Annotated in this window: 47 protein-coding genes and 17 pseudogenes; 29 read left to right on the top strand and 35 right to left on the bottom strand. The window is 68.0% G+C overall.

What is annotated here, in order from left to right:
• Window positions 1-51: 51 nt before the first annotated feature.
• The 6 genes from HUV60_RS32535 to HUV60_RS32560 all read right to left on the bottom strand — a co-directional run bounded on the left by HUV60_RS32535 (window position 52) and on the right by HUV60_RS32560 (window position 5,941).
• Window positions 52-486, bottom strand: coding sequence for a hypothetical protein (locus tag HUV60_RS32535; protein ID WP_257853649.1), 435 nt, complete (start codon window positions 484-486; stop codon window positions 52-54).
• A gap of 33 nt (window positions 487-519) precedes the next feature.
• The gene (locus tag HUV60_RS32540) at window positions 520-1,044 is read right to left on the bottom strand and encodes a DUF6892 domain-containing protein (protein ID WP_257853651.1); all 525 of its coding nucleotides are present in this window, start codon (window positions 1,042-1,044) and stop codon (window positions 520-522) included.
• Between the two features lie 15 nt (window positions 1,045-1,059).
• Entirely contained in the window at window positions 1,060-2,499 is a 1,440-nt protein-coding gene (locus HUV60_RS32545; protein WP_257853652.1) for a GH1 family beta-glucosidase, read from the bottom strand.
• Between the two features lie 111 nt (window positions 2,500-2,610).
• A complete protein-coding gene (locus HUV60_RS32550; protein ID WP_257853653.1) occupies window positions 2,611-3,531 on the bottom strand; it encodes a carbohydrate ABC transporter permease in 921 nt (306 codons plus the stop codon).
• A gap of 12 nt (window positions 3,532-3,543) precedes the next feature.
• Window positions 3,544-4,539, bottom strand: a complete 996-nt coding sequence (locus tag HUV60_RS32555) for a carbohydrate ABC transporter permease (RefSeq protein ID WP_257853655.1) — start codon at window positions 4,537-4,539, stop codon at window positions 3,544-3,546.
• Between the two features lie 91 nt (window positions 4,540-4,630).
• On the bottom strand, window positions 4,631-5,941 hold the full coding sequence (locus HUV60_RS32560) for an ABC transporter substrate-binding protein (protein ID WP_257853657.1): 1,311 nt from the start codon (window positions 5,939-5,941) through the stop codon (window positions 4,631-4,633).
• 295 nt (window positions 5,942-6,236) lie between these two features.
• Here HUV60_RS32560 and HUV60_RS32565 point away from each other — a divergent pair, with 295 nt between their 5' ends.
• On the top strand, window positions 6,237-7,250 hold the full coding sequence (locus HUV60_RS32565) for a LacI family DNA-binding transcriptional regulator (RefSeq protein ID WP_257853781.1): 1,014 nt from the start codon (window positions 6,237-6,239) through the stop codon (window positions 7,248-7,250).
• A gap of 10 nt (window positions 7,251-7,260) precedes the next feature.
• On the opposite strand, the gene HUV60_RS32570 is transcribed toward HUV60_RS32565, so the two are convergent.
• Window positions 7,261-8,637 carry an FG-GAP and VCBS repeat-containing protein gene (locus tag HUV60_RS32570; RefSeq protein ID WP_257853659.1) on the bottom strand — a complete coding sequence of 459 codons (1,377 nt, stop codon included), beginning with the start codon at window positions 8,635-8,637 and terminating at the stop codon, window positions 7,261-7,263.
• Window positions 8,638-8,960: 323 nt separating this feature from the next.
• On the opposite strand from HUV60_RS32570, the pseudogene HUV60_RS32575 reads away from it, so the two are divergent.
• Window positions 8,961-9,423, top strand: a pseudogene (locus HUV60_RS32575) (hypothetical protein).
• Window positions 9,424-9,546: 123 nt separating this feature from the next.
• Here HUV60_RS32575 and HUV60_RS32580 read toward each other — a convergent pair.
• The 5 genes and pseudogenes from HUV60_RS32580 to HUV60_RS32600 all read right to left on the bottom strand — a co-directional run.
• Window positions 9,547-9,744: pseudogene (locus HUV60_RS32580) on the bottom strand (FAD-dependent monooxygenase); the annotation flags it as partial.
• A gap of 44 nt (window positions 9,745-9,788) precedes the next feature.
• Window positions 9,789-10,223 carry a DUF2267 domain-containing protein gene (locus tag HUV60_RS32585; protein ID WP_257853660.1) on the bottom strand — a complete coding sequence of 145 codons (435 nt, stop codon included), beginning with the start codon at window positions 10,221-10,223 and terminating at the stop codon, window positions 9,789-9,791.
• 308 nt (window positions 10,224-10,531) lie between these two features.
• Window positions 10,532-10,966 (bottom strand): Hsp20/alpha crystallin family protein, encoded by a 435-nt coding sequence (locus HUV60_RS32590; RefSeq protein ID WP_257853661.1) that lies wholly within the window; start codon window positions 10,964-10,966, stop codon window positions 10,532-10,534.
• A 243-nt stretch (window positions 10,967-11,209) separates the two neighbouring features.
• On the bottom strand, window positions 11,210-11,746 hold the full coding sequence (locus HUV60_RS34180; RefSeq protein WP_443047480.1) for a hypothetical protein: 537 nt from the start codon (window positions 11,744-11,746) through the stop codon (window positions 11,210-11,212).
• Between the two features lie 67 nt (window positions 11,747-11,813).
• Window positions 11,814-12,272: a DoxX family protein gene (locus HUV60_RS32600; protein ID WP_257853662.1), complete on the bottom strand. Its 459-nt coding sequence runs from the start codon at window positions 12,270-12,272 to the stop codon at window positions 11,814-11,816.
• Window positions 12,273-12,759: 487 nt separating this feature from the next.
• Here HUV60_RS32600 and HUV60_RS32605 point away from each other — a divergent pair.
• The 3 genes and pseudogenes from HUV60_RS32605 (at window position 12,760) to HUV60_RS32615 (ending at window position 15,049) form a co-directional block, all read left to right on the top strand.
• Window positions 12,760-13,757: pseudogene (locus HUV60_RS32605) on the top strand (IS5 family transposase).
• 84 nt (window positions 13,758-13,841) lie between these two features.
• On the top strand, window positions 13,842-14,225 hold the full coding sequence (locus HUV60_RS32610) for a hypothetical protein (protein WP_257853663.1): 384 nt from the start codon (window positions 13,842-13,844) through the stop codon (window positions 14,223-14,225).
• A gap of 41 nt (window positions 14,226-14,266) precedes the next feature.
• The gene (locus HUV60_RS32615; protein ID WP_257853664.1) at window positions 14,267-15,049 is read left to right on the top strand and encodes a DDE-type integrase/transposase/recombinase; all 783 of its coding nucleotides are present in this window, start codon (window positions 14,267-14,269) and stop codon (window positions 15,047-15,049) included.
• Window positions 15,050-15,316: 267 nt separating this feature from the next.
• Here the strand turns inward: HUV60_RS32615 and HUV60_RS32620 are convergent.
• Window positions 15,317-15,571: pseudogene (locus HUV60_RS32620) on the bottom strand (transposase); the annotation flags it as partial.
• A gap of 230 nt (window positions 15,572-15,801) precedes the next feature.
• Between HUV60_RS32620 and HUV60_RS32625 the strand changes: the two are divergent.
• Window positions 15,802-17,018, top strand: a protein-coding gene (locus tag HUV60_RS32625) for an IS3 family transposase (protein WP_257853782.1) whose coding sequence is annotated in 2 segments (ribosomal slippage) — window positions 15,802-16,117 and window positions 16,117-17,018 — 1,218 coding nt in all. Because the reading frame shifts where the segments join, the coding sequence is not laid out codon by codon here.
• A gap of 102 nt (window positions 17,019-17,120) precedes the next feature.
• On the opposite strand, the pseudogene HUV60_RS32630 reads toward HUV60_RS32625, so the two are convergent.
• Together HUV60_RS32630 and HUV60_RS32635 are read right to left on the bottom strand one after the other, a co-directional pair.
• Window positions 17,121-17,339: pseudogene (locus tag HUV60_RS32630) on the bottom strand (glutaminase); the annotation flags it as partial.
• 33 nt (window positions 17,340-17,372) lie between these two features.
• A pseudogene (locus HUV60_RS32635) lies at window positions 17,373-17,576 on the bottom strand (integrase core domain-containing protein); the annotation flags it as partial.
• 587 nt (window positions 17,577-18,163) lie between these two features.
• Between HUV60_RS32635 and ltrA (HUV60_RS32640) the strand changes: the two are divergent.
• Window positions 18,164-19,441 carry a group II intron reverse transcriptase/maturase gene (gene ltrA / locus HUV60_RS32640; RefSeq protein WP_257847794.1) on the top strand — a complete coding sequence of 426 codons (1,278 nt, stop codon included), beginning with the start codon at window positions 18,164-18,166 and terminating at the stop codon, window positions 19,439-19,441.
• Between the two features lie 62 nt (window positions 19,442-19,503).
• Here the strand turns inward: ltrA (HUV60_RS32640) and HUV60_RS32645 are convergent.
• Window positions 19,504-20,516: pseudogene (locus tag HUV60_RS32645) on the bottom strand (IS3 family transposase); the annotation flags it as partial.
• 65 nt (window positions 20,517-20,581) lie between these two features.
• Here HUV60_RS32645 and HUV60_RS32650 point away from each other — a divergent pair.
• Window positions 20,582-20,848: pseudogene (locus tag HUV60_RS32650) on the top strand (integrase core domain-containing protein); the annotation flags it as partial.
• Between the two features lie 297 nt (window positions 20,849-21,145).
• Here HUV60_RS32650 and HUV60_RS32655 read toward each other — a convergent pair.
• The 5 genes and pseudogenes from HUV60_RS32655 to HUV60_RS32675 all read right to left on the bottom strand — a co-directional run bounded on the left by HUV60_RS32655 (window position 21,146) and on the right by HUV60_RS32675 (window position 25,823).
• Window positions 21,146-22,321: an IS701 family transposase gene (locus HUV60_RS32655; RefSeq protein ID WP_257853667.1), complete on the bottom strand. Its 1,176-nt coding sequence runs from the start codon at window positions 22,319-22,321 to the stop codon at window positions 21,146-21,148.
• A gap of 6 nt (window positions 22,322-22,327) precedes the next feature.
• Complete coding sequence (ltrA, locus tag HUV60_RS32660) at window positions 22,328-23,776, bottom strand: group II intron reverse transcriptase/maturase (RefSeq protein ID WP_257848168.1); 1,449 nt, start codon at window positions 23,774-23,776, stop codon at window positions 22,328-22,330.
• A gap of 594 nt (window positions 23,777-24,370) precedes the next feature.
• Window positions 24,371-24,541: pseudogene (locus HUV60_RS32665) on the bottom strand (IS701 family transposase); the annotation flags it as partial.
• 227 nt (window positions 24,542-24,768) lie between these two features.
• Window positions 24,769-25,416: a dihydrofolate reductase family protein gene (locus HUV60_RS32670; RefSeq protein ID WP_257853669.1), complete on the bottom strand. Its 648-nt coding sequence runs from the start codon at window positions 25,414-25,416 to the stop codon at window positions 24,769-24,771.
• 161 nt (window positions 25,417-25,577) lie between these two features.
• Entirely contained in the window at window positions 25,578-25,823 is a 246-nt protein-coding gene (locus HUV60_RS32675; RefSeq protein ID WP_257853671.1) for a DUF4277 domain-containing protein, read from the bottom strand.
• 650 nt (window positions 25,824-26,473) lie between these two features.
• Between HUV60_RS32675 and HUV60_RS32680 the strand changes: the two genes are divergently transcribed.
• The 14 genes and pseudogenes from HUV60_RS32680 (at window position 26,474) to ltrA (HUV60_RS32735) (ending at window position 38,599) form a co-directional block, all read left to right on the top strand.
• A complete protein-coding gene (locus HUV60_RS32680; RefSeq protein ID WP_257853672.1) occupies window positions 26,474-27,175 on the top strand; it encodes an urease subunit gamma in 702 nt (233 codons plus the stop codon).
• 62 nt (window positions 27,176-27,237) lie between these two features.
• Window positions 27,238-29,109 carry an urease subunit alpha gene (locus tag HUV60_RS32685; protein ID WP_257853784.1) on the top strand — a complete coding sequence of 624 codons (1,872 nt, stop codon included), beginning with the start codon at window positions 27,238-27,240 and terminating at the stop codon, window positions 29,107-29,109.
• 73 nt (window positions 29,110-29,182) lie between these two features.
• Window positions 29,183-29,857: an urease accessory protein UreF gene (locus tag HUV60_RS32690; RefSeq protein WP_257853673.1), complete on the top strand. Its 675-nt coding sequence runs from the start codon at window positions 29,183-29,185 to the stop codon at window positions 29,855-29,857.
• A gap of 34 nt (window positions 29,858-29,891) precedes the next feature.
• Window positions 29,892-30,592: pseudogene (gene ureG / locus HUV60_RS32695) on the top strand (urease accessory protein UreG).
• Window positions 30,589-31,410 (top strand): urease accessory protein UreD, encoded by an 822-nt coding sequence (locus HUV60_RS32700; RefSeq protein ID WP_257853676.1) that lies wholly within the window; start codon window positions 30,589-30,591, stop codon window positions 31,408-31,410. The pseudogene ureG and the gene HUV60_RS32700 overlap by 4 nt, the downstream one beginning before the upstream one ends.
• 102 nt (window positions 31,411-31,512) lie before the next feature.
• On the top strand, window positions 31,513-31,920 hold the full coding sequence (locus HUV60_RS32705) for a transposase (protein WP_257853678.1): 408 nt from the start codon (window positions 31,513-31,515) through the stop codon (window positions 31,918-31,920).
• Window positions 31,921-32,063: 143 nt separating this feature from the next.
• Window positions 32,064-33,131 (top strand): IS3 family transposase, encoded by a 1,068-nt coding sequence (locus tag HUV60_RS32710; RefSeq protein ID WP_269441264.1) that lies wholly within the window; start codon window positions 32,064-32,066, stop codon window positions 33,129-33,131.
• 335 nt (window positions 33,132-33,466) lie between these two features.
• Window positions 33,467-34,683, top strand: a protein-coding gene (locus tag HUV60_RS32715) for an IS3 family transposase (RefSeq protein WP_257853785.1) whose coding sequence is annotated in 2 segments (ribosomal slippage) — window positions 33,467-33,782 and window positions 33,782-34,683 — 1,218 coding nt in all. Because the reading frame shifts where the segments join, the coding sequence is not laid out codon by codon here.
• Window positions 34,684-34,715: 32 nt separating this feature from the next.
• Window positions 34,716-34,793: pseudogene (locus HUV60_RS34185) on the top strand (hypothetical protein); the annotation flags it as partial.
• Entirely contained in the window at window positions 34,786-35,151 is a 366-nt protein-coding gene (locus tag HUV60_RS34190) for a phospholipase effector Tle1 domain-containing protein (protein ID WP_443047481.1), read from the top strand. The pseudogene HUV60_RS34185 and the gene HUV60_RS34190, both read left to right, overlap by 8 nt.
• Entirely contained in the window at window positions 35,103-35,531 is a 429-nt protein-coding gene (locus HUV60_RS32720) for a hypothetical protein (RefSeq protein ID WP_257853682.1), read from the top strand. Before HUV60_RS34190 ends, HUV60_RS32720 begins: the two co-directional genes overlap by 49 nt.
• The gene (locus HUV60_RS32725; protein WP_257853683.1) at window positions 35,528-36,028 is read left to right on the top strand and encodes an N-acetyltransferase; all 501 of its coding nucleotides are present in this window, start codon (window positions 35,528-35,530) and stop codon (window positions 36,026-36,028) included. Before HUV60_RS32720 ends, HUV60_RS32725 begins: the two co-directional genes overlap by 4 nt.
• A 140-nt stretch (window positions 36,029-36,168) precedes the next feature.
• The gene (locus HUV60_RS32730; protein WP_257853684.1) at window positions 36,169-36,543 is read left to right on the top strand and encodes a transposase; all 375 of its coding nucleotides are present in this window, start codon (window positions 36,169-36,171) and stop codon (window positions 36,541-36,543) included.
• 568 nt (window positions 36,544-37,111) lie between these two features.
• Window positions 37,112-38,599 carry a group II intron reverse transcriptase/maturase gene (gene ltrA / locus HUV60_RS32735; RefSeq protein WP_257853685.1) on the top strand — a complete coding sequence of 496 codons (1,488 nt, stop codon included), beginning with the start codon at window positions 37,112-37,114 and terminating at the stop codon, window positions 38,597-38,599.
• 331 nt (window positions 38,600-38,930) lie between these two features.
• Here ltrA (HUV60_RS32735) and HUV60_RS32740 read toward each other — a convergent pair whose 3' ends face one another.
• Complete coding sequence (locus HUV60_RS32740) at window positions 38,931-39,467, bottom strand: ISAs1 family transposase (RefSeq protein WP_257853686.1); 537 nt, start codon at window positions 39,465-39,467, stop codon at window positions 38,931-38,933.
• 15 nt (window positions 39,468-39,482) lie between these two features.
• Between HUV60_RS32740 and HUV60_RS32745 the strand changes: the two are divergent.
• Window positions 39,483-40,112 (top strand): annotated as a pseudogene (locus HUV60_RS32745) (ISKra4 family transposase); the annotation flags it as partial.
• Window positions 40,113-40,256: 144 nt separating this feature from the next.
• Window positions 40,257-40,409 (top strand): annotated as a pseudogene (locus HUV60_RS34195) (group II intron maturase-specific domain-containing protein); the annotation flags it as partial.
• Between the two features lie 84 nt (window positions 40,410-40,493).
• On the opposite strand, the gene HUV60_RS32750 reads toward HUV60_RS34195, so the two are convergent.
• From HUV60_RS32750 to HUV60_RS32785, 8 genes and pseudogenes are all read right to left on the bottom strand, one after another.
• Entirely contained in the window at window positions 40,494-41,117 is a 624-nt protein-coding gene (locus HUV60_RS32750; protein ID WP_257853687.1) for a hypothetical protein, read from the bottom strand.
• Between the two features lie 101 nt (window positions 41,118-41,218).
• On the bottom strand, window positions 41,219-41,524 hold the full coding sequence (locus tag HUV60_RS32755; protein ID WP_257853688.1) for a hypothetical protein: 306 nt from the start codon (window positions 41,522-41,524) through the stop codon (window positions 41,219-41,221).
• A 195-nt stretch (window positions 41,525-41,719) separates the two neighbouring features.
• The gene (locus HUV60_RS32760; protein ID WP_257853689.1) at window positions 41,720-42,985 is read right to left on the bottom strand and encodes an RNA polymerase sigma factor; all 1,266 of its coding nucleotides are present in this window, start codon (window positions 42,983-42,985) and stop codon (window positions 41,720-41,722) included.
• A gap of 5 nt (window positions 42,986-42,990) precedes the next feature.
• Window positions 42,991-43,341: a YciI family protein gene (locus tag HUV60_RS32765; protein WP_257853690.1), complete on the bottom strand. Its 351-nt coding sequence runs from the start codon at window positions 43,339-43,341 to the stop codon at window positions 42,991-42,993.
• A gap of 150 nt (window positions 43,342-43,491) precedes the next feature.
• Complete coding sequence (locus tag HUV60_RS33720) at window positions 43,492-43,959, bottom strand: hypothetical protein (RefSeq protein ID WP_331462037.1); 468 nt, start codon at window positions 43,957-43,959, stop codon at window positions 43,492-43,494.
• Between the two features lie 292 nt (window positions 43,960-44,251).
• On the bottom strand, window positions 44,252-45,286 hold the full coding sequence (locus HUV60_RS32775; RefSeq protein WP_257853696.1) for a hypothetical protein: 1,035 nt from the start codon (window positions 45,284-45,286) through the stop codon (window positions 44,252-44,254).
• 205 nt (window positions 45,287-45,491) lie between these two features.
• Window positions 45,492-46,127: an AAA family ATPase gene (locus HUV60_RS32780; RefSeq protein ID WP_257853697.1), complete on the bottom strand. Its 636-nt coding sequence runs from the start codon at window positions 46,125-46,127 to the stop codon at window positions 45,492-45,494.
• Window positions 46,128-46,212: 85 nt separating this feature from the next.
• Window positions 46,213-47,209 (bottom strand): annotated as a pseudogene (locus HUV60_RS32785) (IS5 family transposase).
• 121 nt (window positions 47,210-47,330) lie between these two features.
• On the opposite strand from HUV60_RS32785, the pseudogene HUV60_RS32790 reads away from it, so the two are divergent.
• Window positions 47,331-47,861, top strand: a pseudogene (locus tag HUV60_RS32790) (IS630 family transposase); the annotation flags it as partial.
• A gap of 37 nt (window positions 47,862-47,898) precedes the next feature.
• On the opposite strand, the gene HUV60_RS32795 reads toward HUV60_RS32790, so the two are convergent.
• Genes HUV60_RS32795 through HUV60_RS34200 form a run of 3 tightly spaced genes read right to left on the bottom strand, consistent with a single transcriptional unit; the run spans window position 47,899 to window position 49,747 of the window.
• Window positions 47,899-49,053 carry an IS3 family transposase gene (locus HUV60_RS32795; protein WP_443047566.1) on the bottom strand — a complete coding sequence of 385 codons (1,155 nt, stop codon included), beginning with the start codon at window positions 49,051-49,053 and terminating at the stop codon, window positions 47,899-47,901.
• A gap of 41 nt (window positions 49,054-49,094) precedes the next feature.
• Window positions 49,095-49,301 (bottom strand): hypothetical protein, encoded by a 207-nt coding sequence (locus HUV60_RS32800; protein ID WP_257853700.1) that lies wholly within the window; start codon window positions 49,299-49,301, stop codon window positions 49,095-49,097.
• Window positions 49,302-49,333: 32 nt separating this feature from the next.
• A complete protein-coding gene (locus HUV60_RS34200; RefSeq protein ID WP_443047482.1) occupies window positions 49,334-49,747 on the bottom strand; it encodes a hypothetical protein in 414 nt (137 codons plus the stop codon).
• A gap of 78 nt (window positions 49,748-49,825) precedes the next feature.
• On the opposite strand from HUV60_RS34200, the pseudogene HUV60_RS32810 reads away from it, so the two are divergent.
• Window positions 49,826-50,254, top strand: a pseudogene (locus tag HUV60_RS32810) (IS630 family transposase); the annotation flags it as partial.
• 33 nt (window positions 50,255-50,287) lie between these two features.
• Here the strand turns inward: HUV60_RS32810 and HUV60_RS32815 are convergent.
• A complete protein-coding gene (locus HUV60_RS32815; protein WP_269441265.1) occupies window positions 50,288-51,568 on the bottom strand; it encodes an ISAs1 family transposase in 1,281 nt (426 codons plus the stop codon).
• 609 nt (window positions 51,569-52,177) lie between these two features.
• Here HUV60_RS32815 and HUV60_RS32820 point away from each other — a divergent pair.
• Together HUV60_RS32820 and HUV60_RS32825 are read left to right on the top strand one after the other, a co-directional pair.
• Window positions 52,178-52,483, top strand: a complete 306-nt coding sequence (locus HUV60_RS32820; protein ID WP_257853701.1) for a hypothetical protein — start codon at window positions 52,178-52,180, stop codon at window positions 52,481-52,483.
• Window positions 52,484-52,593: 110 nt separating this feature from the next.
• Window positions 52,594-54,012 carry an ISKra4 family transposase gene (locus HUV60_RS32825; RefSeq protein ID WP_257853702.1) on the top strand — a complete coding sequence of 473 codons (1,419 nt, stop codon included), beginning with the start codon at window positions 52,594-52,596 and terminating at the stop codon, window positions 54,010-54,012.
• Between the two features lie 136 nt (window positions 54,013-54,148).
• Here HUV60_RS32825 and HUV60_RS32830 read toward each other — a convergent pair.
• A pseudogene (locus HUV60_RS32830) lies at window positions 54,149-55,145 on the bottom strand (IS5 family transposase).
• Window positions 55,146-55,631: 486 nt separating this feature from the next.
• On the opposite strand from HUV60_RS32830, the gene HUV60_RS32835 reads away from it, so the two are divergent.
• A complete protein-coding gene (locus HUV60_RS32835) occupies window positions 55,632-57,131 on the top strand; it encodes a hypothetical protein (RefSeq protein WP_257853703.1) in 1,500 nt (499 codons plus the stop codon).
• Window positions 57,132-57,671 lie beyond the last annotated feature (540 nt).

The following is a 57,671-nucleotide window of genomic DNA, read 5'->3' on the forward strand; positions in this document are numbered from 1 at the left end:
TCATGGCACGATCACCCCCGCCTCGATCAGGTTGTGGTGCCTCCCGGGGCGCTACCGCACGGAGCAGTAGAGCCGGGCTCCCCGGCCAGTGGCAGCGCGGGCAAGAGATGCCAGCTCCGCAAGGTGGCTGACGGCCTCGCCTTCCTCGACGAGCTCCCCATCAGCCCGCCGCAGGTGCGACCGCTTACGAGCCACCTCTTCGAGCCGCAGCGCGTCCTTGGCCGTGAGCAGGGCCTGGAGGCGCTCTGAAATCACGAAGACGTAGCAGCCATCGTTCGTGATCTCAGTCAGTACCTGCGGCTCGCCGGCCCGCAGGAGCCCTTGCGGACTGTCTCCGGTGAGGAGGCTCTTCCACTCGCCTGCGGCGTCCGCTGGATCGTAGATGCCCACAGGAATGATCTCGAATGCTCTGCGTGGGCTGAAGCCCTTGGCTGCAGCCGCCGACTCGTCGTCGGGCGCGATGAAGAAGTCTGCCCGGTCATCCACCTCGGCATCATGCCCGGTGCCCGGGCCAGGTGACTAGCAGGATCCGCCGGGCAGGCCTTGGTCGGCCGCGATGTCCCGGCTCTCGAGGACACCCGCCAGGTCGGGGCCCAGGAGCTCCGAGCCCAGGACGCGGCGGAGGTTCGGGAGGAGAGCGAGGTCCTCGAGGGAGGTGACGTCGAACAGGCCGTCCTCGCCGTCCCAGACCGGTGCGCACTTCCGGTACACCCGGTTGCCGCCGTCCACGCGCAGTTCCTCGACGCCGGCCAGGAGTTCGTCGCCGAGCTCCAGCGACTCGAGGTACGCGCGCGCCTCGGACACCACTCTGTACGCCAGGTCGTGCTTCTGGGCGTACTCCCAGGTGTCGTCGCCGAGGCCCTTCTCCTTCAGGAGGCCGGCCAGACTGAACTGCGGGGTCAGCTTCTCGTCGACGTACATGAGCTGCTCGATGACGACGAGCTTGAAGTTGAAGTCCTTGAACCGGGCCGTGGGGACGACCCCATGGCACCGTGTGAACGCTCCTCCCCCGCCTCCGGTGCGGCGCCCGCGCGGGTGCCGCACCGGGCCGATACCGGGTCAGGCTCCGGGGAGGATGCCGCTGCGGACCACTTCGGAGTACCAGCGGGCGCTGGCCTTCGGGATGCGGGTGCCGGTCGGGTAGTCCACGTAGACGGCGCCGAAGCGCTTGCTGTAGCCGTGGGCCCACTCGAAGTTGTCCAGCAGGGACCAGAGGAAGTAGCCGCGTACGTCGACGCCGTCCACGATGGCCCGGTGGACGGCGGCCAGGTGGTCGCGCACATACGCGATGCGCGCGGGGTCGTTGACCTGCCCCGAGGGGTCGGCGTAGTCGTCGAACGCCGCGCCGTTCTCGGTGATGTACAACGGCAGCCGCGGGAAGTCGGCGGCCAGGCGGCGCAGCAGGTCGTACAGGCCGGTGGGGTCGACGGCCCAGCCCATGGCGGTGGTCTCGCCGGGCGGCTGGTGGAAGGCGACCTTGTCGGCGCCCGGCCAGGGGCTGTGGGCGCTCCTGCCGTGTCCGTCGGAGGTGTGGGCGCCGCTGCCGTCGGTCGCGGAGACGACGGTGGGGGTGTAGTAGTTCACGCCGAGGAAGTCCAGCGGCTGGTGGATCTGCCGCAGGTCGTCGTTGCGCACGAAGGACCAGTCGGTCAGTTCCGCGGTGTCCTTGAGCAGGTCCTCCGGGTAGACGCCCTGGAGCATCGGGCCGGTGAAGACCCGGTTGGCGAGCGCGTCGATGCGGCGGACCGCGTCGTTGTCGGCGTCGTCGGCGGTGAGCGGGCGGACCTGGTGGATGTTCAGAGTGACCGAGCACCGGGCGTCGGCGGGGAGACGGTCGCGCAGTGCCTGGACGGCCAGGCCGTGGCCCAGGTTGAGATGGTGGGCGGCGCGCAGGGCGGCGACCGGGTCGGTGCGGCCGGGGGCGTGCACGCCGGAGCCGTAGCCGAGGAAGGCGCTGCACCAGGGCTCGTTGAGGGTGGTCCAGGTCTTCACCCGGTCGCCCAGGGCGTCCGCGGCGAGGGCCGCGTACTCGGCGAACCGCTCGGCCGTGGCCCGCTCGGGCCAGCCTCCGGCGTCCTCCAGCTCCTGCGGCAGATCCCAGTGGTAGAGGGTGGCGACGGGCTGGATGCCCTTGTCCAGCAGGTCGTCGACGAGGCGCCGGTAGAAGTCCAGGCCCTTCTGGACGGCGGGGCCCCGGCCGGTGGGCTGGATCCGGGGCCAGGCGAGGGAGAACCGGTAGGCACCCAGGTCGAGTTCCGCCATGAGGGCGACGTCCTCGCGCCAGCGGTGGTAGTGGTCGGTGGCGGTGTCACCGTTGTCGCCGTTGCGGACCCGGCCGGGGGTACGGGCGTAGGTGTCCCAGATGGACGGTGTGCGGCCGTCCTCGGCGGCGGCCCCCTCGATCTGGTAGGAGGCGGTCGCGGAGCCCCAGAGGAAGCCCTTGGGGAAGGTGCGGGCGGCGTCCGGGGCGGACGCGGTCTGCTGTGCTGCGGTGACCACGTAAGTCCTTTCGGGGTGGTGAGGGGGGAAGCGGGGGCGAGGGCGTGGGTGGTTCGCGAGCGCCTGCGCGTCGGAGCGGCGGGCGCGTTCGACCGGCCCTTGACGGGGCGTTCAGCCCTTGACGGCGCCCGCCATGATGCCGCTGACGATCTGGCGGCCGAAGACGATGAACATGACCAGCAGCGGAAGCGTGCCGAGCAGCGCGCCGGCCATGATCAGCGACTGGTCGCGGACATAGCCCGCGCTGAGCTGGGTGAGGGCGACGGGGACCGTGGGGTTGGTCATGTCGAGCACCACGAAGGGCCAGAAGAAGTCGTTCCACGCGTGCACGAAGGTGATCATGAACAGGACCGCCATCGCGGGCCGCGCGACAGGCAGCACGATGCTCCAGAAGATCCGCAACGAGTGCGCCCCGTCCACGCGTCCGGCCTCGACGAGTTCGTCCGGCAGCGCCTCCGAGAGGTACTGCCGCATGAAGAAGACACCGACGGCGCTCACCAGGGTGGGGAAGATGACGGCGGGCAGCTGCTGCGACCAGCCCAGCTCGGACATCATCATGAACAGCGGTACGACGCCGAGCTGCGGCGGCACCAGCATGGTGCCGATCACCAGCATGAGCAGGGCGTTGCGCCCCTTGAACCGCAGTTTGGCGAAGGCGAAACCCGCCAGGGTCGCGAACATCACCGTGGACAGGGCGATCACCCCGGCCACGATCAGGCTGTTGACCATGGCCTTGCCCATCGCCGCCTCGTCCCAGGCTCGGGCGAGGTTGCTGAACAGGTTCGGGCCGGGCAGGAACGGCGGCGGCGTCTGGCTGACCCGGGTGTTGTCGGTGGAGGCCGCCACCATCGTCCAGTACAGCGGGAAGATCGACAGCACCGCCATGACGGCGAGCAGGATGTAGGCGAGCGGGCCGGCGTGGTGCTGACGGCCGGCACGCGGGCGCATCAGCCGGCGACCGCCGCGGCCCGGCTTCTCGGCGGAGGGCCCGGCCGGGGTGTCCGTCCGGGCCGGGAGGCTGTGGATGGTCATGGCGACTCCAGGTCAGGACGTACGGGAACGCAGGCGTTTGATCAGGCGCTGCGCCACGAAGACGAGGACGAGCAGCAGGAACATCGCCCACGCGACGGTGGCCGAGCGGCCCATCTGGTAGTTCTTCCAGCCCTCCTCGTACAGCAGCAGACCCAGGGTCTGGTACTGGTTGTCCGCGCCACCGGTGACGCCGTTGGGTCCCTGGCCGAAGATCAGCGGCTCGCCGAACAGCTGGGTGGCGCCGATCGTGGAGAGCACGATGGTGAAGACGATGGTGGAGCGGATTCCGGGGACGGTGACGTGGGTGAACTGCTTCCACCGGGAGGCGCCGTCGATGGCGGCGGCCTCGTACCGTTCGGCGGGGATCGCCTGCATGGCGGCCAGATAGAGCAGCGCGTTGTAACCGGTCCAGCGCCAGATGACGATGGTGGAGATCGCGACCTGGGCGGACCACTTGTCGGCCTCCCAGTTCACCGGGTCGATGCCGACCGTGCCGAGCGCCCAGTTGATCATGCCGAAGTCGCGTTCGAAGATCATGGTGAACACGAGGGCCGCGGCGGCGACCGAGGTGGCGTAGGGGACCAGCGAGGCGACGCGGAAGAACAGCGAGGCGCGCATCCGGTAGTTGAGCAGGTGCGCCAGGCCGAGCGCCATCAGCAGCTGCGGCACCGTGGAGATGACACCGATGGTGAGGGTGTTCGCCAGCGCGTTCCAGAACCGTGCGTCGTTCCAGAGTTCGACGTAGTTGTCGAACGCCACCCATTCCATGACGTCGAGGGTGGCCAGTTCCACCCGGTGCAGGGAGATCCACGACGTGTAGACGAGGGGGTAGAAGCTGAAGGCGGCGAAGACGACGAAGAACGGCGCGACGAACGCGTACGGGGCGCCTCTGACGTCCAGCCGGTGCAGCAGCGCGCCGCGCCGCCGGGCGGTGCCCTCGCCCTCCGTCTTCGGCGGCGGGCCCGAGGGGTCCCCGCCGGCCAGGGCCTTCGTGGTGGAGGTGGCCACCCGACTTTTCCTTCCTGGGAGCGGATGTGTGAGCCGCCCCGGGCCCGTCGGCAGGTTGCGGACGGGCCCGGACGGCCGATGGGGCGACGGGTCAGCCGACGGCCTTCTCGATGCGCTCCGCGGTGGTATTCCACGCCTCGTCACGCGGGGTGTCCTGCTGCTCGATCAGAGTCAGGCCCTGGGAGAAGGTGTCCTTGATCGTGCCGTCCTTACGGCCGAGGACCTGCTCGTCGGGGATCTCCTGGGCGGCGGCGCCGAAGATCTCGCCGATCGGCGCGCCGCTGAAGTACTCCGACCCGGCGTTCTTCACGTCGTCGCTCTCCAGTGCCTCTCGCGAGGACGGGATGTTGCCGATCTCCTTGAAGATGTGGGCCTGCTGCTCCGGCGCGGTCAGCCAGGCGACGAGCTTCTTGGCCTCCTCCTTCACCGGGCTCTGGTCGATCACTCCGAGGAAGGACCCGCCCCAGTTGGCGCCCTTGGGGGCCCTGGCGATGTCCCACTTGCCCTTGTTCGGCTCGCCGGCCTTCTCGCTGATGTGACTGAGCATCCACGCCGGACACACGGCCGTGGCGAACGTGCCGTTGGCCAGGCCCGGGTCCCAACCCGGCTGGAACTGGCGGAGCTTGGCGCTCAGACCGTCCTCGGCGGCGTCGGCGGCGAGGTTCCACGCCTCCTTGACGGCCGGGTTCTTGTCGTAAATCAACTCGCCCTCGGCGTCGTAGAACTGCTCGGGGTAGCCGTAGACCATGGCGTTGAACAGGCCGCTGGACGCGTCCATGTAGGACACGTCGTCACCCTTGAAGTCCTTCTTGAAGGTGCGGCCGACCTCGACGTACTTCTGCCAGTCCCCCTCCCACAGCTTGGCGACCTCCTCGCGGTCGGTGGGCAGGCCGGCCTGCTCGAAGTAGTCCTTGCGATAGCAGACGGCCATCGGGCCGATGTCGGTGCCCAGGCCCAGCACCTTGCCGTCCTGGGTACTGATCTGGGACTCCTTCCACGGCAGGAAGTGGTCGGTGCCCGATACGTCGGAGAAGTCCGCGAACTTGCCCGCCTGGGTCTCGGTGATCTCCTTGGCCCGGCCGATCTCGATGCCCTGGATGTCCTTCAGGCCCTTGCCGGCGGCGAGCCTGGTCTGCAGCGCGGTGTAGTACGTCTGCTCGTCACCGGCGATCTCGGCCTTGATGTCGACGTCCGGGTTCTCCTTTTCGTACTGCTCGAGAAGGCCCGTCTCCTTGATGCCCATCACCCCGTACAGGCCCATGGTGATGGTGACCTTGCCGTCCTCCTTGCCACCACCCGTGGCCGAATCATTGTTGCTGCTGCAGCCGACGACGAGCGTCAGCGCGCCGACGACCGCGGTCGCCGCCACCGCCCTCGTACGCAACGAACCGGGACTGCCCATGGATCTCCTCCTAGCGACGGCGCTGACGCACCGGAGTGACGGTTTCCGCAATGACCACAGCGGCTCTGGCAATGGGGTGGGAACGTGCCCACTTCGAGGTGGGCACGTTCCCATCACTGGACCGAAGACTCCTGGCAGCGCAGCCGGTCTGTCAATGACTTGAACACAACTTGTGGTCCGGGGCCGGTGTCCGCCGTTCGGTCCCCGGGCCCTGACGCGCTTGCGCTGTCTGCAAGAATTGCCGCTGGTCAACTCCGCGGCCGGTGTCGCCGCGACTGCCGAAGAGGGGGAACACATGGCCGGGGACCGCCGCCCCACGATCAAAACCGTCGCCGCCCGTGCCGGCGTGGGCCGGACCACGGTTTCCCGTGTCGTCAACGGATCGGATCTGGTCAGTGCCGACGCGCGGTCCAGGGTCCTGGCGGCGATCAAGGAGCTCAATTACGTTCCGAACTCGGTCGCCCGCGGCCTGGTGACCAACCGGACCAACGCCGTGGCCCTGGTGATCCCGGAGTCGGAGAGCCGGCTCGGTTCGGAACCGTTCTTCGCCGCGCTGATCCGGGGCGTCAGCGGCGCCCTCGCCGAGAGCCGGACCCAGCTCCAGCTGATGCTCGTCCGTGACCAGGCCGAACGGGACCAGCTGACCGAGTCGGTGGCAACGCGCCGTGTGGACGGCGTTCTCCTGGTCTCCGTCCATTCCGAGGACCGGCTGCCCGGCATGCTGGAGGAGATGGGGCTGCCCACCGTGCTGGCCGGCCGCCGCAACGCGGGCGAACGGCTGAGCTACGTCGACTCCGACAACGCCGGAGGCGCCATCGAGGCGGTCCGGTACCTGCTGCGCGGCGGCAGGACCAGAATCGCCACGATCACCGGGCCGCTGGACATGGACGTCGGCCGCAGCCGGCTCGCCGGCTGGCGTGACGCACACCGGGAGGCGGGAATGCCGGCGAGTGAACTCCTGGCTGAGACAGGTGACTTCACGGAGGAGGGCGGCAGCCGCGCGATGCGTTCGCTTCTTGAACGTGTCCCGGACCTGGACGCCGTCTTCGCCGCCTCCGACCTGATGGCGGTCGGCGCCCTGGCCGAGCTGCGCCGCCACAAGCGGCAGGTGCCCGGCGATGTCGCCGTCGTCGGATTCGAGGACTCCGTCCTCGCCCGCCACACCAACCCGCCTCTGACGACGGTGCGTCAGCCGGTGGAGGAACTGGGCCGCACGATGGCGCGGATCCTCACCGACATCACCCAACACGGCTCACCCCGGCAGCAGTTGACGCTACCGACGGAGCTGGTGGTGCGGGAGTCGTCCTGAACCTCCGCTCTCAGCCCATCGGACCGCTGTCCGTCAGATACCGGGCGCGGAGGCGGGCGCCGGCCGTGGGCGCGGTCAGTGTGCCCGGCCCGAAGCTCACCGATCCGGTGGCGGTGATCCCCGCCGTGGTGCCGGTGAAGGCCCACATGGCACCGGATCCGCCGTTCTCACCCGGCGCGGAGACCACGACGTGCCCGCCGACGACGGCGGTGCCTTGGCCGAAGCGGTCGCCGTCCTCGGCCGATCCGGGAACGCCGGCCGTGTTCTGACCGAAGACCTGCACCGAACCGCCGGTGGAGCCGGTGGCGCTCTCCCGCAGAACGACGAACCTGCCGGCATCCTCACGTCCGGCCAGATCCTCGCCGGGGACCCCGGTGACGACGTCGGCGTAACCGTCTCCGGTGACGTCACCGACCGCCACGTCGGTGCCGAAGCGGTCACCGCTCTCACCCGTACCCGGGACACCGGGGGAGTCCTGGCCGATGAGCGTGGCCCTCGCCCCGGGACCGTCCCCCGTGCCCCGCACCACGCCCAGCAGGCCGCCGCCACCCGCCGCGTTGCGTCCGAAGACCACGTCCTGGGGGCCGTCACCGTCGACGTCGCCCAGAGCGATGCTGTCCGCGGACACGGTCTCCGTGGGGGCGATCAACGCCCCGGCCATCGGGCCACTCTCCGTGCCCCTGAGCAGTTGCAGGCGCGTCGGCGCGTCGGCGCGTCGGCGCGTCGGCGCGACCGGCAGGCCGTCCCGGGCCGGCCTGCCACCGCTGACGACCAGGTCGGTCATGCCGTCGCCGTCCACATCGCCCGCTTCCATCACATCCACGCGGATGCCCGGGGAGACGAGGGGGCCGCCGGTGCGAGCGGCTCCACCCGTACGGCTGAAAGGCCCGTAACGGACGTGCTGAGCCGTGGCCAGGTCGGGGTGCCCGTCTCCGTCGAAGTCGCCCGCTCGGCTCGGCGACGTCCCCCGGCCGATGGCGGTGGCGGTGGCGGTGGCGAGCCCGCCCATACTTCCCCACAGCACGGTGTACCGCCCGGTGTCACGTGCTCCGTCGGCGTCCTCGCCGAGGGCCCCGACCACCAGATCGGTGAAATCGTCGTCGTCCAGGTCGGCCGCCGCGAGATGGCTGCCGAAGCGGTCACCCGCCTCCGCCGTGCCCGGTATGCCGTAACGGTTCTGGCTGATCAGCTGACGCTTGACACCGTTCGGCCCCCTGGCCATTCCGTAGACGACGGCTACGTACCCGGCCTCGGCCCTGCCGTTGACGATCCCTCCCGGGGCGGCGATGGCCACGTCGGGACAACCGGCGGCGTCGAGGTCGACCGGGGACACCGACGTGACACCGGATGCGACGGAACCGGACGAGGGGACGTCGGCACGGGACACCGCGGGTGCCGCCCCCCCCCGTAACGGTGACCACGACCGCAACCGCAGCGACGGCGGACCTGCGCAATGCAGGGGAGGACAAGGCGGACCCCTCACGTCGTGCGGGCAGTCGGCCGCGCCCGCGAATGCTCGGCAACCGACAGGACTCGTACCGAGGGCCGATGGTTGTAGCCCGCCTGAGCACAGGATGGCGCACGCACACACTCCGTGGTTCGCCGTGCGTCGAGCGCCGCCCGCCGTCGGATCGGCAGGTCCCGGCATCGGCCGATCCGACGGCGGGCAGCATCGCTGTATGTCTGCTGACGCGACCCCCGCCCCCCGGAGTGCAGGTGTGTTCCCTCAAGACCGACACGCACCAGCTGATCCAACCCGGCAGTACGTGCCGAATAGTGAGGTTTCCGTTCGGTGCGGCGGAGCCGACCGACCGGTTCGGGACACACCAGGCAGTCCAGCCCGATGGGTACGTGGTGAGCAACTGGGCGACGGGCGACCGCAGTGGGCTGATCTGGCCGTCCCAAGCGGGCTGGGGCCATCTGCACGCCATGATCCAGTGGGAGACGGTCGGCCCCTCCGGTGGCTACACCGAATTGCGTGACCAGTTCGTGCGGGACCCGCTCGGCCTGACCACGAACCCCGACACCGGGCGACCAGTACTACGTCAAGAACCACGGCATCTTCGTCGAGCCCAGCACACCCCTGGCGCTGCGCGTCACGCACAATGACGCCGGCCCTCGGCTGGCGACGCTCGCCGAGTTCAAACTCGTGATTCACGAGGCGGCCCCGTAGCCAGACGTGTGCCGCGAGCACCTCGTCCACAGCGGCGGTACGCCGACGGAGGTGCAGGTCTCCACCCATGGCGCGCGTCTGTTTCCCGTGCCACGGCCCGCGGACAGCGCGTTTGGCGCGAGTGGAACCGTCGTCGGCGCGGTGGCTCAACCGTATGCCGTACCCGGAGGGCATGTCCGAGTCGGAGTCAACGTCGGCCGGCATGTACTCCTCGGGGAGGGCCGCCCCTTCGAAGGAGAGGCCGAGCCCTTCGCGAACGGTGCTGTGTGCTCCGTCGCAGCCGATCAGATACCGGGCATGCAGCTCCTTCTCCCGTCCGGTTGCGGCGTCCCGGCCCCGTTCCCCGGCAGCACAGCTCCCGGGTGTCAGGCGGCTTGGGTGAGTTCGGCGCGGCCGAACAGCAGTGCGTAGCCGGTGGGAAGTTGAGCGAGGACACGGTCGAGGAGCTTCTCGTCGGTGAACTGGGCGACGATGCGCAGGACGGTGCCGGTGTCCCAGCGGGTGGTGGCTGGTGTGCCGCCGGTGCGGGAGGAGAGATCCTCGACGAAGCCCCAGCCGGTGAGGGGCTCGGCGGCGGGTGTCTGTGATGTGATGACAGCGGCGGCTTCGTGGGGCAGCTCGGCTGCCAGTGTCACCCGTTCGTCACCTGTCAGCTGCCGCCCGAGGGAGGCCAGCACGGCGCGCACGGCCTGCTCGGCCCGTGCGCGGGTGGGGTATGCGCCTTCGTAGCGCACTCTTTCCAGCATCTGCTCGTAGGCCGTGCTGACGGTGGACCGGCACGGCTCCTGCTGGGGGATCATCGGTGAGCGGTTGCCTTTCTTGTAGGAGACGGTGAGGGAGGGGGCCGGGGTCCTTTCGCCGGCCCCCGAGACCGCCCGGTCGGGGGAGGGGACGTCGCTGCCTTCGGCCCTACGAGCCGGGGGCGGCCGAACCGCAGGTTGCGGTCCGTCGGGTTCCTTGACCTGGCCCGGGAACACTTCCTGTCGTACGGCTGTCACTGCGTTCTTGCGTGGATGGCGGTGAATGCAGGGGACGGAGAGCAAGGGGGGGCGGCCGCAGCGCAGGCCGTCTCCCTCCCCCCCCCGTACCCCGCGCGGCTGGGAGGGGGTCAGCCGCCGATCTCCTTGTGGGCGGAGCCGCCGATGGCGATCCTGCGCGGCTTGGCTCGCTCGGCGATCGGGATACGCAGGGTCAGCACCCCCGCGTCGCAGTCCGCCTTGATGTGCTCGGTGTCCAGGGTGTCGGCCAGCACGACCTGACGGGAGAAGACTCCCAGGGGCCGCTCGGAGAGCTCCATCTGGACGTCGTCCGCCTTGGTGACGGGCCGTCGCTCGGCCTTGACGGTCAGCATATTCCGTTCGACGTCGATCTCGATCGCGTCCGTGGAGACGCCGGGCAGGTCGAAGGCGATCACGTACTCCTCGCCCTCACGGTAGGCGTCCATGGGCATCGCCGACGGCCGCGACCATGTGCCGGTCGTGTTCAGGAGCTGCTGGGTGAGCCGGTCGAGCTCACGGAAGGGGGCGTCGGTGCGCATCAACATGGTGAAACACCTCCAGTGTTCAGGTCAGGCACTTTGCTGCCAATGCGGTTCACCTGCCTTCGTTGTAACATGTCATCCAAGTGATGACAAGTTGAGTGTCACCGGGATGACGACAGCGTCTCTTGAGGATTCCATGATCAGTGACGATCGGCCCACCCCCGCGCCCGCGGTCTCACCCCCACGTCCTTCCTCGCCGCCGCCGCGTTGAACACGATCCACGAAGCCCTGCACACCGCCCGGACATCACAGGACGAGGTGCGCCCCGGGCCCGGCCGGGCCGGCTCGGAGCAGGCACTCGCCGCGCTCCCGCCGCTCCGCGAAGTCCGCGATCAGCCCGCCGGATGGGAACCGGGCCTGATCGAAGAGGCCCGGGAGGCAGGCGCCAGCTGGGCCGACCTCGCCCATCCCCTGGGTGTCTCCAGCCGCCAGGCCGCCGAACGCCGCTACCTGCGCGTACGCCCCGGAACCCCGGGGTCCACGGGCGAGCAACGGGTGCGGGCCACCCGCGACCGCCGCGCCGCCGACCGCACCGGCACCGCATGGGCCCGCGCCAACGCCGCGGACCTGCGCCAGCTCGTCGGCCAGATCATCGCGCTCGCCCATCTCCCCGCCGCTGTCCGCACCCCTCTCGCCGAACTCACCGCAGCCCTCGCCGAGAACGACGCCGACGCCCTCGTCGGCCCCCTGACGGTGACGCACGCGCATCTGGTGTCCGGACACCCCGACCTCGCGGCGTGCGTCGACGACGTCGCCCGCCACACCGACCGGCTCCGTCGGCACAGCGGTGACCAGTGTCAAGGACTCTGGCGCAAAGATCCCGTGCCGGACGTCCTCGTCCTGGCGCAGCCTACTCGCCCACCCGCTGCCCGGGCTCCGGACGAGCAGCGGGCCGGACGTCGGTTTCCCCACGGCCCACGAGAACCGACAGGGACAGGGCACCCGGCCCGAAGAACACGAGGAGAAGGAATCCCCAGCAGAAGAGCGCAGGGGCGAGGCCGCCGTTCTGCAGCGGGAACAGGCCGTCCTTCTGGTGCTCGGTGAAGTAGGCGAACGCCATGATGCCCGAGCTGATGAAGGCCGCACCGCGCGTCGTGACTCCGAGGAGGATGAGGACACCACATGCCAGCTCGATCACCCCGGCGTACCAGAACGGCCAGTCACCCACGGGGCTGGCCGTCCGGCCCAGCACCCCGAAGACCGTAGCGGCGCCCTCGCTGATGAACAGGACGCCCAGGACCATGCGGAACAGGCCCAGTACGAAGGGCTGGCGGGTGGTCAGCCAGTCGCTGAAGCGTGCGGTGCTCATCGGGCACTCCTTGGAGATGTCGCTGCGTGTCGGATGCTTCGGACCTTGTGGATTCCGGGTGCGTCCTCCCGTTCTCCCTACGTTTGCGCGGCGTGGCTGGTTCAGGTGGACCGCGAGGTTCTTGCACGTGATCACAATTCTTGGCGAGCCGGTGGGAGCAGAAGACGGTACAGCTGCCGGAATCCGGCGAGCCGGGACCGAGAGCGCGGAGCCGCTGACCTCCCCGTCGAGGGCGCGACCACAGGGTGGTGGAACACAGGACACGCGAACCGGCCGAGGCGGACCGCACCACTCGAACAGTGGCTTCGGGTGGGGGAAGGGTTGTCTCCCTGGCCCGGCGGGGCTTCACCAGCAAGGAGTTGAATAGGGTTCACCGCGCAGGCAAGGACGTTCCCTCCCTGACAGCGTTAGGTCCTGTCTGAGATTCAGATCATGAGTTAGGTGGATCGCCTGCGCGCGGAGGCTCGGTCTTGATAGGTCATGAGTCATGGCGCGAGGCGATCTCACCGATGAGCAGTGGTCCCTGGTTGAACCCCATCTCCCGTATGCCGCGGTCGGGCCCATCCCTGATCTGCGAAAGTACTTCAACGCGGCGATGTGGCGGTTCCGCACCGGGGCTCCCTGGCGTGATCTGCCGACCGAGTTTGGGCCCTGGCAGAGTGCGTACGACCGCTTCCGGATCTGGGCGAAGCGGGGCATCTTCCAGCAGGTGATGGAAGCGATGATCGCCGAGGCTGCCGCCCGTGACCAGGTTGACATGGGTCTGGTCAGCGTGGACTCGGCAACCTCCCGCGCTCACCACCATGCCGCCGGGATGGTCCTCGATCCCGAGCAGCTGGCGGCCCTTGAGGCCGCCGCCGAAGCGGAAAAGGGGGCGGCAAGGAGGGACAACAGCCGCAGGACGGACAAGGTGATGCCCAAGGCGAAGACGAGGCACGCACCGAGCGACGACGGATCCGCAGACGGCGCCGGGCCCGGTTGAAAGCCGCTGAACTGGGACGTTCCCGAGGCGGGCTGACCAGCAAGATCCATGTTGCGGCCGATCGCCGGTGCCGGCCGCTGGTGTTCGTCCTCACCCCTGGACAGGCGGGTGACAGCCCGCAGTTCACCGCGGTCCTCAAGCGGATTAAGGTCCGCGGCCCCGTCGGACGCCCCCGGACCCGGCCGGACGCCGTGGCCGGGGACAAGGCGTACTCCTCCCGGAAGAACCGCCGCTACCTACGCATACGCGGGATCAAGGCGGTCATTCCGGAGAAGGCCGACCAAGCCGCGAACCGCAAGAAGCGCGGCAGCGCCGGCGGCCGACCCATCTCCCACGACGCCGAGCTGTACAAGGACCGCAACACCGTGGAGCGTTGTATCAACCGGCTCCGCAACTGGCGTGGCATCGCCACCCGCTATGACAAAACCCCGCAGAGCTACGAAGCCGGACTCCATCTCTGCGGCGCGATGCTCTGGATCCGCAGCATCACACCGCACTCATGATCCGAACCCCAGACAGGACCTAGGAGAGACGCCTTGGTGCGATCAGTTAGCCTGGGTGCACGAGTGAGCAGGAGAACCACACGTATGACCAGCAGCAGTGGTCCTGGTGCCGATCGGGCTTCGAAGCCGAAGCGTCGGACCTTCACCGCCGAGTACAAGCTGCGGATCGTCGCCGAGTACGACGCCGCCCCGGTCGGCGAGAAGGGCGCCGTTCTGCGCCGCGAGCGCCTGTACCACTCCCACGTGATCGAGTGGCGTACGGCCCGTGACACAGGTGCGCTCGCGCGGCTGTCCGATCACCGCACCAGCCCTGTCCGCCCCAGGAAGCACCCGGCCGAGGCCGAGAACGCCAAGCTGCGGCGGGCGAACGAGCGGCTGCGTGCGGAGGTGGACCAGAGGAACGCGGCTCTGGAGGTGCCGGGAAAAACACACGCGCTCTTGCAGTCACTGTCCAGGAGCGCGGACTGAGCCAGGTCCTGGACGGCCACCTGCACGCGGCGGTCGAGGAGTTGAGGCTGCTGGTGGGCATCGTGGACACCTGCCGGATCACCGGGCGTTCCCGGGCGACCCACCACCGGCGGCTGCACCCCAGGCCGTCGGCGGACAAGCGACCACGGCCGACCCCGGTCACCGCACTGTCGGCCACCGAGCGGGCCGCCGTGCTGGCGCTGATGAACAGCTGCGAGTACGCCGAACTGCCGCCGGCCCAGATCTACGCCCGCGAACTGGACGAGGGCCGCTACCACTGCTCCGAGCGCACGATGTACCGGATCCTCAAGGAGGCCGGGCAGGACGGCGAGCGGCGCCGGATCGCCACCCACGGCGCCAGGACCGTGCCCGAACCCGTCGCCGACGCCCCTTCGCAGGTGTTCACCTGGGACATCACGAAGCTGGCCGGTGAGGACAAGGGCATCTGGTACCACGCCTACGTCATCATCGACATCTACAGCCGCTACATCGTCGGCCACACCGTGGAACGGGCCGAATCGGCCGACCGGGCCGAGGAGCTGATCCGCGAGACCATCGAGCGCAACGGCATCGTGCCCGAGACCGTGCACGCCGACCGGGGCACCTCCATGACCTCCAAGAAGGTCTCACAGCTGCTGATCGACCTCGGAGTCACCCGCAGCCACTCACGCCCCAAGGTGAGCAACGACAACCCCTACAGCGAAAGCCACTTCAAGACCACCAAGTACCAGCCCGACTTCCCGCGCGGGTTCGACCCGCTGACACACGCCCGGGACTGGATGGACGGCTTCATCAGCTACTACAACCACGTCCACCGGCACTGAGGGATCGGCTACCACACCCCGGCCAGCGTGCACTTCGGCACCGCGGAGCTGGTGCGCGAGCAACGAGCCGCCACCCTCACAGCGGCCTACGAAAAACATCCGGAGCGGTTCAACCGCCGCCCCGTCCCGCCGTCAATCCCCCGCCAGGCATGGATCAACCACCCCGCCAAGCGACATCAAAAAGAACAACAGATCTCATAGCGCCACATTCATTTGACTTGACAGACACCGACGCAACTGCCAGCGCAGCAGATCGTGAATGTCCTAGTCGGTGCCCTCGTCGCGCCAGAGGTGGAAGTAGTACTTCACCGCTCCGGGCGGGGGCATGTCGTGGGGCGGGAAATCCCACTGACACCCCGTGCGGTTCTGGTAGAGGATCGCGTTCGCGATCTCCCGCATCGCGTACTTCCCCTGATGGCCGCTGACCGACGGATGCTGGGCCTTCCCTGCCGCGATCACGGGTTCGGCAAGCTTCCACTGCTCATCGGTGAGATCACTCGGATACGGCTTGTGCATGCTCATGCCGCAACCCAAGCGAACCCCGAACGCCTGACCGGCGGCGTTGCCCCAACATCACACCATCAAGCGATGACAAGACCAGCGAAACACCACATCCCGCGCTCTGATAGACCCTGTGAGACCGACGGAGAATAAGTAGCGTGTTCCACAAGGTCACATTGCTGGGGCTTCACCCCGGATCGTAGACACCTTGGACACTGGACCTTGAGGGTCCAGAGGAAGAGATGTCACTGATGGTGATGAAGGTGTACTCGGCGGAGTTCAAGGCGGATGCTGTCGCGCTGTACCTGTCGGACCCGAAGAATACGTTCGAGGGCGTGAGCAAGGACCTGGGCGTCAGCCGGGAGACGCTGCGGAATTGGGTGCGGGTCGAGCGCACCCGGCAGGGCCGTGCGGCGGCCGCGAGTCGCTCGCCGCGGGCGGTACAGGCCGTTGATGTACCCTCCGACGATGTGCTGAAAGAGGAGAACAAGCAGCTCAGGGCTCGGATCAGGGAGCTGGAGACCGAGCGGGAGATCCTGCGGAGGGCCGCGAAGTATTTCGCCGGCGAGACCAACTGGTGAGCCGTTTCCAGTTCGTTGATGATCATCGCGGCGCGTTCGGCGTCAAGCGGCTGTGCCGGGTCCTGGAGGTCTCCCGGTCCGGGTTCTACCGGTGGCTGAAGGGCGCCCCGGCCCGCATCGAGCGGGCGCGGTCCGACGCCCGCCTGGCCCGGCGGATCCGGGAGATCCACAAGGAGTCCGACGGTACCTACGGCGTCCCGCGGATCACGGCCGAGTTGTGGGACGCCGGGATCGAGGTGAACCACAAGCGGGTCGCGCGTGTGATGGCCCGGATCGGCCTGCAGGGCGTGCATCTGCGTAAGAAGGTCCGCACTACCGTCCCCGAGCCGTCCGCGACGCCGGTGCCCGATCTACTGCGGCGTGACTTCACCGCGAGCGAGCCGAACACCAGGTACGTCGGCGACATCACTTACCTGCCCATCGGCGACGGCCAATTCCTGTATTTGGCAACGGTGTTGGACCTTTGCTCGAAACGGCTGGCGGGCTGGTCGATCGCCGACCACATGCGCACCGAGCTGGTCACCGATGCGCTCCGGGCTGCGGCCCGTACCCGCGGCGGAACTCTTGACGGGGCGATATTCCACAGCGACAACGGCGCCCAGTATGCGTCGAAGGAGTTCGCGAACGTGTGCCGCGAACTCGGCGTGACCAGATCACGTGGGGCGGTCGGAACCTCGGCGGACAACGCCGCCGCCGAATCCTTCAACGCAAGCCTGAAACGGGAGACCTTGCAGAGAAGGAAACGCTGGTCAGGGGCGCGCGAGGCCCGCCTCGCGGTGTTCCGGTGGGTCACTCGCTACAACACGAAAAGAAGACACTCCGCACTCGGCCAGATCAGCCCGATCACCTACGAACAACGATCGATTACGCTGGCCACTGCTGCATAGCAAACGGTGTCCACGATCCGGGGTCAAGCCCCGCTGGCCGGATCGCCACAAGGCGCTGGAAGCAGGTCACTTGTTCATCGACGGGTCCCTGGTGCCCCGACGCTAGAACACCGACAGTCCTGTGAGCGTCGTGAAGCGGTCCAGGGCCGCCACTCCCGCCACCGAGTTGCCCCGCTCGTCCAGGCCGGGCCCCCATACGCAGAGCGTGCAGCGGCCGGGAACGACGGCGATGATGCCGCCGCCGACACCGCTCTTGCCGGGCAGGCCCACGCGGTAGGCGAAGTCGCCCGCGGCGTCGTACGTTCCGCAGGTGAGCATGATCGGGGCTTGACCCCGGATCGTGGACACCGTTTGCTATGCAGCAGTGGCCAGCGTAATCGATCGTTGTTCGTAGGTGATCGGGCTGATCTGGCCGAGTGCGGAGTGTCTTCTTTTCGTGTTGTAGCGAGTGACCCACCGGAACACCGCGAGGCGGGCCTCGCGCGCCCCTGACCAGCGTTTCCTTCTCTGCAAGGTCTCCCGTTTCAGGCTTGCGTTGAAGGATTCGGCGGCGGCGTTGGTGTGTCCAGAAGGTGATTGTGAGGTTCTGATGTAGAAGACGGGAACGAACAGTTGCCATGCTGTTGTGGAGATGAAGGTAGGTCCTTCGGCATCGGCATGCAGGTGCAGGTGTCAAACCACCATGAGCTGCTGCGGTGAATGAGCCGTGGTGGTGAGCGTCATGGAAAAGCCGTACTAAATATGGCAGGTGTGGGCTGAGAAGGCGAACGCAAGTGAACCGCCGATGACGTGTCGTAAAGCTTAGACGACATCAAAACCAGGGCCTCAATGCTGTCCTGGGACAAGCCAGACGGGAACCTGTTTACTGGTCTGGCGGTGTCCGGCATGAAGGTGGCGCGAGCTCAGTCTGGGCTTCACAACGGAACTGGAGAACTCCTCGACGCGAAACCGCGATCCATGGGTTGACGTGGCTCGCGAGAGGGAGAGGCGCAAGTGGCGAAGAGTCATGAGGGCCGGAGTACCGGTCGCGCGTCGGGAGGGCGGAACGTCCCGTAGTAGTGATGAAACCTCCGTAATAGGGGTGGAGCGAAGGGGACGTGTTGTTGGGTGTCGATCGGCGATCAACCAGCGATGGGAGGAATCGGATGGTCGAGACAAGGCCAGCGGACAAGCCGTTTGATATTCCGAGGCGGCTGGTCTGGAACGCATACCTGAAGGTCAAGGCCAACAGGGGAGCGGCTGGGGTGGATGGGCAGTCTTTAGCGGAGTTTGAGCAGGATGAGAAGAACAACCTGTACAAGCTGTGGAACCGGCTGTCCTCGGGAAGCTACTTCCCTCCACCCGTGAGAGCGGTTGATATTCCCAAAGCCGGCGGTGGGATTCGGAGCCTTGGGGTTCCGACCGTGGCCGACAGGATCGCCCAGACGGTAGTGGCTATGACATTGGAGCCTGAGGTGGAGCAGATCTTCCATCAGGACTCGTATGGCTACCGCCCGAGGCGGTCCGCGCTGGATGCGGTGGAGACGTGCAAGCAGCGGTGCTGGAGGCATCCTTGGGTGATCGACCTTGACATCCAGGGCTTCTTCGACAACGTGCCGCACGGCCCCATCAACGCGGCAGTGGAAAGGCATACCAATCTTCCGTGGGTTCTGCTGTATGTGAAACGGTGGCTAGTCGCCCCCGTACAACAGCCCGACGGAACGCTCGTCAGGCGGGAAAAGGGGACTCCCCAAGGGTCTGCTATTTCACCATTGTTGTCGAATCTGTTCATGCACTACGCCTTTGACGCGTGGTTGGTCCGGGAGTACCCGGCGATCAGATTCGAGCGGTACGGCGACGATGCTGTGGTGCACTGTGCCAGTGAGAAGCAGGCGATTTTCGTCCGCGACATCATCGAGGGCAGGCTGCTGCAGTTCGGATTACGTCTCCATCCGGAGAAAACCAGGGTGGTGTACTGCAAACAGGAAGGTCGTGAACGGGAGTTCCCGGTCACGAAGTTCACGTTTCTGGGGTATACCTTCCGTCCTCGGGCTGCCCGCTTGCGGGATGGGAGGCTGAAGACCGGCTTCCTTCCCGCAGTGAGCGAAACAGCCATGAAGTCCATGGCGAGGACTATCCGGAGCTGGCGACTGGGGCGCTGTACCGAGCTGAGCTTTCAGGAGATCGCCGCGATGATCAACCCCGTCGTGGCGGGATGGATCAACTACTATGGGCGCTTCTACAAGTCCAGGTTGATCAGGTTTCTGGAACAGCAGATCAATCCGTTCCTGGTGAAATGGGCCCGGAGGAAGTACAAACGGTATCGTCGTGCTTCAAGAAAGGCCCGGAGAAGGCTGGCTGAGATTGCCTCAGCATTCCCGGGCATGTTCGCTCACTGGAAGCATGGCGCGTTGCCCACTGGTTCAACAATGGGAGCCGTGTGAGTCGCGAGGTTCACGCACGGTTCTGAGAGCGGCGGTGGGTGAAATTCCCGCCGCCGACTCACCTCCGCCGAGGTTCCGACCGCCCCACGTGATCTGGTCACGCCGAGTTCGCGGCACACGTTCGCGAACTCCTTCGACGCATACTGGGCGCCGTTGTCGCTGTGGAATATCGCCCCGTCAAGAGTTCCGCCGCGGGTACGGGCCGCAGCCCGGAGCGCATCGGTGACCAGCTCGGTGCGCATGTGGTCGGCGATCGACCAGCCCGCCAGCCGTTTCGAGCAAAGGTCCAACACCGTTGCCAAATACAGGAATTGGCCGTCGCCGATGGGCAGGTAAGTGATGTCGCCGACGTACCTGGTGTTCGGCTCGCTCGCGGTGAAGTCACGCCGCAGTAGATCGGGCACCGGCGTCGCGGACGGCTCGGGGACGGTAGTGCGGACCTTCTTACGCAGATGCACGCCCTGCAGGCCGATCCGGGCCATCACACGCGCGACCCGCTTGTGGTTCACCTCGATCCCGGCGTCCCACAACTCGGCCGTGATCCGCGGGACGCCGTAGGTACCGTCGGACTCCTTGTGGATCTCCCGGATCCGCCGGGCCAGGCGGGCGTCGGACCGCGCCCGCTCGATGCGGGCCGGGGCGCCCTTCAGCCACCGGTAGAACCCGGACCGGGAGACCTCCAGGACCCGGCACAGCCGCTTGACGCCGAACGCGCCGCGATGATCATCAACGAACTGGAAACGGCTCACCAGTTGGTCTCGCCGGCGAAATACTTCGCGGCCCTCCGCAGGATCTCCCGCTCGGTCTCCAGCTCCCTGATCCGAGCCCTGAGCTGCTTGTTCTCCTCTTTCAGCACATCGTCGGAGGGTACATCAACGGCCTGTACCGCCCGCGGCGAGCGACTCGCGGCCGCCGCACGGCCCTGCCGGGTGCGCTCGACCCGCACCCAATTCCGCAGCGTCTCCCGGCTGACGCCCAGGTCCTTGCTCACGCCCTCGAACGTATTCTTCGGGTCCGACAGGTACAGCGCGACAGCATCCGCCTTGAACTCCGCCGAGTACACCTTCATCACCATCAGTGACATCTCTTCCTCTGGACCCTCAAGGTCCAGTGTCCAAGGTGTCTACGATCCGGGGTGAAGCCCCGGTGTGCCGCCGGCTCGGTGTGACCCGCTCGCGCGGCGCGGTCGGCACCAGCGCGGACAACGCCGCCGCGGAGAGCTTCAACGCAACCCTGAAAAGAGAGACCCTGCAAGGGAAGAGGCACTGGTCAGGAGCACGCGAGGCCCGCCTCGCGGTGTTCCGGTGGGTCACCCGCTACAACACGCGACGCAGGCACTCGGGGCTTGGCTACATCAGCCCGATCGCCTTCGAACAGCGATCAGCTACGCTGGCCTCTGCCGCATAGCAAACGGTGTCCACGCTTCAGGGGAAGCCCCCAGCCTCCGCGCGCAGGCGATCCACCTAACTCATGATCTGAATCTCAGACAGGACCTAGTACTCCAGCAGGATTTCGCTGTCTGACCTGGTCTTTTCGCCGGGTGGCGGGAGTGTAGCGGGACTTCGATCGTGCGGGGGCGGTCTCACGGAGACCGCCCCTCGATCGTGCGACAACGCCGCAGGTAGTGACAGCGGCGGGCGACTGCTTGGCGTCGGCGGCGCCAGTTCGACCAGCTCAGCGCGTGGTGTCGTCCGCGGTGTCCGCTCAAGTGCGGGGGCCGGGCACGACAAGCTGCCAGGAGTCGCCGAACCTCCGCCACTGTGAGCCCGATGACCCCGGGTGTCTCACCTGTTCCGCCCCTTTTTCCCAGGACTGGTGTGCCGTGGCGGCCAGGAAGGCGTGGGCAAACATGGCCAGAGTGATGTGCCGGTACCAGCCCACGTAGCGGCGGACCTCGTACTGGTCCAGGCCGCACTCGTTCTTCGCGGCCTGGAAGCACTCCTCGATCGCCCAGCGCGCCCCGGCGACCCTCACCAGTTCCTGGACGGTGACCTGAAGGGGCGCGTAGGCGAGGTAGTAGGCGATCTCGTCGGGCTTGCTGATGCTGCGCCGGGCCAGTGCCCACCGCATCCGGTGCGGGACCTCGCCCTGATAGTCGAATTCGGCGACGGCCGGCAGCCGCACCGCTGCCCAGTGGTAGACGCGGGGTCCCTTCGCGCCGTCGCCGCAGGAGATCTTCTCCCATGCCTCGTCCGGGGCCTGCGCGAACAGGCCCTCGATCCGTGAACAGCCCACGGTGAACTGGGACTTGGGGACGGCCAGTACGTAGCCGACACCCGACTGTTCCAGCAGCCGGCGGAATCGGTTGTCCTGGCCGTAGGCGGAATCCGCGGTGACCCAGGTAATGGGCAGAGGCGAGGCCAGGGCCCGCAGCACCATGTGCCGGGCCAGTTCGCCTTTGGTGGCGAACTCCCGCTCGTCGGGGACCCTTGCGGTGCGGCAGCGGTCCCGGTCCTCGGTCCAGGACTTCGGGAGGTAGAGCTCGCGGTCGACCAGGGCCCTGCCGCGGGCGGTGGCGTAGGCGGCGAAGACACCGATCTGGCAGTTCTCGGTCCGGCCGGCGGTTCCGGAGTACTGGCGCTGGACTCCGGCCGAGGTGGTGCCCTTCTTGATGAACCCGGTGTCGTCGATGATCAGAACACCGTCGGCCTCGCCGAGCTTGGCGGCGACGTATTCCTGCAGGTCGTCGCGGATGTCATCGGGCTCCCACTTTGATCCGGCGAGGAGGTGCTGCAGGCCGTCAGGGGTGGAGTGGCCGGCCTGTTCGGCCAGCTGGTGAGGTCGACTCGGGGCGCCCTGCTGGTGTTTCCACCAGCGGGTTTCCCCGAGCCGCCTCCCGAACCGGACGTGCCCGCTCTCCAGGCATCCGGCTCTCCACAAGCCCTCTCAGACGGCCGCGGCCGTCGTGCTCCCACTGGGCCAGGGCGAGGGGATCTTGTTCCCGCGATACAAATAGCGGTTGGTTCGCACCTTCGCGCACCTGAACAAGACCACCTCGTCATCAGCAGGCCACCATCGGCCCGCGCAGTAACGACGGCGAAGACTCTTCCAGTTGGACCGGCGGTGCTTTCGCCGCAGCCACCCGAAGACCTGCCGCCAGGTGAAGGCCGACAGGTACTGGAAGGTCGCGGACGACACCCCGTGCCGGAAGTACGCCGTCCAGCCGCGCAACACCGGGTTGAGATGGTGCAGCACGACTGCCAGCGGCAGGTTCGTGTCCTGTCGGCACAGCGTCTTGACCTTCTCCTTGACGGCTTGGAGGGCCTTCTTGGAGGGGTAGAGGTAGACGTAGTGCTTCTGGGTCCCACGTTTGCGGTGACGCTGGAGGCGCCACCCGAGGAAGTCCAGCCCCTCGTCGATATGGGTGATGGCCGTCTTCTCCACCGACAGACGCAGTCCCATCGGGGCGAGTACTTCCGCCACCTGGGTGCGCATGTCTTCGGCCTGCTCGCGTGTCCCGGTCACGGCGATCAGAAAGTCGTCCGCATACCGGAAGAGCCGGTAGTTGGGCAGATTCTGCCGACGTCGCCGGGCCCGCTGGCCTTGCGTGGAGTTCGGCCCGCCCGGACCGGCCGCGATGAACTCATCGAGAACCGACAGGGCGATGTTGGCCAGCAGCGGCGAGAGGATCCCACCCTGCGGAGTGCCGGAATCGGTGTCCTTGGACTGGCCAGCCTCGCTGAGGATGCCCGACTTCAAGAACGCCTTCACCAGGTCAAGGACGCGCCGGTCTCCGACTCGGCGACGCACCCGGCCCATCAGGGCCGCGTGGTCGATCGAGTCGAAGCACGCCTCGATGTCCCCCTCCACCATCCACTCATAGGAGTTCTTGGCGAAGTGGTGCGCCTCGGCGAGCGCGTCGTGAGCCCGGCGCTTCGGGCGGAACCCGTAGGAGCACGGGAGGAAATACGCCTCGAAGATCGGCTCCAGTACCAGCTTCAGGGACGCCTGGACCACCCGGTCCCGCACGGTCGGAATACCCAGCCGACGGCGCTTGGCCGTCCCCGGCTTGGGGATCATCCTTTCCCGCACGGGAAGCGGACGGAAGGTGCGGTCCTTCAGGTCGGACCGCACCTCGTCGAGGAATGCCTCGACGCCTTGCCCGTCCTCCACGGAACGGGCCGTCTGCCCGTCCACTCCGGCCGAGCGAGCGCCCCTGTTCCTCCTCACCCGAACCCACGCGACCAGCAGGAACGCGGGATCAGCAACGAGATTGAACAGGTCATCGAACCGGCGATCACGATCGTCGGTCGCCCAACAGTGCAGTTTGGTCTGCATCTCCAGTACCCGGCGCTCGGCCTTGAGCAGCCCGAACTCCAGCGCGTCGGTATTCACCAGCGACCTCCTGGCATTGCAGCATCCTCCCTGCCGACTTGCTGGCCCCCTTCGCCATGCACGGAGCTTTCCTCCGCTCGGACTACTACGAGGCCTCCGCCCCACCTGCGGACCTCAGCCGGCAACGGGCCTGCCCTCCTCGCCGGACCGGCTGTCCGGAAGGAAAGGGCGACCGCAGGCGGTTCCCACGTTCACCATGTGCCGATCGGCCAGGTCGGCGTCCCGCTACTACCCCGGCAGCATCACCACGCCTACGCCGCAGACCTTCAGCGTGGCCTCCCCACCGGCAGTTGGAGACCGGCTTCGGAGTTGACCGCCCCAGCCGAAGCAAGCGGTCACGCACTGCACCCCGGGCCCATATCCGCCAGATTGGAGCCCGGTGACAAGACTTACGGGGCTTTACACGGATTCCTCTTCGTACGCCTTCTGGCCTTGCTTGCCGAACCCGACGCGTCTGGCAGTACCGCGCCGTCCCGGCGTTGTCAGGGCTGCTTCCCGTCCTCACCGGCGTTCCCCGGCCCGGACTGCCCTCAGCTTCTACCCGGCCGCTGCGACGGCCCGGCGGTAGAGGTCTCCCACCTCCACTCGGTCACATGGCGCCTCGTGGCGCACCCAGCTGTTCTTGCGGGCGACCGGGGCGAGCAGCCCGCGCACGTAGTCCCGCATGCGGCGGCGGAGCTCGACTCGGCCGAAGCGGTGCCCGATGGTCAGGAAGAGATCGTCCAGTTCGAGGTCCCACTGCGCGGCGGCAGACTCGGTGATCACCCTCGGAGGCTGCCCCGCCGCCGTCACTATCTGCGGCGTTGTCGCACGATCGAGGGGCGGTCTCCGTGAGACCGCCCCCGCACGATCGAAGTCCCGCTACACTCCCGCCACCCGGCGAAAAGACCAGGTCAGACAGCGAAATCCTGCTGGAGTACTAGGACGCCGCTGGGCGGCGGCCATGCCGCGGACGCCGGCGACGGAGCCCGCGGCGACTGGACGGTCCGGCCTCACTTCCGCCAGAACAGGTGGTGCGTCACGCCGCTCGGGCTGGGCACGACGTCCTGGTGGAACCGGTCGAGCAGCTCATCGGGGGACCCCCACAGCCGGGCCCCGGAGCCGAGCTCCGTCGGCGCGACCGCCACATGCAAGGTGTCGACGAGGTCGGCCTCAAGGAACCGCCGGATGATCGTGGCCCCACCGCCAAGCCGGACGTCCTGGCCCTGAGCCGCCTCCTTCGCCTGGGCGAGCACTGCGGCCGGGTCGCCGCCGACGAAGTGGAACGTTGTGTCGGAGAGCGTGAACGACGGGCGCTTGTGGTGCGTCATGACGAACACTGGCGTGTGGAACGGGGGCTCGTCACCCCACCACCCCTGCCACTCGTGGTCCTGCCAGGGCCCGCGCTGCGGCCCGAACTTGTTGCGGCCCATGATCTCGGCGCCGATGTTGCGGGCGTAGTCCCGCGTGAAGTAGTCGTCCAGACCTCGGCTGCCACCAGGTTCGGAGCGGTTGACGGGTGGGTGGTCGGTGGCAAAGGCCCAGGCGAGCAAGTTCCCCGGATCGGCATGGCCGAACGGCTTCTCGAGGCTCTGGCCCTCGCCGGCGCCGAACCCGTCGCTCGAGACGGTGAAGTTCTGGACCCGCAGCAACTGACTCATGCTGCTCCTCCTGCTTCGCACTTTCTGATCACTTGACGAACGGTGGACCGGCCGGGCCGGGAAAACTCATCGCCGCATCGTGCAGTTCTCATCGAGCTCCCGCAGTCGCGCGCCGGGTGACGACTCCCCGGTGGTCGTCCCCCAGCGCGGCCGCGTACGGCTCACCGGGCGAGCGTCCAGCGGGGGCGGCGGGTCTTCCGGCCCTTGCTTTCGCCGCGGGCGGCCGCGGCCTGACGGGCGGGCTCCCGGTTGGCCATCAGCACCTTGATCACCTGGCCGTGCGTCAGCTCCGCCCGGGGACCGGGCGGGCAAAGGGCACCGACGGTCCCCGCAACATCCAGCCGGCGCAGAAACTCGGCAGCGACGGGCAGAGCGCCCCAACACTTGGTCACCACGGACTCGATCACGCACTCCATAAGGGGGCGTTCCGTCTGTGGCCGCGGGGACCGGGAAGTCATCGACACACCCGGACCAACGCTGACAGGCCTGTGCGGACACCGCCCGGCCCCGCTCTCCAGCCGAATCAGCGACCCGCGAAATACGGGGCTGGCCCTCGGAGTCACCGGCGAGCTTGCGTAGAGGTCTCGGTCTCGGCGCGGACGTACCTCGGCCCATGGTCTGGGGGCTGCAGGCTCCGCCTGTCGGGGGACAGAGAGCGACGGTTTCCGGGGATGCCGCGAGCGTCGACCGGATTACTCACTCTCGCGGACCCGGCCGCCGGGAAGCCCGGCAGACCTCATCAGGCGCGATGTGAACCGCGTGGGGCTGCTGCGCATTCCGTTGGCAGCCAATGAGCGAGCGTGGGTGCAAGGTCAGGTTTTCACTAATTTGGGTGTGGCTGGGTGGAGTGTGTTGCTCTCTGCCGGGTCGGCGTGACCATGATGCTGGGCGACGGGCCGGGACCGAACGGCCGAGGACGAACCGCGGTAGTGCGTCAGTGGCATGGGGTGACAAGTCGCAGGGCTTCGCCCGGACCGCTGATACGGGCACGGCCGGTCCCGGTAAGCAGGCCCAGGACGGAAGCTCTGGGCAGGACCGAACACGGGGGAAGAGCACTGTGCACCTGACTCCACATGAGCAAGAACGCTTGATGATTCACGTGGCGGCGGATGTCGCCGAGAAACGGCGGGCCCGGGGGGTGCGGCTGAACTACCCCGAGTCGATGGCTCTGTTGATCGTGCATGTCCTCGAGGGGGCCCGGGACGGCAGGACCGTTGCTGAGCTCATGTCGTCCGGGCGGAAGGTGCTGTCGCGGGAGGAGGTCATGGACGGGGTCCCCGAGATGATCGAGAACGTACAGGTGGAGGCCACGTTCCCCGACGGCACGAAGCTGGTCACCATCCACGCCCCCTTCCCGGAGGCGGCCGACGGCGAAACGGGGACCGTCTGTCCGGGGAAGGTGGACCACTCCACGCGCGAGGAGGACCAGGCAGTGGCCTTCAACGAAGAGCGCGAGGTCACGAAGTTGACGGTCAAGAACCCGACTGACCGTCCTGTCCAGGTCGGTTCGCACTACCACTTCGCCGAGGCCAACGCCGGGCTGGAGTTCGACCGTAAAAGGGCGTGGGGCAAGCGTCTGCACGTCCCGGCCGGCAGTTCCGTACGTTTCGAGCCCGGCATCTCCGAGGAGGTCGAACTCGTTCCCATCGAGGGTGAGCGTGTGGTGCACGGTCTGCGCGGCAGGACCAAGGGCCTACCCGAGAAGATCGAAGGCTCGCTCGACAACACACGGGGTTCGTTCGACAAGGAGCGGGTGTGACTTCCAGGACCGAGTGCCCAGACTGTTCCTGCTGCCAGCAGCCTCCGAAGCCCTCCGATCGGCTGCCCCGCCCCGCATACGCGGACCGGTTCGGCCCGACGGTCCGCGACCGGATCCGGCTTGCCGACACGGCGCTGCGGATCAGGATCGAGGACGACTGGTCGGGTGGCCCCGGACGCAGCGGCAACGAGATGGTGTTCGGCGGCGGCAAGGTGATCCGTGAGTCGATGGGACAGTCCATCGCGCCGCGCGACCCGGGCAGAAGTCGTGAGTCCGTCGGCAGCCTCGCCGTCGAGCCGCCCGACACGGTCATCACCGGCGCTGTCGTGCTGGACCACTGGGGCATCGTCAAAGCCGATATCGCCATCCGGGACGGCAACATCGTCGCCCTCGGCAAAGCGTACAACCCGGAGACGATGGATCCTCTGCACGAGGAAGCCGGTCCTCACAACGACATCGGCCCCGAGCCCACCGACTTCGCCATCGGCCCGGACACCGAGGTCATCGCGGGCAAGGGCAGGATTCTCACCGCCGGGGGCATCGACACGCACGTCCACTTCATCTGCCCCGATCAGGTCAAAGAGGCACTGGCCGCAGGTGTCACCACGCTCATCGGTGGCGGGACGGGACCCGCAGAGGGCAGCACGGCCACCACCGTGACCCCCGGTTCATGGCACATCGCCCGCACCTTCGAAGCGCTGGACGCCTTCCCGGTCAACATCGGACTGCTCGGCAAGGGCGCCACCATGTCCGAGAAGTCCATGTACGACCAGGTGGACGCAGGCATCATCGGCTTCAAGATCCACGAAGACTGGGGTGCCACCCCGGCCGTCATCAGAAAATGCCTTCAGGTCTGCAAGAAGACCGGTGTACAGCTCGCACTCCATGCCGACTCCCTGAACGAGGCAGGTTTCGTCAAGGACACCATCGACGCCATCGGCGGCTGCTCCATCCATGTCTTCCACGTCGAGGGCGCCGGCGGAGGCCATGCCCCGGACATGATCAAGATGGTGGGTGAGTCGAACGTCCTTCCCGCCTCCACCAACCCCACTCGGCCACTGACCGTCAACACGGTGAAGGAGCACTTCGACATGGTGATGGTCTGCCATCACCTCAACCCGAAGGTCGAGGAGGACCTGGCCTTCGCGGACTCCCGGATCCGGCCTTCCACGATGGCGGCCGAGGACACCCTGCACGACCTCGGCGCCATCTCCATCATGTCCTCGGACGCCCAGGCCATGGGCCGCATTGGTGAAATGATCATGCGCACCTGGCAGACCGCGCACGTCATGAAGGTACGCCGCGGCTTCCTGCAGGAGGATCTACCGCAGGACAAGAAGACCAAGAGCGCGGCCCCGGAGAATGATCCACTGCCGGCCGACAACCGGCGCGCCCGCCGGTACGTGTCGAAGTACACGATCAACCCGGCCATCGCCCAGGGCATCGATGCGGTCGTCGGGTCGGTGGAGACCGGAAAGCTGGCCGACTTGGTGCTGTGGGAACCGAAGTTCTTCGGAGTCAAACCACACACCGTCATCAAGGGCGGACAGATCGCCTACGCGCAGGTGGGCGACGCCAACGCCTCCATCCCCACTCCACAGCCGGTCCTGCCCCGCCCCATGTGGGGAGCGACAGGCCAGGCCCCCGGCTCCATCTCCTTCAACTTCGTCACCGAGCGGGCCGTCAAGAACGGCCTGGCCAAGAAGCACAAGCTGAACAAACAGTTCAGGACCATCACCAGTACACGCGGCGTCTTCAAAAAGCACATGAAGGAAAACGACGCCACTCCCGACGTGACGATCGACCCCGACACCTACGAAGTCGTCATCGGGGGCGCGAAGGTCACGGACGTGACGACCTTCGTCGACGACCAGATCGTCGACCGCGCCTACGCCTCCGAACTGCCGATGGCGCAGCGTTACTTCCTCTTCTGAGACTTCCAAGAAGCACGTCGGCGACGTGCAAGGTGAACTGCGAAGAGCTGGAACGAAAGGTGACCTGCACCAGATGAACCGCGCCGCGCTGATCGTCCTGGCCGACGGCCGGTTCCCCGCCGGAGGCCACGCGCACTCCGGTGGGGCCGAAGCGTCCGTGACCGCCGGCCTCATCAAGGACGCAGACTCGCTGGAGAACTTCTGCCGGGGACGTCTGCACACCACGGGCCTGGTCGCAGCGGCACTGGCCGCCGCGGCCGCCGCCGGGCACGATCCGCTGAAACTCGACGACGCCGCCGACGCCCGCACACCGGTGCAGGCCCTGCGGAACACCGCACGCAAACTCGGCCGGCAGATGATGCGGGCCGCCCGTGCCACCTGGCCGTCGGCCGAACTCGACCACCTGGCCGCGCACCGGCCGCACGGCGCGCACCAGCCGGTGGTCCTGGGCCTGGCCGCCCGGTCGGCAGGCCTGAACCCGCTGGATGCCGCCTACGCGGCGGCCTACGAAACGATCAGCGGACCGGCCACGGCGACCGTCCGGCTGCTGAGCCTGGACCCGTTCGACGCCACCGCTGTCCTCGCCCACTTGTCCGACGACCTCGACCGTACTGTCTCCGCAGCCGCCACCGCAGCCCAGCACATCCCCGAGCACGGGCTCGACGCGATGCCCGCCGCCTCCGCACCGCTGCTCGACATCACCGCGCAGCAGCATGCCGACTGGCCGGTACGCCTGTTCGCCTCCTGACCACCGCACCCACGAGACCCACGCAGGAAACCCCATGCACCTCGGCCATGACCTCGACGAGAAATTCCCCCACCGGCACACCTACAGCGCCGCCGAACCGCGACGCCCCAACGGCACACGGCGCGCCCTGCGGATCGGTCTGGGCGGGCCGGTCGGATCGGGGAAGACCGCCATCGTCGCCGCCCTGTGCAGGGCCCTACGGGATCAACTGTCCATCGCTGTGGTCACCAACGACATCTATACCCGCGAAGACGCCGACTTTCTGCTGCGCGAAGCCGTCCTGCCACCCGAGCGCATCAGAGCCGTCGAAACCGGCGCCTGCCCGCACACCGCCATCCGCGACGACATCTCCGCCAACCTGGAGGCCCTCGAAGACCTGGAGAACGAGATCGACCCCTCGACCTGGTCCTGTTGGAGTCCGGCGGCGACAATCTCACCGCGACGTTCTCCAAGGGTCTCGTCGACGCGCAGGTCTTCGTCATCGACGTCGCGGGCGGCGACGACATTCCGCGCAAGGGCGGCCCCGGAGTGACCACCGCCGATCTCCTCGTCATCAACAAGACCGACCTCGCACCGTACGTGGGCTCCGACCTGGAGGGCATGGCCCGCGATGCCGGGGCACAGCGCGGTGAGCTTCCGGTCGCCTTCACCTCCCTCAGAAGCGAAGGCGGCGTGGAGCCGGTGACCGACTGGATTCGCCCACTCCTCACAGCCTGGACGGCAGGCCCGGCATGACCCTTGCAACCCGGCCCGCCGTGTCGGCAGCCGCAGGCCTACAGGCGACCGCACGCATCACGGCAGCTACCAGAGGCGGCATCACCAGTCTGCCGGTCCTCGAGGGCGACGGCCCCTTCGAACTACGGCGCCTGCGTTCACGAGGAACCGAGGCACGCGTGTGCGTCGTCGGCGCCATGAGCGCTCCTCTCGGCGGCGACCGGCTGCGCATCGAAGCCGTCGCACGACCAGGCGCGGTTCTGCACATCACCTCCGCCGCCGCGACCCTCGCGTTGCGAGGATGCACAGTCGAACACGCCACCTACGACGTGCAGCTGACCGTGGAAGAACACGCAGAACTCCACTGGCTACCGAAACCCCTGATCAGCACCGCCGGCAGCAATCTACGGCAGACCTGGAACATCGACCTCGCCCCCACAGCGCGACTCGTCCTGCGTGAGGAGCAGGTTCTCGGACGCACAGGAGAACCACCAGGTCAGGTGACGACACGCCTCATCGTCCGACGCGGTGGACGCACCCTGCTCAACCAGGAAGCCGACTACGGTCCAGGCACACCGGCCTGGGACGGCCCAGCCGTACTCGCCCACCACCGAGCGACCGGGCAGATCCTCACCGTCGACCCCGCTTACGAGAACGAGCCCTCGAAGGTGAGACATTTCGCCAGCCCTTCGCAAGACGGTCAGGCAGTACTGACACCCCTTGCCGGACCGGCAGCCCTGGTCACCGCCATTGCCCCGGACGGTCTCCGCCTGCGCCACCTCCTCGACACGGCGCAGACTGCCTTTCGCAACCCTGCTGCCACAGGCACTGCCCCGTAGAACGGCGGCCCGCTTCCAGCCGACCCCTCTCTGTCATTCTTGGGCGGGTCAGGCATACTGGATGATTCGATGTATTGAGGGTGGAGAAGGAGTAGTGCCCAAGTGGCCAGCATCAACGACCACGGGACCCCTGATCCGCAGGTAGAGCCCCGTTCAGCCGGTCCGCGCCGGTATTCCGCGGAGTACAAGGCGAGGATCCTCGCCGAGTACGAGACACTCGACAAGAAGGGCAAGGGAGCCCTGCTGCGCCGGGAGGGTTTGTACTCGTCGCTGATCGCGAACTGGCGGGAGCAGCGGGACGCGGGCGCGAAGGCCGCGCTCGCCGCGCCGGCGGGGCGGCCGAAGGCCGATCCGCGGGACAAGGAGATCGCCCGCCTGGAGGCGAAGGTCGCCCGGCTGGAGAACGAGCTGGGCAAGGCCCAGACGGTGATCGAGGTCCAGTCAAAACTCTCGGCACTGCTGGACCAGTTCGCCACTGGCGGTGCGACGAGCACGGGCGAGACGAAGTAGCCATCTGCAGCGAGGAGTTGGACCCGGCGGCAGGCGCCGGAGTGACGGTCGGCCAAGATCCTGCCGGAGCCGGAGCCGGAGCCGGAGCCGGAGCCGGAGCCGGAGCCGGAGCCGGAGCCGGAGCCGGAGCCGGAGCCGAGGAGGTGCGGGCCGAGGAGGTGCGGGCCGGTTTCGAGCGGGCCAGGGTTGCGGCGTTGGAGGAGCTGGCAGGTGTGGTCGGCCGGGTGCGGGCATGTGCCGCGCTCGGGGTGAGTCGGGCGACGTACTACCGGCATCATCGCCGGTCCCTGGCGCCGGTGCGGCCGCGTGCCGAGCGTCGGCCGCACCCGCGTTCGCTGTCGGCGGCCGAGCGGGAGGAGGTGCTTGACGTGCTGCACAGTGAGGAGTTCGCGGACATGGCGCCCGGCGAGATCCACGCGGTCCTGCTGGACAGGGGCATCTATCTGTGCTCGGAGTCGACGATGTACCGGCTGCTGCGCGGGCACGGCGAGGTCCGCGAACGGCGCCGGCAGGCAACCCACCCGCCGCGCAAGAAAACGGAGTTGGTCGCCGAGGGCCCGAACAGGGTCTGGTCGTGGGACATATCGAAGCTGAAGGGTCCGGTCAAGGGCAGCTACTACTACCTCTACACGATCGTGGACATCTACAGCCGCTACACGGTGGGCTGGATGCTCGCCGGTCACGAGAACAAGGAGCTGGCCGAGCAGTTCCTGTCCTCCAGCATCGCCAAGTACACCATCGGAGAAGGGCAGTTGACGATCCACTCCGACCGCGGCTCGCCCATGGTCGCCGAGAACGTCGCACAGATGATGTCCAACCTCGGCGTCACCAAGTCGCACTCGCGCCCGAAAACCTCGAACGACAATCCCTTCAGCGAGAGCCAGTACAAAACCCTCAAATACCGCCATAACTATCCGGACCGGTTCGGGTGCATCGAGGACGCCCGCGCCTGGTGCGAAGACTTCTTCGACTGGTACAACCTGGCGCACCGACACTCGGGGATCGGCATGCACACGCCTTTCGACGTCCACTTCGGTCTCGCCGACCAGCTCCGCGAGATGCGTGCCGACGTCCTGGCCTCCGTCTACGACCGGCACCCCGAACGCTTCGTCCGCAAGGCCCCCGAACCCCCGAAACTCCCCGGCACCGTCTGGATCAACAAGCCGACCGACCCGCGTCACCCCGACGCAGAGATCCCAGCTCAGGGATAGCCGCAAAATCCTGACTCACCAAAATTGACAGGTTCCGGACCGCGGTGCAGGCGTCGGCCAGGTCCTCGCGTTGGCAGACTTCCGCGACCTGGCCGGAGCGCAACGGCGAACCGTCAGGTTGTGCGCTCAAGTCGGTGAGCGGTCGGCCGCGCTGTTCCGCCGCTCGTGCGCGCGCGAGACGGAGATCGGACTCGTCGGAGTGTGGGACACGGTCGGCGCCCTGGGCACACCAGGTCCGGACGCAACACGGCTGCAGCCGGCGGTGGGGGCTTCACCCCGGATCGTAGACACCTTGGACACTGGACCTTGAGGGTCCAGAGGAAGAGATGTCACTGATGGTGATGAAGGTGTACTCGGCGGAGTTCAAGGCGGATGCTGTCGCGCTGTACCTGTCGGACCCGAAGAATACGTTCGAGGGCGTGAGCAAGGACCTGGGCGTCAGCCGGGAGACGCTGCGGAATTGGGTGCGGGTCGAGCGCACCCGGCAGGGCCGTGCGGCGGCCGCGAGTCGCTCGCCGCGGGCGGTACAGGCCGTTGATGTACCCTCCGACGATGTGCTGAAAGAGGAGAACAAGCAGCTCAGGGCTCGGATCAGGGAGCTGGAGACCGAGCGGGAGATCCTGCGGAGGGCCGCGAAGTATTTCGCCGGCGAGACCAACTGGTGAGCCGTTTCCAGTTCGTTGATGATCATCGCGGCGCGTTCGGCGTCAAGCGGCTGTGCCGGGTCCTGGAGGTCTCCCGGTCCGGGTTCTACCGGTGGCTGAAGGGCGCCCCGGCCCGCATCGAGCGGGCGCGGTCCGACGCCCGCCTGGCCCGGCGGATCCGGGAGATCCACAAGGAGTCCGACGGTACCTACGGCGTCCCGCGGATCACGGCCGAGTTGTGGGACGCCGGGATCGAGGTGAACCACAAGCGGGTCGCGCGTGTGATGGCCCGGATCGGCCTGCAGGGCGTGCATCTGCGTAAGAAGGTCCGCACTACCGTCCCCGAGCCGTCCGCGACGCCGGTGCCCGATCTACTGCGGCGTGACTTCACCGCGAGCGAGCCGAACACCAGGTACGTCGGCGACATCACTTACCTGCCCATCGGCGACGGCCAATTCCTGTATTTGGCAACGGTGTTGGACCTTTGCTCGAAACGGCTGGCGGGCTGGTCGATCGCCGACCACATGCGCACCGAGCTGGTCACCGATGCGCTCCGGGCTGCGGCCCGTACCCGCGGCGGAACTCTTGACGGGGCGATATTCCACAGCGACAACGGCGCCCAGTATGCGTCGAAGGAGTTCGCGAACGTGTGCCGCGAACTCGGCGTGACCAGATCACGTGGGGCGGTCGGAACCTCGGCGGACAACGCCGCCGCCGAATCCTTCAACGCAAGCCTGAAACGGGAGACCTTGCAGAGAAGGAAACGCTGGTCAGGGGCGCGCGAGGCCCGCCTCGCGGTGTTCCGGTGGGTCACTCGCTACAACACGAAAAGAAGACACTCCGCACTCGGCCAGATCAGCCTGATCACCTACGAACAACGATCGATTACGCTGGCCACTGCTGCATAGCAAACGGTGTCCACGATCCGGGGTCAAGCCCCGTGAACCGGTTCAACCGCCGCTGGGCGTTCCGCAACACCGAATTGAGCAGCTGGATCAAGGCGGCCCTCCATGCACTGGCCGCCGACGAGCGGCGCTCAGCGTTCCGGCCAACGCTGTGGCATCAGAATCCCGGCTCCGGCGCGGGGCCGGGAGCTGAAGCAGGTGTGGTTCGCCGGGGTTCACCGCGATGCCGGTGGCGGTTACAAGGGGACGGGACTGTCCGACATCGCCCTGCTGTGGATGGTCGGCCAGGTACGCAGGCACGGGATGGAGTTCGACGCCGATGCGCTCAGCACGGACGGGCCACGGGTGATACCGCCTCAGGGAAGCATCGGCTTCCGCGTACGGCCGGACGGTTCGGGGCTCTCCACGCCTCGCGGACGGGCATGTACCGACTGGCCAAGACGCTGCACCGGCCGCTCGGAGAGGCGGTGAACGACGGCGGCGAGCCCGACGGCAACGAGTTCCTGGCGGTGCCTGCCAAGGAGTACTACGACCGGAGCACGGGCTACCGGCCACCGGGGCTGGAGCGCTGTGCGGGCAGGCAGGAGCGGGTCCGGCTGGAGCCCGTCCTGCTGCCGGGCCTCTCCGCGGGCCTGCTGCCCGTGCCACCGGCTGCGTCTGGTGGGGAGCGGCGGCCGACGCGCACGACGGACTCGACCGCGCCACGTGACGCCGAGTCCTGGGTCGGGGCGACCTGGCCCGGCAGGTGTCATGGCGCTCGGCTGCATGCGGAAAGGTTGTCGGCAGTACCAGGGCAGCGGCGTATATCCCTTTGCGCAGCGATCTTCGGCGTGGTTGGCTCGCGCCCATGACCTGGCTGCCCCATGACTTCGTCCATCCCCTCCACGTTGACATACCCGACGGCGGAGGCCACCGACTGCGCCCGATCAGTAGTGCGGACGCGCCGCTGGACTACCCGGCGGTGATGGGTTCGCGGGAGCGGCTGTGGTCGATCTTCGGCCCCGCGTGGGGCTGGCCGTCGGCCACGATGTCGTATGAGGCGAACCTCGCCGATCTGCAGCGGCACGCCACGGAGATCGAGGCCCACGAATCGTTCAACTACACGATCGAGAGTGCGGACCGCACCGCCCTGCGCGGATGCGTCTACATCGACCCGCCGGAGAAGCAGGGGGCCGACGCCGAGATTTCATGGTGGGTGGTGGACGACGAGGTGGGCGGTGCGCTCGAACGGGCGCTGGACACGTTCGTGCCGCGCTGGATCGCCGAGGACTGGCCCTTCGAGCGGCCGCGCTTCATCGGCCGGGACGTGACCTGGGACGAGTGGACGAAGCTGCCGGATCATTCGTGAGCCGGACGTCCGGCGGGCGCCGAGACATCGCCATCGGCGCCGCCCGCCGAAGCACTGGCCCACGTCCGTCGGCCTCCACTCCCCGCCCTGTGAATCGCCCCGTGTCAGGTGGAGACTCGATTCCGTGAAAGGATTGAGTCATGGCGCGACCTTCCCGTTACCCGCTTGAGCTGCGCCGTCGCGTGGTGCGCATGGTCGCCGAGGTGCGCGACGATTACCCGAACGAGACGGCCGTCCTGCAGGCGGTCACGGACAGGCTCGGCATCGGTTCCCGCGAGACGCTGCGGAACTGGCTGAAGCAGCAGGAGATCGACGCGGGGACGCGGCCGGGGACGACGACGGAGGAGTCCGCCCGGCTCAAGGCGTTGAAGAGGGAGATCGCCGAGCTGAAGCGGGCGAACGAGATCCTGAAGGCCGCGGCAAGTTTCTTCGCGGCCGAGCTGTGCGCCACGAGGCGCCGTGGTGATCGGGAGGTGGTGCAAGACCACTTCCGTTGGGCCGTCGCAGCGGCCTGACGAAGCTGGGGGCAGCCTGATCCGGGGACGCCGGTGAGGGTGGCAAGCGGCCCCGACAAAGGCGAGTCGTGCCGGAACTGCCAGACGGCACGGGCTCGTCGAGCGAGGTCAGAAGGTGTAACGCGAGTGAACCAGTGGTCGAAGCTCCGTAACAGCGAAGCCGGCTCAAACCTGGTGGATACCGGGCCGGTGTGCAGTGCGTGAGGGGTCCGGGTCATCCGGGGGCCTCAACTCCGAAGCCGTGTAGCTCTGACGGTGGGGAGGCCGCGTTGAAGGTCTGCGGCGTAGACGCGGCGATGCTGCCGGAGTAGAGCTGGGCACCTCCCTGACCGACCGATCGCATGGTGAACGTGGGAACCGTTCCCCGGTTCGCCCCGTTGCCGGACAGCCGGTCCGGCATGGCGGGAAGGCCCGTTCCGGCCGAGGACCGTGGGGCGGGGCGGAGGCCCCGTAGTAGTCGCGGGAGTGACGACCCGCTGTGGAGGTCGCGAGAGGCGGCCGCAGGGCGAAGGGGGCCAGTAAGCCGAGCAGTGGCTGTTACTGGAAGGTCAGGAGGACGCGGTCGTTGGTGAACACCGACGAACTGGAGCACGCTGTGTTCACAGCGGAGCGACGGGTACTGAAGATCCAGGCGAAACTGCACCGTTGGGCCCGTGACGATCCTCGTCGCAGGTTCGGCGACCTGTTCAACCTCGTTGCCGATCCCGCGTTCCTGCTGGTGGCGTGGGATCGGGTGAGTGGGAACAAGGGCGCGAAGACGGCCGGGGTGGACGGGCGAACGGCCCGTTCCATCGAGGCATGGCAGGGCGTCGAGGAGTTCCTCGACGGACTGCGGTCGAGTATCAAGGACCGCAGTTTCCGCCCGCTGCCGGTGCGCGAGCGGATGATCCCCAAGGCGGGCGGGAAGCTCCGCCGCCTGGGCATCCCGACCGTGGCCGACCGGGTGGTCCAGGCGTCCTTGAAACTGGTGCTGGAGCCGATCTTTGAGGCGGACTTCCTTCCGTGTTCGTACGGGTTCCGCCCCAAGCGCCGGGCCCATGATGCGGTGGCCGAGGTGCGCTATCTCGCTTCGAGACCTCGTAACTACGAGTGGATCGTCGAGGGCGACATCAAGGCATGCTTCGACGAGATCGACCACGCGGCCCTGATGGACCGGGTGCGACATCGCGTCGGGGACAAGCGCGTCCTGGCCCTGGTGAAGGCGTTCCTGAAGGCGGGCGTTCTCACCGAGGACCGCCTGCTGGAGGAGACCACCGCCGGGACCCCGCAAGGCGGCATCCTTTCCCCGCTGCTGGCGAACATCGCGCTGTCGGCGCTGGACGAGCACATCGCCCAGCTTCCTGGCGGCCCCGTTTCCAGCCCGCGGGAGCGGGAGCGACGGCTTCGCCGCGGTCTGCCGACATTCCGCCTGGTGCGGTATGCCGACGACTGGTGCCTGATGGTGCACGGCACGAAGGCCGACGCCGAAGCCCTGCGCGAGGAAGCCGCCCGGGCTCTTGCCCCGATGGGCCTGCGCCTGTCGGGGGAGAAGACCCTGATCACCCATATCGAGGACGGTGTGGACTTCCTCGGCTGGCGTATCCAGCGTCACCGGAAGCGCGGCACCGATCGGTACTACGTCTATACGTATCCGTCGAAGAAGGCCGTGATGGCCGCGAAACGGAAGATCAAGACGTTGTGCCGACAGGTCGAGGTGAACCAGCCGCTCGATGACCTGCTGCGTCGCTTGAACGTGACGCTGCGGGGCTGGTGCGGCTACTTCCGGCCCGGGGTGTCCTCCTCGGTCTTCGCCTATCTCAACCACTACCTGTGGGAGACGGTCTGGCGATGGCTGCGGCGCAAGCACCGCCGGTCTACCTGGAAGGAGCTCCGTCACCGCTACTGCGGCGGCGGACGGTGGCCTGCCACCGAGCGCAGAGAACTGATCGACCTGGAGAAGGTGGGCATGACCCGCTACCGCTATCGAGGCTCGATCATTCCCTCGCCCTGGCCGGTCACAGAAGAGGACACACGACACGAGAGCCCTGCGGGGCTTGTGGAGAGCCCGGTGCATTGAAAGGTGCCCGCCGGGTTCGGGAAGCGGCCCGGGGAAACGGGCCAGCCCTCACAGGCTGGCACCGCGTCCCGGGTCGACTTCACCGACCGGCCACACACGCGCTCGTAGCGGGGCCTTCCCCCCTCCCGCGAAGTGGACACGTTTCGTGTACTTATGCGGCAAGGTCCATACTATATGAATGTTCGTAGGCCACGGGGCTGATCTGGCCGTTGGTCGAGTGCCGGCGAAGTGAGTTGTATCGCACCAGCCAGCGGAACACCTCGACGCGGCACTGCTCCGCGCTCTGCCAGCGGCGCCGGTCCTGGAGCCAGGGCCCCGGCAAAGTTGTCGATCATGAGGTCAGGAGGAGGTTGTTGGGGCGGTCGGTGTCGCGGGCGTGGTGTCGTAGGGCGGCGGCGATGTTCTGGTGGCCATGGAGGCGGAGGAGGGTGATCGCGATGTTGCGGAGACCTGCCATGACGCGGGGAGCGTTGCCGGTGCGGACCTGGGAGCGGTCCTCGTCGAAGGTGACGTCGCGGACCCAGTGCAGGCGGTTCTCGATTTCCCGGTGGGACTGCACCCATGTGGCCAGAATCTCCGGGGGCGCGGTGCGGGCGTCCGCGCTGGTGATCAGGTAGACGATCTCGACCGTCCGTCGGCCCTTGCGGGTCACGGTGCGCCGTGGCTGGGCGACCTGCGCGGCTGCGGTGAAGTCGATCCGGGCCGGCACGTCGATGGCCTTGACCGTGCGGGTTGCACGCCGCCCGTGTCCGCGGTCCGTTCTGGTCACGGCGGGTATCCGGGCCCAGGACAGAGCCTTGAGCCGTGCGTACAACGACTTCTGATTCGCCTTCACGGTCAGGACGTAGTCGGCGCCGGCCTCGGTCACGAGTGCCGCGGCGGCGTGATCGCCGAGGCGTTCACCCAGGCCGCCGACCGCGACCGGGGCCACCTGCGGCCCTGGCTCGTCCTCGTCGACGGCGCCCACCGCCAACTCGATCTGGTCGAGGCCGAGGCACGGCGGCGCAAGGCGACGATCCACGTCCTGATCGACTTCGTGCATGTCGCGGAATACGTCTGGACGGCCGCCCACGCCTTCCACCCGGCCGGCAGCGAGGCCGCGGAGACCTTCGCCGCGGAGAAACTCACCGCGATCCTGCACGGACACGCCGCCCGCGTCACCCGCGAGATGACCACGCAGGCCGAGAAAGACCGGCTCACCGGCTCCAAGCGCAAGGCCGTCGGCACCTGCGCGCGCTACCCGACCGGGCACCTCGCCCGACTCCGCTACGACATCGCGCTGAAGAACGGGTGGCCGATCGCGACCGGTTCCGTCGAGGGAGCCTGCCGCCACCTCATCGGTGACCGCCTCGACATCACCGGCGCCCGCTGGGGCCTCGACAGCGCCGAAGCCGTACTCAAACTCCGCGCCGTCCACGCCAACGGAGACCTCGACGACTACCTCGCCTACCACCACACCCGCGAGCACCAACGCACCTACCCCGACCAGCGGGATTACCAACTCGGAGCCTGATCAACGACCTTCCCCCAGAAGGATCCGCACCCAACGTCGTTCACGTTCCTGGGGTTCACCTCCCGCGCCCGCTACGCGCGCAACAAGCACGGGACGACGTTCTCCTGCTTCCTGCCCGCCGTCAGCGACGCAGCCCTCAAGAAGATGGGCGCCGAAGTGCGCAGCCGGCGCATCCACCGGCGCACCGGGCACACCTTCGCCCAGCTCGCGCGGTTCATGAATCCGATCGTGCGGGGCTGGATCCAGTACTACGGGGCGTTCTACCCCTCCGTGCTGAGGCCCTTCCTCCAGCGCGTCAACGCCTACCTGGTGCGCTGGATCCGCCGGAAGTACAAGCGGCTGTCCGGGTTCAACAAGTCCAAAAACAGTGCTTCCAGGACATCACCCGGCGATACCCGGGAATGTTCGCGCACTGGCGCTTGTGCCGGACATACTGGATGTGACCAGGGTGACAAGAGCCGTGTAACGGCAGACTGTTACGCACGGTTCTGTGGGGGCCGGAGCCTGAAATTCCCTCCGGCTACCCGACCACGACCACACCCGGTCGGGCCCCTCGGCGATCAGTTCGGGCTTTTTACGGGGCGGATGAGTGGCCTGACGGCGCCGCTCGCGGACCTCGCCGTGCTTGCGCAGCAGCCGGTACATCGTCGATTCCGAGCACAGGTGGATCCCACGGTCCAGGAGGACCGCGTAGATCTCGCCCGGTGCCATGTCGACGAACTCGGCGGACCGCAGCACCTGAAGGACACGCTCCTCCTCGGCCGGGCCGAGCGCGCGCGGATGGCGGCGCCGCTCGCGGCGGGCCCGCGCCGGTGCGGGGCTCTGGCGATGGTGACGGTAGTAGGTGGCCCGGCTCACGCCGAGCGCGGCGCATGCCCGGACCCGGCCGACCATGTCCGTCAGGTCCTCCAGGGCTTGAGCGCGGGCGCCCTCGAAAGAAGCCGCCCGCGCTACCGGATCCAGCCCGTCCGCGATACCCGCGTCCGTGTCCGCCGGGGCAGTCATGACATCTCGCCGTTCCCCGTGGTGGCGCTGTCCGTGGCGAACTGGTCGAGCAGCGCGGAGAGCTTTCCCTGAACCTCGATCACCGTGCAGGCCTTGCCCAACTAGGTTTCCAGTCGGGCTACTTGGGTTTGCAGGCGGGCGATCTCCTTGTCCCTCGGGTCGGCCTTCGGCCGCCCCGCCGGCGCGGCGAGCGCCGCCTCGGCGCCCTTATCCCGTTGCTGCCGCCAGTTCGTGATCAGTGACGAGTACAGGCCCTCCCTGCGCAGCAAGGCCCCCTTGGCCTGCTTGCCCAGAGTCTCGTACTCGGCCAGGATCCTCGCCTTGTACTCCGCCGAGCACCGGCGCGGAGCGGACGATCGGGGCGTCACCTGCGGATCCGGGGTCCCCTGGTTGTTGGTGCTGGCCACCGCGGGCACTCCTCCTTCTCCGCCCTCGACTGAATGAATCGGTCATTTTACCTGACTCATCCTACTTTGACAGAGAGGGGACGGCCGCGTCGGTGGGGTGTCGCCGAGGGCGGTGTGGCGGTGGCTGGACGTCGGGCGTCAGGGGCGTCTGGAGTCGGCCGGACGGGGAACTGACGGTGGCCGTGACCGGAGCCGTCACAGGGCTCGTTCGACTGCGTTCAGTCTGCGTCGCAGATGCTCCCGCTCGGGCTCCGTGCCGGCCAGGGCGAGCGCCTGCCGATAGGCCTCGGACGCCTCCGGGAGACGTCCGAGGCGCTGGAGAAGATCCGCACGTGCGGTCTGATAGGGGTGGTGGCCGCGCAGCCGTTCCTCGTCCGCCAGGGCATCGAGCAGTGCCAGCCCCGCTTCCGGGCCGTCCCGCATCGCCACGGCCGCCGCCCGGTTCAGTGCGACGACCGGGGACGGGGTGAGTGTGAGCAGGACGTCGTAGAGCGCGACGATTTGAGGCCAGTCGGTGGACGCGAAGTCGGTCGCCTCGTCGTGCAGGGCGGCGATCGCGGCCTGCACGCCGTATGGGGCCGGCGGGCCGCCGGTCAGCGCCGGGGGGACCAGGCTCAGTCCCTCTTCGATCATCGGCTGGTCCCAGAGGCCGCGGTCCTGCTCCTTCAGCAGCATGAGCTCGCCGCCGGGGCCGGTCCGGGCGGCGCGGCGGGCATGGACCAGCAGCATCAGGGCGAGCAGCCCGCTGACCTCCCGCTCGGCGGGCAGCAGCCGGCGCAGGACCCGCGTTAGGCGAATGGCCTCCTCCGCCAGGCCGAGCCGCTGCAACTGCGGGCCGGAGCTGGCCGCGTACCCTTCGGTGAAGATCGAGTAGAGGACCTGGAGGACGCCCGGCAGGCGGCCCGGCAACTCGTCGGTGTCCGGGACGCGGAACGGGATCCGGGCCTCGCGGATCTTCTTCTTCGCCCGCACGATCCGCTGGGCCATCGTCGCGGGCGGCACGAGATAGGCGCGGGCTACCTCGGGCGTCGTCAGGCCGGCCAGGCAGCGCAGGGTGAGTGCTCCGCGCGCCTCGGGCAGCAGGGCCGGATGGGCGCAGGTGAAGAACAGTTGCAGCCGCTCGTCGGGCAGGTCGCCATCGGGGCCAGCGTCCGAGCGCGGTGCGAGGTCGGCCCGGTCCGCCTCCACCTGGAGGATGGCGAGCCGGGCGGCATACACCTGGTCGCGGCGCAGCCGGTCGACGGCCTTGCGGCGGGCCGTCGTCAGCAGCCATGCGCCGGGCCTGGCCGGCACGCCCTGTACCGGCCAGTGCATCAGCGCCGCCTCGATCGCCTCCGAGGCGACCTCCTCCGCCAAATCCAGATCCCCGAAACGGCGCACGAGGGAGGCGAGCAGCCGGCCGTGTTCCTCACGGAACACCGACTCCACGGCCCGGTCCGTGCTGGCAGCGCGCTCCGCCATCGGTCTCAGGCCCCGAAGTCAGAGACCGGTCGTACGACGACCGAGCCGCTGCCCCGCGCGCCCGGGCAGCGGGCGGCCCAGTCAAGGGCGACGTCCAGGTTCGGCACGTCGATGACGTAGAATCCGCCGAGGACCTCGCGGGTCTCCGCGAACGGCCCGTCGGTGACGGTCCGCTCGCCGTCCGGGCTGACGCGCACTTTCGTGGCGGTGACCAGGTCCGTCAGCGACTCGCCGGATACGAGGATGCCCGCGTCTCGGACAGCCTTGTCGTAGGCCATCCAGTCTTCCACGGTGCATTCGGCGGCGCCGCCGTTCTCGTCGATCGAGCCGCTGTTGATCAGCATCATGTACTTCATGGTCCGACTCCCTCGGGTCCTGTCGTCATCCTCGCGCGGCGAGTGGCCGCACACCATGACGACGAACGTGATACCGCCGTATCGACACCGTCCCCAAAATTTTTTCCGGGTGACCTCACGGCCCTCGACTTTCGCCGTTCTGACCAACCGTCATGCCAGGTCTGCGCTGGCTGCGGCCCGTGCCTCCTGGACGGCGCGGATTTCGGTATCGGTGGGCTGACCGGCGTCGATGGGCATAAATCGGGCCGCGATGGTCGTCCGGCGGAGCTTGGCGGTCATGTCGGAGAACGCCGGGTGCGTCTTGGTGAGGTACCACGGGGCCCGCGTGCGGTGCTCGGCCGCGTCCTGGGGGTGGTGGCCGTGCAGCGTGTACCAGATGACGGTGATGGTGTAGCAGTACAGGCCGAAGGGCACGGTGCGCTCGATCGCGCGTGGGGTGCGGTTGCGTACCTGGCCGACGCCGAGGAGGCTGCGGGCTTCGCCGAAGGTCACCTCGATGGACCACCGGCTCGCGTACCGGGCCACCAGGTGCCCGGCCGGCGCGGTCAGGTCGGTGGAGACCAGGGCCAGGTCGTAGCCGGTGTCGGTGACGTCCTCGCGCAGCAGCACCACCTTCACGGTCCGGGTGTGGAAGGAGCCGTACCACAGGTGCGATCTCTCGGTTTGGTGTCGGTGGTGGTGAGAGTCGGTCGCGCTGGTCCAGGGGTGGGTGTTGATGATCTGCGGGGTTTTGTCGGTGGTGGTTCGGCATCGTGATGTCAGTGCGGGAGATACGGGGATTCTGCAGGTCAGTTTGTTGCTGTGCGGGTTTCGAGTGGTGACATGGATGCCGATCTGGGGCTGACGTTTTTGGCGTCTGAGCAGGTCAGTTGGTTGCCGGTCGGTACAGCGTGGAGCGCATTGTTGCTGGTCAGGGCCGTGGGAGTGCTCCGGTGAGCGCCGCCTGGTGAAGGCGAGCAGCATCCTCTTGCCGCAGGGGGCCGAACGCGTAGCGGATTCCTGTTGCGGTGAGGGTGAGTTGTTCTCCGTCTCGGGCGGTGATGAGGGAGAAGAGCGGGTTGTCCGGGGCGCGGTCCTTCAGCTGACTGTGGATGCGGGCGGCGCGTATGAGGGGGCGTGTCCAGGTGGGCAGGGGGTAGAGCCGGCATCGGCGGTGGGTGGTGCTGTCGTGGACTTTGACGGTGGTTGCGTTCTCGTCGATGTCAATGGCGCGGATGAGTGCGAGCCGATCGATGTCGGCTGCGGTGATGGCGTGGATGGTCAGGGCTGCGGCGTGCAGCGGGTGGGCCACTGTGGTCAGCCGGGTGGCGAGGACGTCTCGCGCCGTGAAGTCGTCTCCGTGCAGGGACGGTGAGGCGCTGCCAGGGGTACCCGCGGGGGCGCCCTGGCACGGGGTCCGCGCGAGACGGTCCACCACTACGCCGTCCAACGGTGCTCGAGGGGGGGTCCATGGCCCGTCGTCTTGGCAGGGTGCGGGGTCGGAGTGCCGGTGCTGTTCAGGGTTCGGGATGTCGGCCAGTGGGTGTTCCGTCTGCTCCAGGGCGACGCGTGCGTGGGGGAGGGCGCCGATGATGTGGTGCGGGGTCTCGTCGAGGAGCGTGGTCAGTGTGGGGCTGACCGGGCGGTGCCAGAGGAGGGTGAGGTGGATGCCGCAGCGTTCGCGGAGGGTGAGTAGTTGTCTCTGGCGGGCGGTGGTGAGGCGGTCGGTGCGGCAGACGATGAGGTGCCCGATGTGGTGGGTGAGGACCCAGGCGGCGACGGCGTCCCAAGCGGGGTGTTGGGAGTCGGCCCAGGTTCCGTGGGTTTCTCCGCCTTGAGGGAGGCGTTTGCCCAGGGAGTAGAGCAGGTCGTGCGCGAGGGCGGCGGGTGCGCCATTGGCGGGGCTGGGGTCGATGGTCAGACGTCCGATGGCGGGGCGTGTGCGGCATGTGCGGCGGCCGTCCATGCGGGGTGGTCGTCTTTGTCGACGAGGACGACTCTGTTGCTCTATTCGGGGGAGGGTCACGCACCGCGTCCGAGAGGGGCCGGCCGGGGCCGGACCGCCTCCTCGCGAGACCCGTTCCCTGCGCCCCGCCGACAGGCCGGCGTCCCTCTCCGCAATGGAGCAACAGAGTCGAGGACAGTGACGGCTGGGAGGCCGCTGGCGGTCACTACATGCCGCCGATCTTGCTGTAGACCCAGCGCACGAGGTCTTCGTCGACCTGCCCGAGGTTGAGTTTCTTCATGCCGGCGAGGACGTGAGTGGTGATGTTGGCCCAGTTGCGGAAGCTGCCGTGGGCGGCCTGCTTGTCGATCGCGTCGATCAACGCGGTGTCCACGTCTGCCCACACGGGGTGGAAGGCGGGGATCGTGGCCCGTACCTCGTCCTTGGACATGCGGGTGAACTCTTGCCAGATGAAGATCCTGGACGCCAGCATGGGCTCGCGGCGCAGGACCTTGTAGCAGCCGTCGCCCCCGGCGAAGATCACCGCGATGTTAGTGCGTTTGTCGTCCCACAGGTGGCGCCAGAACTCGAACCCGGTCTTCTTCATCCACTGCGCCTCGTCGCAGACCAGGACCCGGAACTCCTCCGCGAGTGCCTCCTTGAGGAGGGTGTCGAACTCGATCGGGCGGGCCGGCGGCTCACCGGGCAGCCCCAGCGCCTGGAAGAGACCATGGCGGATGTCACGCGGGGTCGGTCCGGCCCGTAGTTCCAGGCGGTGGGTGATGTCCGGGGCGAGGTGGCGCAGCGCGGAGTTCACCGACATCGTCTTGCCGGATCCGGCCGGCCCGTAGACGCACATCATGGCCTTGGCCTCGATGACGGCCTCGATGTTGTCCCGGGTGGTCAGCAGCGTGTCGGTACCGACTAGGTCCTGTCTGGGATTCGGATCATGAGTGCGGTGTGATGCTGCGGATCCAGAGCATCGCGCCGCAGAGATGGAGTCCGGCTTCGTAGCTCTGCGGGGTTTTGTCATAGCGGGTGGCGATGCCACGCCAGTTGCGGAGCCGGTTGATAGAGCGCTCCACGGTGTTGCGGTCCTTGTACAGCTCGGCGTCGTGGGAGATGGGTCGGCCGCCGGCGCTGCCGCGCTTCTTGCGGTTCGCGGCTTGGTCGGCCTTCTCCGGAATGACCGCCTTGATCCCGCGTATGCGTAGGTAGCGGCGGTTCTTCCGGGAGGAGTACGCCTTGTCCCCGGCCACGGCGTCCGGCCGGGTCCGGGGCGTCCGACGGGGCCGCGGACCTTAATCCGCTTGAGGACCGCGGTGAACTGCGGGCTGTCACCCGCCTGTCCAGGGGTGAGGACGAACACCAGCGGCCGGCACCGGCGATCGGCCGCAACATGGATCTTGCTGGTCAGCCCGCCTCGGGAACGTCCCAGTTCAGCGGCTTTCAACCGGGCCCGGCGCCGTCTGCGGATCCGTCGTCGCTCGGTGCGTGCCTCGTCTTCGCCTTGGGCATCACCTTGTCCGTCCTGCGGCTGTTGTCCCTCCTTGCCGCCCCCTTTTCCGCTTCGGCGGCGGCCTCAAGGGCCGCCAGCTGCTCGGGATCGAGGACCATCCCGGCGGCATGGTGGTGAGCGCGGGAGGTTGCCGAGTCCACGCTGACCAGACCCATGTCAACCTGGTCACGGGCGGCAGCCTCGGCGATCATCGCTTCCATCACCTGCTGGAAGATGCCCCGCTTCGCCCAGATCCGGAAGCGGTCGTACGCACTCTGCCAGGGCCCAAACTCGGTCGGCAGATCACGCCAGGGAGCCCCGGTGCGGAACCGCCACATCGCCGCGTTGAAGTACTTTCGCAGATCAGGGATGGGCCCGACCGCGGCATACGGGAGATGGGGTTCAACCAGGGACCACTGCTCATCGGTGAGATCGCCTCGCGCCATGACTCATGACCTATCAAGACCGAGCCTCCGCGCGCAGGCGATCCACCTAACTCATGATCTGAATCTCAGACAGGACCTAGTGTCCTGAGTCTTAGAAAAGCCATAGAAGTATGCTTGGCTCATGGCGCGCATGGGTCGGCCGACGGTCGAAGTGGTTCTGACGGATGCCGAGCGTGAGACGTTGCTGCGCTGGTCGCGGCGGGCGACGTCCGCGCAGGCTCTGGCGCTGCGCTGCCGGATCGTCCTCGCGTGTGCCGACGGGCTGTCGAACACCCGGGTCGGCGCGGACCTCGGGATCCATCCGACCACGGTGGCCACGTGGCGCAAGCGGTTCGCGGTCAACCGGCTGGAGGGCCTGGCCGACGAGAAACGGCCGGGGCCTGCCCGCACGGTGACGGACGAGCAGGTCGAGGACGTGATCGTGCGAACGCTGGAAACGACACCGAAGGGGGCCACGCACTGGTCCACCCGGGAGATGGCGAAACAGAGCGGGCTGAGCCAGTCGACGGTCTCGCGGATCTGGCGCACCTTCGGCCTCAAGCCGCACCAGGTCGACACCTTCAAGCTGAGCAAGGACCCGCAGTTCATCGAGAAGGTCCGCGACGTGGTGGGCCTGTACCTCGATCCGCCCGAGCGCGCCGTCGTGCTCTGCCGGAGCCTGTCAATTTTGGTGAGTCAGGATTTTGCGGCTATCCCTGAGCTGGGATCTCTGCGTCGGGGTGACGCGGGTCGGTCGGCTTGTTGATCCAGACGGTGCCGGGGAGTTTCGGGGGTTCGGGGGCCTTGCGGACGAAGCGTTCGGGGTGCCGGTCGTAGACGGAGGCCAGGACGTCGGCACGCATCTCGCGGAGCTGGTCGGCGAGACCGAAGTGGACGTCGAAAGGCGTGTGCATGCCGATCCCCGAGTGTCGGTGCGCCAGGTTGTACCAGTCGAAGAAGTCTTCGCACCAGGCGCGGGCGTCCTCGATGCACCCGAACCGGTCCGGATAGTTATGGCGGTATTTGAGGGTTTTGTACTGGCTCTCGCTGAAGGGATTGTCGTTCGAGGTTTTCGGGCGCGAGTGCGACTTGGTGACGCCGAGGTTGGACATCATCTGTGCGACGTTCTCGGCGACCATGGGCGAGCCGCGGTCGGAGTGGATCGTCAACTGCCCTTCTCCGATGGTGTACTTGGCGATGCTGGAGGACAGGAACTGCTCGGCCAGCTCCTTGTTCTCGTGACCGGCGAGCATCCAGCCCACCGTGTAGCGGCTGTAGATGTCCACGATCGTGTAGAGGCAGTAGTAGCTGCCCTTGACCGGACCCTTCAGCTTCGATATGTCCCACGACCAGACCCTGTTCGGGCCCTCGGCGACCAACTCCGGTTTCTTGCGCGGCGGGTGGGTTGCCTGCCGGCGCCGTTCGCGGACCTCGCCGTGCCCGCGCAGCAGCCGGTACATCGTCGACTCCGAGCACAGATAGGTGCCCCTGTCCAGCAGGACCGCGTGGATCTCGCCGGGCGCCATGTCCGCGAACTCCTCACTGTGCAGCACGTCAAGCACCTCCTCCCGCTCGGCCGCCGACAGCGAACGCGGGTGCGGCCGAAGCTCGGCACGCGGCCGCACCGGCGCCGGGGACCGGCGATGATGCCGGTAGTACGTCGCCCGACTCACCCCGAGCGCGGCACATGCCCGCACCCGGCCGACCACACCTGCCAGCTCCTCCAACGCCGCAACCCTGGCCCGCTCGAAACCGGCCCGCACCTCCTCGGCTCCGGCTCCGGCTCCGGCTCCGGCTCCGGCTCCGGCTCCGGCTCCGGCTCCGGCTCCGGCTCCGGCTCCGGCAGGATCTTGGCCGACCGTCACTCCGGCGCCTGCCGCCGGGTCCAACTCCTCGCTGGAGATGGCTACTTCGTCTCGCCCGTGCTCGTCGCACCGCCAGTGGCGAACTGGTCCAGCAGTGCCGAGAGTCTTGACTGGACCTCGATCACCGTCTGGGCCTTGCCCAGCTCGTTCTCCAGCCGGGCGACCTTCGCCTCCAGGCGGACGATCTCCTTGGGGTGTGGCTCCTTTGGAGGGACGGCCCTAGCTGCGTGAACTGCGGCTTGAGGCACGCCCGAGTGATCGACTCGACCACGACAGCGGGTCACGCGGTGACCGGCACCCTCCGCGCTGTCGATCTTGATGCGACGCGCGGGCGTGACCTGCTGGTTCCGAAAGGATCTCCACGACCGGCAGTCGAGCCCAACCGGCAAATGCCTAGCTCAGCCTGTCCCTCCAAAGGAGCCACACCCATCTCCTTGTCCCGCGGATCGGCCTTCGGCCGCCCCGCCGGCGCGGCGAGCGCGGCCTTCGCGCCCGCGTCCCGCTGCTCCCGCCAGTTCGCGATCAGCGACGAGTACAAACCCTCCCGGCGCAGCAGGGCTCCCTTGCCCTTCTTGTCGAGTGTCTCGTACTCGGCGAGGATCCTCGCCTTGTACTCCGCGGAATACCGGCGCGGACCGGCTGAACGGGGCTCTACCTGCGGATCAGGGGTCCCGTGGTCGTTGATGCTGGCCACTTGGGCACTACTCCTTCTCCACCCTCAATACATCGAATCATCAAGTATGCCTGACCCGCCCAAGAATGACAGAGAGGGTGCGTCGATGAGAAGTCCCGGATACAGGCGCTGGACCGCTCGGCGCCGGTGCTGCCGATGATGCCCGGCATGCCCGAGCGCCGCACCCACGACTACCTGCGCGGCGGCGTCACCACCTTGTTCGCGGCGCTCAACACCGCCACCGGCGAGGTCATCGGCTCCCTGCACCGCCGCCACCGCGCCAGCGAGTTCAAAAAGTTCCTCGCCAAGCTCGACAAGGAAGTCCCCGCCGGACTCGACGTCCACCTGATCTGCGACAACTACGCCACCCACAAGACCCCCGCCATCCAGAAGTGGCTCCTGGCACACCCGCGCTTCCACATGCACTTCACGCCCACCAGTTCCTCCTGGCTCAACCAAGTAGAGCGCTGGTTCGGCCTGCTGACGGACAAGCAGATCCGGCGCGGCGTCCACAAGAACGTCCAGCAGGGCCCCGGCGAGTGCCTGGATCGTCCGGTTTGATCATGTGATGCCGTAGAGGGCGAGGGCGAGGGCGAGGGCGAGGGCGAGGGCGAGGGCGCGGGGGCGTTCGGTGTGGGCTCGTCGTCCGGCGGCGGTGTTGATGTAACCCGCGAGCTTGAGTGTGCTGCGGATCAGGTCGCGGAGGGCTGCGAGTACGGCGGGCGTGTTGTGGGTCCTGACCTGGGACTTGTCCTCGTTGAAGGTGGCATCGCGGCACCAGTGGACGGTGTTTTCCGCGGTCCAGTGCCCGCGAGCCCAGGACGCGATCTCGGCGGCGTTCGCTTCCTCGGCGGGCAGGTCGGTGATCGCGTAGACGGTCTCGCTGGACCACTTCTTCGCCCCTGTAGAGGCGGCGTCTGCGCTGGATGCGCAGGACCTGGGCCGCGTGGGGAAGAGCAGGCCGTCGACGGTGACGACCTGCACGAGCCGCTGCTCGTGTCGGCCGTGGCCCCGGGCGTCGTCACGGTGGATCACGGGGATCTTCTTCCAGGGCAGGGCGTGGAGCTGACGGGCTTGTGCGCGTTGGTTGTTCTTGATGGTCAGCAGGTAGTGGGCGCCGCGTTCGTGCAGGTAGGTGGCGTGGTCGCGTGGGGCATGGAGTGCATCGGCGGTGACGATCGTCCCCGCGAGATCTGCGTCGTTGATTCCGTCGAGGAGGGGGGCGAACTCGGGGATTTCGTTGGTCTTCGCGCCGATCTCGCGGGAGGCGGGCGTGACGCCGTCGCCGTGGCGGACGGCGGACAGGACGAAGACCCGGCTGCCGTCCGGGCGGCGGGCGCCGCGCAGGCACTTGCCGTCCACCGCGATCGCCCGCCGCCGGATGCGTATCGGGTCGGCGTGGGCGGCTGTCCGGTGGGCCCGGCGCTGTTCGCGCTCGGTGCCGCCGTCGGGCATGACCGGTTCCGGCCGGCGGGGCCGTGGGGACAGCAAGGGCCGAAGGTAGCCATAGGCCGCCGCGCTGATCTCGCCGGGATCCAGGCGTCCCAGGACACTGGGCAGGGTCTTCTCGCTCGGCACCCGGTAGCGGCCGAGGAGCGGGTGGTAGGGCAGGCCGAAGGCGGCCAGTTCCTCCGGCGTCGCGCGTCGGCACCACTTCGCCGCCGCGGTGATCGAGTCGTGTCCGGACGGGGTCATAGCGCAGACCATCAGGGCCAGCAGCGAGGAGAGCCGGTAGCGCACCCCGCGCGCCCCTCTCGGATCGGTGACCGACTCGAACTCGGCGACCAGGCAGTGGACTTGGTCCTTGGCGGCTCCCTCGCCGAGGGCTTCCAGGCGGGGCACCGCGCAAGCGGGGGCAGCGACAGGGGATGATGGAGGAACGAACACGGCACCTTCGTGGATCTTGAAGCGGAGAGAACTCCATGATCCACAAGTGCCCTGTTCACCTGCTTCCCGGGCCCACCCTCCAGATCAACACCCCAGAACAGGATGTTCCCGACACTCGCCGGGGCCCTGGAACGTCCAGGCGTCGGAGAAAGACATCCGCGACTGGATCGCCCACTGGAACGAAGACCCCAAGCCGTTCACCTGGACCAAGTCCGCCGACGAGATCTTCGAAGGGTGCACATCTTGTGAGGGTGCGTCGTTGGGGTGATTCGTCAGGGTTCAGGTCTCGGTCGGGGGTTGCTGGTTCCTAGCCTCGTGGTGTCGAGTCCGGCTGTGGTGGGCGGGCGTTGAGCGAGGGTGGGTGGCATCTGTGCCGTCGTTGATGGCTGCCTTACAGGCCAGGGAAGACGAGGTCCGGGCGTCCGCGGCCGAGGTGCGGGCGCGGCTGGAGGTGTTGACCGCGGAGTTGGCTACGGCCGAGGAGCAGTTGGTGCGACTGCGGATCACGCGGGAGACGGTGGAGGAGGTGTTGTCCTCACCGGTCGGCCCGGCGGTGCCGCCGGGGTGGTGCTGGATACGGAGGGGGCGGTGCTGCCGCAGTTGGCGGAACTGGTGCCGGTGCTGTTGGCCGCCGAGGCGGCCGGGGACACGACGGTGACCTCCGAGCCGTATCGGCGGATCCTGATCGTGTTCGCCGAGGCGTCCGGGCCGTTGCGCTGCAAGGACGTGTGCGTCGGGGTGGGGTTGAGCACGGAGGCGAACCACACCGAGGGCATGCGTGGCAAGCTGAAGAAGCTGGTCGGGCGGGGGATCCTGGCCGAGGTGGAGCCGGGGTTGTTCGGGCTGGCCTGTCGGGCCGGTGCCCGGTGAGCGGCGGCGTGATCGGCGGGGATCTGGCGGCGGCGGAGGCCGCGTTCGCCGCCTCGCGGGGCTTGTTCGAGCAGGTCAGTGCCCGGATGTAGTCCGTGGAGACCGGTTCGTTGACGCACTCGCAGCTGGAGGAGGTGCTGGGCGCGGACATGCGGGAGGTGACGCGGCAGCTGTATCAGGACCATCTGCGGCTGCGGGAGCTGACCGAGCAGCGCATCGAGCAGGTCGTGGACGCCGCCGGCCGGGAGCGCACCAGGATCGAGCGGGGCCGGCGGCGGATCCTGTCCACGGTGTTCGGGAAGGTGACCGTCGGCCGGATCGCCTACCGCGGCGACGCCGTGCCGGATCTGCACCCGGCCGATGCGGCGCTGAACCTGCCGGCCGGGATGCATTCGCACGGCCTGGCCAAACAGGTCGCCATCGAGGCGTCCCGGGGCTCGTTCGCCGAAGCGGTCGAGCGCGTCAACACCCTGACCGGCGCCGGGATCGGCCCGCGGCAGGCCGGCGAGCTCACCGTCGCCGCCGCCGCGGACATCGACGACTTCTATGCCGCCCTCGCGCCCGAGCCGTGCACGGACGCCACGCTGCTGGTGATGTCGGCCGACGGCAAGGGCGTGGTGATAAGGCCGGAGGCCCTGCGGGAGGCCACCGCGAGAGCCGCCGCGGCCAAAGGCGGCAACAAGCTGCACAAACGCCTGTCAGCCGGGGAGAAGAACGGCCGAAAGCGCATGGCCACCCTCGGAACCGTCTACGACGCCGAACCCGCGGTACGCACCGCCGACGACATCATCGCCGACCCCGACACCGGCGAGCAGGACACCACCCGCCGGAGCAAAGGACCCAGGGCCCGCTCCAAGTGGCTGACCGGATCGGTCAACGACACCTGCTCCCAGGTCATCACCGCCGTGTTCGACCAGGCCGAACACCGAGACCCCGACCACCGGCGCACCTGGGTGGCCCTCGTGGACGGCGCACCCCACCAGATCGATCTGATCAACGAGCAGGCCGCCGCCCGCGACGTGCAGGTGCACATCGTGATCGACATCATCCACGTCCTGGAATACCTGTGGAGCGCCGCCCACGCCCTGCACCCCGGCGGCAGCAAGGACATCGAGGCATGGGTCGCCCGCACCGCCCGCACCATCCTGGCCGGAGACGCCCTGACCGCAGCCGAGACGATCACAACGGCCGCCACCGACGCAGGGATCGCCCCGGGCCAGAACAAGAGCATCGACGACGCCGTGGCCTACCTCACCAACAAAGCCGACTACCTGCGCTACGACACCGCGCTGGCCGCCGGCTGGCCCATCGCGACCGGGATCATCGAAGGCGCATGCCGCCACCTGGTAAAAGACCGCCTCGACATCACCGGGGCCCGCTGGGGCCTGGCCGGAGCCGAAGCCGTCCTGAAACTCCGCGCCCTGCGCACCAACGGCGACTTCGACACCTACTGGGCCTGGCACGAACAACAGGAGTACACCCGCAACCACCAGGCTCGCTACCGCAACACCCTCATACTCACCGCCTGATCACACAGACACCCTCAAAAGATGCACACCCATCTTCGAACGCCTCGCCGGCTACCTCAACCGCCTACCGAACCCCAAACCCTAAATATGCGGTGCTTCTGAGACTCAGGATACTAGGTCCTGTCTGGGATTCGGATCATGAGTGCGGTGTGATGCTGCGGATCCAGAGCATCGCGCCGCAGAGATGGAGTCCGGCTTCGTAGCTCTGCGGGGTTTTGTCATAGCGGGTGGCGATGCCACGCCAGTTGCGGAGCCGGTTGATACAGCGCTCCACGGTGTTGCGGTCCTTGTACAGCTCGGCGTCGTGGGAGATGGGTCGGCCGCCGGCGCTGCCGCGCTTCTTGCGGTTCGCGGCTTGGTCGGCCTTCTCCGGAATGACCGCCTTGATCCCGCGTATGCGTAGGTAGCGGCGGTTCTTCCGGGAGGAGTACGCCTTGTCCCCGGCCACGGCGTCCGGCCGGGTCCGGGGCGTCCGACGGGGCCGCGGACCTTAATCCGCTTGAGGACCGCGGTGAACTGCGGGCTGTCACCCGCCTGTCCAGGGGTGAGGACGAACACCAGCGGCCGGCACCGGCGATCGGCCGCAACATGGATCTTGCTGGTCAGCCCGCCTCGGGAACGTCCCAGTTCAGCGGCTTTCAACCGGGCCCGGCGCCGTCTGCGGATCCGTCGTCGCTCGGTGCGTGCCTCGTCTTCGCCTTGGGCATCACCTTGTCCGTCCTGCGGCTGTTGTCCCTCCTTGCCGCCCCCTTTTCCGCTTCGGCGGCGGCCTCAAGGGCCGCCAGCTGCTCGGGATCGAGGACCATCCCGGCGGCATGGTGGTGAGCGCGGGAGGTTGCCGAGTCCACGCTGACCAGACCCATGTCAACCTGCTCACGGGCGGCAGCCTCGGCGATCATCGCTTCCATCACCTGCTGGAAGATGCCCCGCTTCGCCCAGATCCGGAAGCGGTCGTACGCACTCTGCCAGGGCCCAAACTCGGTCGGCAGATCACGCCAGGGAGCCCCGGTGCGGAACCGCCACATCGCCGCGTTGAAGTACTTTCGCAGATCAGGGATGGGCCCGACCGCGGCATACGGGAGATGGGGTTCAACCAGGGACCACTGCTCATCGGTGAGATCGCCTCGCGCCATGACTCATGACCTATCAAGACCGAGCCTCCGCGCGCAGGCGATCCACCTAACTCATGATCTGAATCTCAGACAGGACCTAGGAGCGCAGGTGGCTCGGTCGGCGCGGCAAGATGACATAAAGTGCGCATTTCGTCGCACATGGTAATGATATGGATGTCGCCCCTGCCGGGGTGACGTGACTATTCGACTTCACGACGACAGGAGACCGCATGAGTCCTGACTCCAGGACACGTTCCTCACTCGGACCGCTCCCCAGGCGGAGCACTTGGATTGCGGGCAGCAGCCTTGCATCCCTGGCTCTCGTCCTCACAGGAATGGCTAGCCCGGCTCTCGCAATGGAGCACACTAAGACGGTTGCCGCCATAGCCTCCGGCACCAACCCGGGTGGCGACGGATGCCACGACGACCACTGCGACGACCAGGGCCACAAGGGCGATACCGGCCCCACCGGCCCCACCGGGCCGACGGGTCCTGCGGGTGCTGACGGTGCGACTGGGCCGACGGGCCCTGCGGGTGCCACAGGTGCGACTGGGCCGACGGGTCCTGCGGGTGCTGACGGTGCGACTGGGCCGACGGGTCCTGCGGGTGCCACAGGTGCGACTGGGCCGACGGGTCCTGCGGGTGCTGACGGTGCGACTGGGCCGACGGGTCCTGCGGGTGTCGACGGTGCCACAGGTGCGACGGGTCCTGCGGGTCCTGCGGGTCCTGCGGGTGTCGACGGTGTCGACGGTGCCACAGGTGCGACGGGTCCTGCGGGTCCTGCGGGTGCCACAGGTGCGACTGGGCCGACGGGTCCTGCGGGTGCTGACGGTGCGACTGGGCCGACGGGTCCTGCGGGTGTCGACGGTGCCACAGGTGCGACGGGTCCTGCGGGTCCTGCGGGTCCTGCGGGTGTCGACGGTGTCGACGGTGCCACAGGTGCGACGGGTCCTGCGGGTCCTGCGGGTGCCACAGGTGCGACTGGGCCGACGGGTCCTGCGGGTGCTGACGGTGCGACTGGGCCGACGGGTCCTGCGGGTGTCGACGGTGCCACAGGTGCGACGGGTCCTGCGGGTCCTGCGGGTCCTGCGGGTGTCGACGGTGTCGACGGTGTCGACGGTGCCACAGGTGCGACTGGGCCGACGGGTCCTGCGGGTGCTGACGGTGCGACTGGGCCGACGGGTCCTGCGGGTGCTGACGGTGCGACTGGGCCGACGGGTCCTGCGGGTGCTGACGGTGCGACTGGGCCGACGGGTCCTGCGGGTGTCGACGGTGCCACAGGTGCGACGGGTCCTGCGGGTCCTGCGGGTCCTGCGGGTGTCGACGGTGTCGACGGTGCCACAGGTGCGACTGGGCCGACGGGTCCTGCGGGTGTCGACGGTGCCACAGGTGCGACGGGTCCTGCGGGTCCTGCGGGTGTCGACGGTGCCACAGGTGCGACGGGTCCTGCGGGTCCTGCGGGTGCTGACGGTGCGACTGGGCCGACGGGTCCTGCGGGTGCTGACGGTGCGACTGGGCCGACGGGTCCTGCGGGTGTCGACGGTGCCACAGGTGCGACGGGTCCTGCGGGTCCTGCGGGTCCTGCGGGTGTCGACGGTGTCGACGGTGCCACAGGTGCGACTGGGCCGACGGGTCCTGCGGGTGCTGACGGTGCGACTGGGCCGACGGGTCCTGCGGGTGTCGACGGTGCCACAGGTGCGACTGGGCCGACGGGTCCTGCGGGTGCTGACGGTGCGACTGGGCCGACGGGTCCTGCGGGTGCTGACGGTGCGACTGGGCCGACGGGTCCTGCGGGTGTCGACGGTGCCACAGGCCCCACCGGCCCCGCCGGACCGCTGGATTCGCAGATCGTCTCCCAGGACTACAACGTCCTGTTGGGCGTCAACGCGTCCTACGACAGTCCGGCATGTCCGGCCGGCACCACTCCCATTTCTGGAGGACTGTCTGCCGCTGGCCTCTCCACCGTCCTCGGGCAGAGCTTCCCGAACGGAGACCGCTGGACCGTAACCGCGTCGGCGGGTGCCATCACCACCATTACGGTCTACGCGGTCTGCAGCTGACCGCACACCGCACAGCCGCGCTTTCCTGCGCATATGAGTCCCCGCCGACCTTTCGGTGGGGACTCTCAGGACACCGAGCACTGTGTCAGCGCTCTGCATTTCGCATACCTCCCCGGTGTCGCCGGTGTCCGTACCACCTCTGCCTGCAGGGTAGGCCTCCGGCGAGTGACTGTTTTGGACCGCGTATGGACTCTGCTGCTCAATTCGGGGGATGGTCACGCACCGCGTCCGAGAGGGGCCGGGGCCGGACCGCCTCCTCGCGAGGCCCGTTCCCTGCGCCCCGTCGACAGGCCGGCGTCCCTCTCCGCATTGGGTGGTGTGCATCGTGAAGTTGCAGGTCACGGGTCTGGTGTGCGCACATCTTTCTGTGCTCACACTGGTCGGCGGCCGGTGTCCACAGTGAAGATCGTCTGACTGGGCGGCCGGGGCGGTTCTCGGGTTCTGCTGCGCCTGTCGTGAGAGTCCGCCTACGATCCGTCGCCGTGCC

Origin of the sequence: Streptomyces sp. KMM 9044 (assembly GCF_024701375.2) — a bacterium.
Classification (GTDB): domain Bacteria; phylum Actinomycetota; class Actinomycetes; order Streptomycetales; family Streptomycetaceae; genus Streptomyces.

Coding starts and splice junctions, on each gene's coding strand:
- HUV60_RS32550 (WP_257853653.1), bottom strand. CDS start 3,531: ATGACCATCCACAGCCTCCCGGCCCGGACGGACACCCCGGCCGGGCCC.
- HUV60_RS32560 (WP_257853657.1), bottom strand. CDS start 5,941: ATGGGCAGTCCCGGTTCGTTGCGTACGAGGGCGGTGGCGGCGACCGCG.
- HUV60_RS32565 (WP_257853781.1), top strand. CDS start 6,237: ATGGCCGGGGACCGCCGCCCCACGATCAAAACCGTCGCCGCCCGTGCC.
- HUV60_RS32585 (WP_257853660.1), bottom strand. CDS start 10,223: ATGATCCCCCAGCAGGAGCCGTGCCGGTCCACCGTCAGCACGGCCTAC.
- HUV60_RS32590 (WP_257853661.1), bottom strand. CDS start 10,966: ATGTTGATGCGCACCGACGCCCCCTTCCGTGAGCTCGACCGGCTCACC.
- HUV60_RS32600 (WP_257853662.1), bottom strand. CDS start 12,272: ATGAGCACCGCACGCTTCAGCGACTGGCTGACCACCCGCCAGCCCTTC.
- HUV60_RS32610 (WP_257853663.1), top strand. CDS start 13,842: ATGACCAGCAGCAGTGGTCCTGGTGCCGATCGGGCTTCGAAGCCGAAG.
- ltrA (WP_257847794.1), top strand. CDS start 18,164: ATGGTCGAGACAAGGCCAGCGGACAAGCCGTTTGATATTCCGAGGCGG.
- HUV60_RS32670 (WP_257853669.1), bottom strand. CDS start 25,416: ATGAGTCAGTTGCTGCGGGTCCAGAACTTCACCGTCTCGAGCGACGGG.
- HUV60_RS32690 (WP_257853673.1), top strand. CDS start 29,183: ATGAACCGCGCCGCGCTGATCGTCCTGGCCGACGGCCGGTTCCCCGCC.
- HUV60_RS32700 (WP_257853676.1), top strand. CDS start 30,589: ATGACCCTTGCAACCCGGCCCGCCGTGTCGGCAGCCGCAGGCCTACAG.
- HUV60_RS34190 (WP_443047481.1), top strand. CDS start 34,786: ATGCACTGGCCGCCGACGAGCGGCGCTCAGCGTTCCGGCCAACGCTGT.
- HUV60_RS32720 (WP_257853682.1), top strand. CDS start 35,103: ATGTACCGACTGGCCAAGACGCTGCACCGGCCGCTCGGAGAGGCGGTG.
- HUV60_RS32725 (WP_257853683.1), top strand. CDS start 35,528: ATGACCTGGCTGCCCCATGACTTCGTCCATCCCCTCCACGTTGACATA.
- HUV60_RS32730 (WP_257853684.1), top strand. CDS start 36,169: ATGGCGCGACCTTCCCGTTACCCGCTTGAGCTGCGCCGTCGCGTGGTG.
- HUV60_RS32750 (WP_257853687.1), bottom strand. CDS start 41,117: ATGACTGCCCCGGCGGACACGGACGCGGGTATCGCGGACGGGCTGGAT.
- HUV60_RS32760 (WP_257853689.1), bottom strand. CDS start 42,985: ATGGCGGAGCGCGCTGCCAGCACGGACCGGGCCGTGGAGTCGGTGTTC.
- HUV60_RS32765 (WP_257853690.1), bottom strand. CDS start 43,341: ATGAAGTACATGATGCTGATCAACAGCGGCTCGATCGACGAGAACGGC.
- HUV60_RS32775 (WP_257853696.1), bottom strand. CDS start 45,286: ATGGACGGCCGCCGCACATGCCGCACACGCCCCGCCATCGGACGTCTG.
- HUV60_RS32780 (WP_257853697.1), bottom strand. CDS start 46,127: ATGATGTGCGTCTACGGGCCGGCCGGATCCGGCAAGACGATGTCGGTG.